Source organism: Prescottella agglutinans (assembly GCF_004011865.1).
GTDB classification, from domain to species: Bacteria; Actinomycetota; Actinomycetes; order Mycobacteriales; family Mycobacteriaceae; genus Prescottella; species Prescottella agglutinans.
The window spans coordinates 1-57,390 of the sequence record NZ_RKLP01000007.1; the positions used below are offsets into that span (position 1 = coordinate 1).

Annotated in this window: 56 protein-coding genes, 1 tRNA gene, 1 rRNA gene and 1 riboswitch (1 of these 59 only partly in view); of the genes, 38 read left to right on the plus strand and 20 right to left on the minus strand. The window is 69.6% G+C overall.

Annotation, left to right across the window (positions count from 1 at the left end):
* Positions 1-6: 6 nt before the first annotated feature.
* The 3 genes from rrf to EGT67_RS13975 all read left to right on the plus strand — a co-directional run bounded on the left by rrf (position 7) and on the right by EGT67_RS13975 (position 2,298).
* Positions 7-123 (plus strand): 5S ribosomal RNA (gene rrf, locus EGT67_RS13965).
* A 61-nt stretch (positions 124-184) separates the two neighbouring features.
* Positions 185-1,276, plus strand: a complete 1,092-nt coding sequence (locus EGT67_RS13970) for a hypothetical protein (RefSeq protein ID WP_206612388.1) — start codon at positions 185-187, stop codon at positions 1,274-1,276.
* Positions 1,277-1,287: 11 nt separating this feature from the next.
* Positions 1,288-2,298, plus strand: a complete 1,011-nt coding sequence (locus EGT67_RS13975; RefSeq protein WP_127916978.1) for an HAD-IIA family hydrolase — start codon at positions 1,288-1,290, stop codon at positions 2,296-2,298.
* 81 nt (positions 2,299-2,379) lie between these two features.
* Here the strand turns inward: EGT67_RS13975 and EGT67_RS25540 are convergent, their stop codons facing one another.
* Complete coding sequence (locus EGT67_RS25540) at positions 2,380-2,547, minus strand: hypothetical protein (RefSeq protein ID WP_206612389.1); 168 nt, start codon at positions 2,545-2,547, stop codon at positions 2,380-2,382.
* Between the two features lie 43 nt (positions 2,548-2,590).
* On the opposite strand from EGT67_RS25540, the gene EGT67_RS13985 reads away from it, so the two are divergent.
* The 15 genes from EGT67_RS13985 (at position 2,591) to EGT67_RS14055 (ending at position 17,782) form a co-directional block, all read left to right on the plus strand.
* On the plus strand, positions 2,591-3,445 hold the full coding sequence (locus tag EGT67_RS13985) for a TlyA family RNA methyltransferase (RefSeq protein WP_127916699.1): 855 nt from the start codon (positions 2,591-2,593) through the stop codon (positions 3,443-3,445).
* Complete coding sequence (locus EGT67_RS13990) at positions 3,442-4,383, plus strand: NAD kinase (RefSeq protein ID WP_127916700.1); 942 nt, start codon at positions 3,442-3,444, stop codon at positions 4,381-4,383. Before EGT67_RS13985 ends, EGT67_RS13990 begins: the two co-directional genes overlap by 4 nt.
* Positions 4,384-4,385: 2 nt before the next feature.
* A complete protein-coding gene (gene recN, locus EGT67_RS13995) occupies positions 4,386-6,164 on the plus strand; it encodes a DNA repair protein RecN (protein WP_127916701.1) in 1,779 nt (592 codons plus the stop codon).
* Positions 6,165-6,268: 104 nt separating this feature from the next.
* Positions 6,269-7,453 (plus strand): putative cytokinetic ring protein SteA, encoded by a 1,185-nt coding sequence (steA, locus tag EGT67_RS14000; RefSeq protein WP_127916702.1) that lies wholly within the window; start codon positions 6,269-6,271, stop codon positions 7,451-7,453.
* Positions 7,450-8,394 (plus strand): copper transporter, encoded by a 945-nt coding sequence (locus EGT67_RS14005; protein WP_164877567.1) that lies wholly within the window; start codon positions 7,450-7,452, stop codon positions 8,392-8,394. The genes steA and EGT67_RS14005 overlap by 4 nt, the downstream gene beginning before the upstream one ends.
* A 146-nt stretch (positions 8,395-8,540) precedes the next feature.
* Complete coding sequence (locus EGT67_RS14010) at positions 8,541-10,271, plus strand: CTP synthase (RefSeq protein WP_127916704.1); 1,731 nt, start codon at positions 8,541-8,543, stop codon at positions 10,269-10,271.
* Between the two features lie 9 nt (positions 10,272-10,280).
* Complete coding sequence (locus EGT67_RS14015; protein ID WP_127916705.1) at positions 10,281-10,931, plus strand: NUDIX domain-containing protein; 651 nt, start codon at positions 10,281-10,283, stop codon at positions 10,929-10,931.
* Positions 10,928-11,857, plus strand: coding sequence for a site-specific tyrosine recombinase XerD (gene xerD, locus EGT67_RS14020; RefSeq protein ID WP_127916706.1), 930 nt, complete (start codon positions 10,928-10,930; stop codon positions 11,855-11,857). Before EGT67_RS14015 ends, xerD begins: the two co-directional genes overlap by 4 nt.
* A gap of 156 nt (positions 11,858-12,013) precedes the next feature.
* On the plus strand, positions 12,014-12,886 hold the full coding sequence (locus EGT67_RS14025; RefSeq protein ID WP_241566051.1) for a ParA family protein: 873 nt from the start codon (positions 12,014-12,016) through the stop codon (positions 12,884-12,886).
* Complete coding sequence (locus tag EGT67_RS14030) at positions 12,883-13,722, plus strand: segregation and condensation protein A (RefSeq protein ID WP_127916708.1); 840 nt, start codon at positions 12,883-12,885, stop codon at positions 13,720-13,722. The genes EGT67_RS14025 and EGT67_RS14030 overlap by 4 nt, the downstream gene beginning before the upstream one ends.
* Positions 13,719-14,417 carry an SMC-Scp complex subunit ScpB gene (gene scpB / locus EGT67_RS14035; protein ID WP_127916709.1) on the plus strand — a complete coding sequence of 233 codons (699 nt, stop codon included), beginning with the start codon at positions 13,719-13,721 and terminating at the stop codon, positions 14,415-14,417. The genes EGT67_RS14030 and scpB overlap by 4 nt, the downstream gene beginning before the upstream one ends.
* Positions 14,418-14,430: 13 nt before the next feature.
* Positions 14,431-15,393, plus strand: a complete 963-nt coding sequence (locus EGT67_RS14040) for a pseudouridine synthase (RefSeq protein WP_127916710.1) — start codon at positions 14,431-14,433, stop codon at positions 15,391-15,393.
* Positions 15,390-16,082 (plus strand): (d)CMP kinase, encoded by a 693-nt coding sequence (gene cmk / locus EGT67_RS14045; RefSeq protein ID WP_127916711.1) that lies wholly within the window; start codon positions 15,390-15,392, stop codon positions 16,080-16,082. Before EGT67_RS14040 ends, cmk begins: the two co-directional genes overlap by 4 nt.
* On the plus strand, positions 16,079-17,521 hold the full coding sequence (der, locus tag EGT67_RS14050; RefSeq protein ID WP_127916712.1) for a ribosome biogenesis GTPase Der: 1,443 nt from the start codon (positions 16,079-16,081) through the stop codon (positions 17,519-17,521). Before cmk ends, der begins: the two co-directional genes overlap by 4 nt.
* Before the next feature lie 187 nt (positions 17,522-17,708).
* Positions 17,709-17,782, plus strand: a tRNA-Pro gene (locus EGT67_RS14055).
* Between the two features lie 58 nt (positions 17,783-17,840).
* Here the strand turns inward: EGT67_RS14055 and EGT67_RS14060 are convergent.
* Positions 17,841-18,230, minus strand: coding sequence for a DUF5994 family protein (locus EGT67_RS14060; protein ID WP_127916713.1), 390 nt, complete (start codon positions 18,228-18,230; stop codon positions 17,841-17,843).
* A 286-nt stretch (positions 18,231-18,516) separates the two neighbouring features.
* Here EGT67_RS14060 and EGT67_RS14065 point away from each other — a divergent pair, with 286 nt between their 5' ends.
* On the plus strand, positions 18,517-18,852 hold the full coding sequence (locus tag EGT67_RS14065) for a hypothetical protein (protein WP_127916714.1): 336 nt from the start codon (positions 18,517-18,519) through the stop codon (positions 18,850-18,852).
* Positions 18,853-18,898: 46 nt separating this feature from the next.
* Here EGT67_RS14065 and EGT67_RS14070 read toward each other — a convergent pair whose 3' ends face one another.
* Positions 18,899-19,351, minus strand: coding sequence for a DUF5994 family protein (locus EGT67_RS14070; RefSeq protein ID WP_127916715.1), 453 nt, complete (start codon positions 19,349-19,351; stop codon positions 18,899-18,901).
* Between the two features lie 341 nt (positions 19,352-19,692).
* On the opposite strand from EGT67_RS14070, the gene EGT67_RS14075 reads away from it, so the two are divergent.
* Positions 19,693-19,902 carry a hypothetical protein gene (locus EGT67_RS14075; RefSeq protein WP_127916716.1) on the plus strand — a complete coding sequence of 70 codons (210 nt, stop codon included), beginning with the start codon at positions 19,693-19,695 and terminating at the stop codon, positions 19,900-19,902.
* 463 nt (positions 19,903-20,365) lie between these two features.
* Here the strand turns inward: EGT67_RS14075 and mqo are convergent, their stop codons facing one another.
* Positions 20,366-21,994 carry a malate dehydrogenase (quinone) gene (mqo, locus tag EGT67_RS14080; RefSeq protein WP_206612390.1) on the minus strand — a complete coding sequence of 543 codons (1,629 nt, stop codon included), beginning with the start codon at positions 21,992-21,994 and terminating at the stop codon, positions 20,366-20,368.
* Between the two features lie 89 nt (positions 21,995-22,083).
* On the opposite strand from mqo, the gene EGT67_RS14085 reads away from it, so the two are divergent.
* On the plus strand, positions 22,084-23,004 hold the full coding sequence (locus EGT67_RS14085) for a LysR family transcriptional regulator (RefSeq protein WP_127916717.1): 921 nt from the start codon (positions 22,084-22,086) through the stop codon (positions 23,002-23,004).
* Between the two features lie 247 nt (positions 23,005-23,251).
* On the opposite strand, the gene EGT67_RS14090 is transcribed toward EGT67_RS14085, so the two are convergent.
* The 3 genes from EGT67_RS14090 to EGT67_RS14100 are packed head-to-tail and all read right to left on the minus strand — an operon-like array spanning position 23,252 to position 25,532.
* Positions 23,252-23,749 carry a DUF732 domain-containing protein gene (locus tag EGT67_RS14090; protein ID WP_241566033.1) on the minus strand — a complete coding sequence of 166 codons (498 nt, stop codon included), beginning with the start codon at positions 23,747-23,749 and terminating at the stop codon, positions 23,252-23,254.
* A gap of 56 nt (positions 23,750-23,805) precedes the next feature.
* Entirely contained in the window at positions 23,806-24,270 is a 465-nt protein-coding gene (locus tag EGT67_RS14095) for a GyrI-like domain-containing protein (RefSeq protein WP_127916718.1), read from the minus strand.
* Positions 24,267-25,532, minus strand: a complete 1,266-nt coding sequence (locus EGT67_RS14100) for a hypothetical protein (protein WP_421958132.1) — start codon at positions 25,530-25,532, stop codon at positions 24,267-24,269. Before EGT67_RS14100 ends, EGT67_RS14095 begins: the two co-directional genes overlap by 4 nt.
* A gap of 91 nt (positions 25,533-25,623) precedes the next feature.
* Here EGT67_RS14100 and EGT67_RS14105 point away from each other — a divergent pair, with 91 nt between their 5' ends.
* The 14 genes from EGT67_RS14105 to EGT67_RS14170 all read left to right on the plus strand — a co-directional run bounded on the left by EGT67_RS14105 (position 25,624) and on the right by EGT67_RS14170 (position 38,303).
* Positions 25,624-26,241, plus strand: coding sequence for an NUDIX hydrolase (locus EGT67_RS14105; RefSeq protein WP_127916719.1), 618 nt, complete (start codon positions 25,624-25,626; stop codon positions 26,239-26,241).
* 42 nt (positions 26,242-26,283) lie between these two features.
* Positions 26,284-27,327 carry an SMP-30/gluconolactonase/LRE family protein gene (locus EGT67_RS14110; RefSeq protein ID WP_127916720.1) on the plus strand — a complete coding sequence of 348 codons (1,044 nt, stop codon included), beginning with the start codon at positions 26,284-26,286 and terminating at the stop codon, positions 27,325-27,327.
* 99 nt (positions 27,328-27,426) lie between these two features.
* On the plus strand, positions 27,427-28,056 hold the full coding sequence (clsA, locus tag EGT67_RS14115; protein ID WP_127916721.1) for a cardiolipin synthase ClsA: 630 nt from the start codon (positions 27,427-27,429) through the stop codon (positions 28,054-28,056).
* A complete protein-coding gene (locus EGT67_RS14120; RefSeq protein ID WP_421958133.1) occupies positions 28,053-28,919 on the plus strand; it encodes a DUF881 domain-containing protein in 867 nt (288 codons plus the stop codon). Before clsA ends, EGT67_RS14120 begins: the two co-directional genes overlap by 4 nt.
* Positions 28,916-29,275 carry a small basic family protein gene (locus tag EGT67_RS14125; protein ID WP_127916722.1) on the plus strand — a complete coding sequence of 120 codons (360 nt, stop codon included), beginning with the start codon at positions 28,916-28,918 and terminating at the stop codon, positions 29,273-29,275. The genes EGT67_RS14120 and EGT67_RS14125 overlap by 4 nt, the downstream gene beginning before the upstream one ends.
* 203 nt (positions 29,276-29,478) lie before the next feature.
* Positions 29,479-30,198 carry a DUF881 domain-containing protein gene (locus EGT67_RS14130; RefSeq protein WP_127916982.1) on the plus strand — a complete coding sequence of 240 codons (720 nt, stop codon included), beginning with the start codon at positions 29,479-29,481 and terminating at the stop codon, positions 30,196-30,198.
* 44 nt (positions 30,199-30,242) lie between these two features.
* Positions 30,243-30,647 (plus strand): glycine cleavage system protein GcvH, encoded by a 405-nt coding sequence (gene gcvH, locus EGT67_RS14135; protein ID WP_127916723.1) that lies wholly within the window; start codon positions 30,243-30,245, stop codon positions 30,645-30,647.
* Positions 30,648-30,860: 213 nt separating this feature from the next.
* A complete protein-coding gene (gene odhI / locus EGT67_RS14140) occupies positions 30,861-31,358 on the plus strand; it encodes an oxoglutarate dehydrogenase inhibitor Odhl (protein WP_127916724.1) in 498 nt (165 codons plus the stop codon).
* Positions 31,355-32,092, plus strand: a complete 738-nt coding sequence (ftsR, locus tag EGT67_RS14145; RefSeq protein ID WP_127916725.1) for a transcriptional regulator FtsR — start codon at positions 31,355-31,357, stop codon at positions 32,090-32,092. The genes odhI and ftsR overlap by 4 nt, the downstream gene beginning before the upstream one ends.
* 98 nt (positions 32,093-32,190) lie before the next feature.
* Positions 32,191-32,664, plus strand: a complete 474-nt coding sequence (locus EGT67_RS14150; RefSeq protein WP_127916726.1) for a bifunctional nuclease family protein — start codon at positions 32,191-32,193, stop codon at positions 32,662-32,664.
* A gap of 245 nt (positions 32,665-32,909) precedes the next feature.
* Complete coding sequence (locus EGT67_RS14155) at positions 32,910-33,527, plus strand: MerR family transcriptional regulator (RefSeq protein WP_127916727.1); 618 nt, start codon at positions 32,910-32,912, stop codon at positions 33,525-33,527.
* A gap of 53 nt (positions 33,528-33,580) precedes the next feature.
* A riboswitch (glycine riboswitch) is annotated at positions 33,581-33,686 on the plus strand.
* A gap of 204 nt (positions 33,687-33,890) precedes the next feature.
* Entirely contained in the window at positions 33,891-36,734 is a 2,844-nt protein-coding gene (gene gcvP / locus EGT67_RS14160; RefSeq protein WP_127916728.1) for an aminomethyl-transferring glycine dehydrogenase, read from the plus strand.
* Positions 36,735-36,989: 255 nt separating this feature from the next.
* Positions 36,990-37,829, plus strand: a complete 840-nt coding sequence (locus tag EGT67_RS14165; RefSeq protein WP_127916729.1) for a class I SAM-dependent methyltransferase — start codon at positions 36,990-36,992, stop codon at positions 37,827-37,829.
* A 33-nt stretch (positions 37,830-37,862) separates the two neighbouring features.
* Positions 37,863-38,303: a hypothetical protein gene (locus tag EGT67_RS14170; RefSeq protein WP_241566034.1), complete on the plus strand. Its 441-nt coding sequence runs from the start codon at positions 37,863-37,865 to the stop codon at positions 38,301-38,303.
* An 85-nt stretch (positions 38,304-38,388) separates the two neighbouring features.
* Here EGT67_RS14170 and EGT67_RS14175 read toward each other — a convergent pair whose 3' ends face one another.
* The 3 genes from EGT67_RS14175 to EGT67_RS14185 all read right to left on the minus strand — a co-directional run bounded on the left by EGT67_RS14175 (position 38,389) and on the right by EGT67_RS14185 (position 45,266).
* Entirely contained in the window at positions 38,389-41,010 is a 2,622-nt protein-coding gene (locus EGT67_RS14175) for a helix-turn-helix transcriptional regulator (RefSeq protein WP_127916730.1), read from the minus strand.
* Between the two features lie 166 nt (positions 41,011-41,176).
* A complete protein-coding gene (locus EGT67_RS14180; protein ID WP_127916731.1) occupies positions 41,177-42,925 on the minus strand; it encodes a VWA domain-containing protein in 1,749 nt (582 codons plus the stop codon).
* 145 nt (positions 42,926-43,070) lie between these two features.
* Complete coding sequence (locus EGT67_RS14185; protein WP_127916732.1) at positions 43,071-45,266, minus strand: malate synthase G; 2,196 nt, start codon at positions 45,264-45,266, stop codon at positions 43,071-43,073.
* Between the two features lie 405 nt (positions 45,267-45,671).
* On the opposite strand from EGT67_RS14185, the gene EGT67_RS14190 reads away from it, so the two are divergent.
* Complete coding sequence (locus tag EGT67_RS14190) at positions 45,672-46,037, plus strand: iron chaperone (RefSeq protein WP_127916733.1); 366 nt, start codon at positions 45,672-45,674, stop codon at positions 46,035-46,037.
* A 37-nt stretch (positions 46,038-46,074) separates the two neighbouring features.
* Here EGT67_RS14190 and EGT67_RS14195 read toward each other — a convergent pair whose 3' ends face one another.
* The 3 genes from EGT67_RS14195 to EGT67_RS14210 all read right to left on the minus strand — a co-directional run bounded on the left by EGT67_RS14195 (position 46,075) and on the right by EGT67_RS14210 (position 48,693).
* Positions 46,075-47,895 carry a multicopper oxidase family protein gene (locus tag EGT67_RS14195; RefSeq protein ID WP_164877568.1) on the minus strand — a complete coding sequence of 607 codons (1,821 nt, stop codon included), beginning with the start codon at positions 47,893-47,895 and terminating at the stop codon, positions 46,075-46,077.
* 213 nt (positions 47,896-48,108) lie between these two features.
* Positions 48,109-48,447, minus strand: a complete 339-nt coding sequence (locus EGT67_RS14205; RefSeq protein ID WP_127916735.1) for a hypothetical protein — start codon at positions 48,445-48,447, stop codon at positions 48,109-48,111.
* Positions 48,448-48,486: 39 nt separating this feature from the next.
* Positions 48,487-48,693: a hypothetical protein gene (locus tag EGT67_RS14210; protein WP_127916736.1), complete on the minus strand. Its 207-nt coding sequence runs from the start codon at positions 48,691-48,693 to the stop codon at positions 48,487-48,489.
* 305 nt (positions 48,694-48,998) lie between these two features.
* Between EGT67_RS14210 and EGT67_RS14215 the strand changes: the two genes are divergently transcribed.
* A complete protein-coding gene (locus tag EGT67_RS14215) occupies positions 48,999-49,355 on the plus strand; it encodes a VOC family protein (RefSeq protein WP_127916737.1) in 357 nt (118 codons plus the stop codon).
* Positions 49,356-49,406: 51 nt separating this feature from the next.
* Here EGT67_RS14215 and EGT67_RS14220 read toward each other — a convergent pair whose 3' ends face one another.
* Positions 49,407-49,883: a hypothetical protein gene (locus tag EGT67_RS14220; protein ID WP_127916738.1), complete on the minus strand. Its 477-nt coding sequence runs from the start codon at positions 49,881-49,883 to the stop codon at positions 49,407-49,409.
* A 108-nt stretch (positions 49,884-49,991) separates the two neighbouring features.
* Here EGT67_RS14220 and EGT67_RS14225 point away from each other — a divergent pair, with 108 nt between their 5' ends.
* Complete coding sequence (locus EGT67_RS14225; RefSeq protein WP_127916739.1) at positions 49,992-51,041, plus strand: lipoate-protein ligase LplAB; 1,050 nt, start codon at positions 49,992-49,994, stop codon at positions 51,039-51,041.
* Positions 51,042-51,128: 87 nt separating this feature from the next.
* On the opposite strand, the gene EGT67_RS14230 is transcribed toward EGT67_RS14225, so the two are convergent.
* The 6 genes from EGT67_RS14230 to EGT67_RS14255 all read right to left on the minus strand — a co-directional run.
* The gene (locus EGT67_RS14230) at positions 51,129-51,659 is read right to left on the minus strand and encodes a hypothetical protein (RefSeq protein ID WP_127916740.1); all 531 of its coding nucleotides are present in this window, start codon (positions 51,657-51,659) and stop codon (positions 51,129-51,131) included.
* A gap of 185 nt (positions 51,660-51,844) precedes the next feature.
* Positions 51,845-52,717 (minus strand): 3-methyladenine DNA glycosylase, encoded by an 873-nt coding sequence (locus tag EGT67_RS14235; RefSeq protein ID WP_127916741.1) that lies wholly within the window; start codon positions 52,715-52,717, stop codon positions 51,845-51,847.
* A gap of 6 nt (positions 52,718-52,723) precedes the next feature.
* Positions 52,724-53,812: a hemolysin family protein gene (locus EGT67_RS14240; RefSeq protein WP_127916742.1), complete on the minus strand. Its 1,089-nt coding sequence runs from the start codon at positions 53,810-53,812 to the stop codon at positions 52,724-52,726.
* Entirely contained in the window at positions 53,805-55,184 is a 1,380-nt protein-coding gene (locus EGT67_RS14245; protein WP_127916743.1) for a hemolysin family protein, read from the minus strand. Before EGT67_RS14245 ends, EGT67_RS14240 begins: the two co-directional genes overlap by 8 nt.
* Positions 55,185-55,489: 305 nt before the next feature.
* Positions 55,490-56,926, minus strand: a complete 1,437-nt coding sequence (locus EGT67_RS14250) for a GuaB1 family IMP dehydrogenase-related protein (protein WP_127916744.1) — start codon at positions 56,924-56,926, stop codon at positions 55,490-55,492.
* Between the two features lie 40 nt (positions 56,927-56,966).
* Positions 56,967-57,390, minus strand: the final stretch of a protein-coding gene (locus EGT67_RS14255; RefSeq protein ID WP_127916745.1) for a pirin family protein. It continues 635 nt past the right edge of the window; only the last 424 of its 1,059 coding nucleotides appear in the window; its start codon lies beyond the right edge, outside the window; it ends in the stop codon at positions 56,967-56,969.

A 57,390-nucleotide genomic window follows, 5' to 3' on the forward strand; every position in this document is an offset into this window, starting at 1 on the left:
TAGAGTTACGGCGGCCATAGCGGAGGGGAAACGCCCGGTCCCATTCCGAACCCGGAAGCTAAGCCCTCCAGCGCCGATGGTACTGCACTCGACAGGGTGTGGGAGAGTAGGACACCGCCGAACATCCGTTACCGAAAGGGGACCCGACATACTGGGTCCCCTTTCGTGTTTTGTATTGAAAGGAATGGCTGTGTCGGAAAGCAGTGGTGATCGTCGGAACTTCCGCGGAGACGGCAGCCACCGTTCCGAAGGACATCGTGGCGGTCGACCGACGGACCGTCGCGGTCCGCGTGACGACCGTCGGCAGGGGGCCAGCGGCCAGGAGCGTACCGGCGGGCAGGGTCGCAGCTCGGGACAGTGGCGCGATCGCGATGATCGGCGCGGTGACGAGCGGCGCGACGAGCGCGGTGGCTACGGTCGCGGCGGGGAACGTCGTGACGACAACCGCGGCGAGCGCCGTGGTGACGACCGCCGTCAGTCTGCTGGTCGTGGCGGCGACAACCGAGGCCGTAGCGGCGGGCCGCATCGTCGCGGTGGCGAGGGCAGCTTCGGGCCGGCCCGTGGCCGCGAGAATCTCGGCCCGCAGCGGCGCGACGCCCGCCCGGACGAGCCGGACATTCCCGAGGAGCTCGAGGCCGGCGAACTCGATCCGGCGGTTCGCCGCGACCTGTTGAGCCTGGACAAGAACAACGCGAACACCGTCGCCCGCCACCTGGTGATGGCGAGTCGGCTGATCGAGGACGATCCGCGTCTCGCTCTCGCGCATGCCAGGGCCGCGCGACAGCGCGCCGGCCGCATCGCGGTGGTGCGCGAGACCGCCGGCATCACGGCGTACCACGCAGGCGAATGGGCCGAGGCCCTCTCGGAGCTGCGTGCTGCGCGCCGCATGTCGGGTGGCCCCGGTTTCCTCGCGGTGATGGCGGACTGCGAACGCGGCCTCGGTCGTCCCGAGCGGGCCATCGAGCTCGGTCGCAGCGACGAAGCCCGTGCCCTGACCGGCGACGAGGCGAGCGAGCTGCGGATGGTCGTCGCCGGCGCGCGCATGGATCTCGGTCAGTTCGACCAGGCCGTCGTCACGCTGCAGACGCCTGATCTCGACGCCAAGCGCACGGGTTCCGCTGCCGCGCGCCTGTTCTACGCCTACGCCGACGCGCTGGTCGCGGCCGGTCGAGTCGAGGACGGACTCAAGTGGTTCCTCAATTCCGCTGCCGCCGACCTCGACGGCGAGACGGACGCGGAGGAGCGTGTGGCCGAGCTGACCGGAGAAGGTCAGTGACGGAGCCCGTCATCGCGACCTTGCGGGAAGGGTTCGACGTACTGCTCCTGGACCTGGACGGCACCGTCTACCAGGGGCCCGAGGCGATCCCGGGTGCCCGGGAGGCCCTCGCCGCCGGTGATCAGCGCCAGCTGTACGTGACCAACAACGCGAGCCGTAGCCCGGCTGCGGTCGCACAGCACCTGCGCGAACTCGGATTCGACGCCGCGGACGCGGACGTCGTCACCAGTTCGCAGTCGGCGGCGCGCCTGCTCGCGGAGAAGCTCGAGCCGGGCGCTGCCGTCCTCGTCGTCGGCACCGACGCCCTCGCGGCGGAGGTCGAGAACGTCGGTCTGCGGCCGGTCCGCCGGTTCGAGGACGCCCCCGTCGCGGTGGTGCAGGGCCATTCACCGGCGACGGACTGGGCCATCCTGGCGGAGGCGACGCTGGCGATCCGGGCCGGCGCGCTGTGGATCGCGGCGAACGTCGATTCGACACTCCCGACGGAGCGCGGTCTGGTTCTGGGCAACGGGTCGATGGTGGCTGCGCTGCGGTGCGCGACGGGGCGGGAGCCGATCGTCGCGGGCAAGCCGGCGGCGCCGCTGATGGAGGACGCGCTCGCACGGGCGGGGCAGGCGAGGCCGCTGGTCGTCGGTGATCGGCTCGACACCGACATCGCCGGTGCGAACGCGGTCGGCGTGGAGTCGCTGCTCGTGCTGACGGGCGTCAGCACGACGGCGGATCTTCTGCGCGCCGACGCGATGCACCGCCCGACGTACGTGGCCGAGTCGCTCGACGCACTCAATCGTCCGGCGGTCGCCTCGGCCGTCACGTGTCACCCCGGGTGGCGGGTCGAGTTCGTCTCCGGTGACCTCGTCGTCCACGCGGGCGACACGGGGTCGGTCGGCGGTTCTCGGGCCGATCGGGCGGGTGCGTTCCTGTCGGTTCTGGACGCGGCGTGGCGTCATCCCGAGTTCGTTCGCGTGCGGGCGGCCGACGACGACGCGCGGGCCGCGGTCTCGTTCCTGCTCGGCGAGATGTGACCGGGCGGACATCTGTCCTACTGGGTCGTCGTCGGTGGTCCGCCGACGGGCGAATGGGCTAGGTTTGCACCGATGAGCACGTCAGTACCACTTCCAGGCCAGCACCTCCCCGGATCCGGCGGTGGTGTCGATCCGGCGGATGTTCACAACCGCGTCGACGCCCTGCTCGAACGGTTGAACGATGCTGGAGGCGACATCGAGGACGCTCGAACGCTCGGACAGCAGGCACAGATTCTCGAACGGGCTCACGATGTTCTCGTTGAGTCCCTGGCAGCAGTGGACAAGGTCTGAGGTGGCACGTCGAGCAAGGGTCGATGCGGAACTCGTGCGGCGGGGTCTGGCCCGCTCGCGCGAACAGGCGGTGGAGCTGATCTCGGCGGGCCGCGTTCTCATCGCGGGAACCGTCGCGACCAAGCCGGCAACCGCCATCGAAGCGGGAACGCCGCTTCTGGTCACGGACGTCGACGAAGAGATCTCGTGGGCCTCGCGGGGTGCGCACAAGCTTCTCGGCGCCCTCGACGCGTTCATGCCCGAGGGCTTGACCGTCGAGGGGCGGCGGTGCCTGGACGCCGGCGCCTCCACGGGAGGATTCACGGACGTCCTGCTGCACAACGGCGCGCGGGAGGTCGTCGCGGTCGATGTCGGGTACGGGCAGCTGGTGTGGCGGCTGCAATCGGACGATCGCGTGCACGTCGTCGACCGCACCAATGTCCGGTCGATCGATGCCGACGCCATCGGCGGTCGGGTCGACCTCGTCGTGGCGGATCTGTCGTTCATCTCCCTCAAGCTGGTGCTTCCGGCGCTCGTCGTGTGCGTGAACGACGGGGCCGACCTGGTGCCGATGGTCAAGCCGCAGTTCGAGGTCGGCAAGGAACGCGTGGGATCCGGCGGCGTGGTGCGCGACCCCGAGTTGCGTGTCAGTGCCGTCGTCGAGGTCGCCGAGGCGGCCGCCCAACTGGGCCTGCGCACCCTCGGCGCCGTCGCGAGCCCGCTGCCGGGTCCGTCCGGCAACGTCGAGTACTTCCTGTGGCTGCGCAAGGACGGTGCGGACGGCAAGCACCACGAGGACCGCGAGGACACGGACGCGGGCGAGACCCCGTCGGTCGAGGAGTTGATCCGTAGGGCCGTCGCCGAGGGTCCCCAGTGACGGACGTGACGGCGTCGGCCGCTCCGGAACGCCAGATCCTCCTCGTGGCGCACACGGGCCGCGCCGAGATCACCGAGACCGCCCGCCGCGTCGCCGAGATCTGCGCCCGCGCGGGGATCGCGCTGCGGCTGCTCGAGAACGAGGTGGACGTCGACCGGGTCGAGTCCTTCGCGGACGGGCCGGACAGGCCGGTGGTCAGCGTCGTTCCGGAGGGACCCGGCGCGGCGTCGGACTGCGAGATGGTGATCGTGCTGGGGGGCGACGGGAGCTTTCTGCGCGCGGCGGAGCTGGCGCAGTCCGCCGATGTCCCGGTACTCGGCATCAACCTCGGCAGGATCGGGTTCCTCGCGGAGGCGGAGGCCGAGCATCTCGAGACGGCGATGGACCAGGTGGTCCGGCGCGAGTACCGGATCGAGCACCGGATGACACTCGACGTGCTGGTCCGGGTCGAGGACCGGATCGTGCAGCGCGGATGGGCGCTCAACGAGGCCAGCATCGAGAACCGTTCGCGTCTCGGTGTGCTCGAGGTGGTGCTCGAGGTCGACGGGCGGCCGGTGTCCGCTTTCGGCTGCGACGGCGTGCTCATCGCGACACCGACCGGGTCCACCGCGTACGCTTTCTCTGCCGGCGGACCCGTGGTGTGGCCGGAACTCGAAGCGCTGCTGGTGATTCCGAGCAACGCACACGCGCTGTTCGCACGACCACTGGTCACGAGCCCGGAGTCGATCATCGCGGTGGAGACGGTCGCCGACAGCCACGACGGCCTGGTCTTCTGCGACGGCCGCCGCACGCTGGAGCTTCCCGCGGGCGGGCGCGTCGAGGTGGTGCGGGGCAAGGACCCGATCCGCTGGGTGCGGCTCGATTCCGCGCCGTTCGCGGACCGGATGGTCCGCAAGTTCGAGCTTCCGGTGACGGGGTGGCGAGGGAGGAGACGGTAGCGGTGCTGGCGGAGATTCGGATCGACAACCTCGGGGCCATCTCGTCGGCCTGCGCGCAGTTCCATGCCGGTCTCACGGTCCTCACCGGCGAGACCGGTGCCGGTAAGACGATGGTCGTGACCAGCCTGCACCTGTTGAGCGGTGCCCGCGCCGACGCCGGCCGGGTCCGGGTTGGTGCCGCACGTGCCGTCGTCGAGGGCCGGTTCAACGTCGACGAGTCCGCACCGCAGATCGACCGCGAGGTGACGCGGCTGCTCGAGTCCTGTGGCGCGGAACGCGACGACGACGGCAGCATCATCGCGGTCCGGACCGTCGGCGGCGACGGCCGCTCGCGTGCCCATCTGGGGGGACGCAGCGTTCCGGCGGGCGTGCTGTCCGAGTTCACGGACCCGTTGCTCACCGTGCACGGCCAGAACGATCAATTGCGGCTGCTCCGACCGGACCAGCAGCGCGGTGCACTGGACCGCTTCGCGGACAAGACGATCGGACCGCTGCTCACGCGGTACCGCAAGCATCGCGGCGAGTGGGTCGAGGCCCGTGCGGAGCTGATCGAACGAACCAGTCGCGCACGCGAACTCGTCCAGGAAGCCGACCAGCTCACGTTCGCGCTCGAGGAGATCGACCGCATCGCACCGACTCCGGGCGAGGACGTCGAGATCGTCAACGAGGTGCGGCGTCTGGGCGATCTCGATTCGCTCCGGTCGGCCGCGGAGGGTGCGCACGCGGCGCTCGCCGGGCTCGACGACGGCGGGGTGGGCGGCGCCACCGGGGCCCTCGACCTTCTCGGTGAGGCCCGCGCGCGGATCGAGTCGTCGGACGATCCCGACCTCGCCGGACTGGGTCCGCGACTGGGGGAGGCGATCGCGGTCGTCGCGGACGTCTCCGGGGAGCTGTCCGGTTACCTGTCGGGCCTGCCCAGTGATCCGGGTGCGCTCGACACCCTGCTGACCCGGCAGGCCGAACTCAAGACGTTGACCCGCAAGTACGCGGCCGACATCGACGGGGTCCTGGAGTGGGCCGAGTCGGCCCGTGACCGGCTCGCGCGGATCGACACCTCCTCCGAGGCGTTGGCCGCACTCACCGTCCGGGTGGAGGAGTCGGCGAAGCTCACCGCCGAGGCCGCGGTGAAGCTGTCCGCCGCGCGATCGAAGGCCGCCGGGAAGCTCGCGAAGGCCGTCAGCGACGAACTGGCGGGGCTGGCGATGGGTCGGGCGGCGCTGGAGGTCTCGGTGCGGCTGCGCGAGGCCGGTCCCAACGATTCGGCACCGCTCGCGGTCGACGGCCGCGAACTGCACGCCGGAGCGTCCGGGGTGGACGAGGTGGAGTTCCGTCTCGCCGCGCACAGCGGAGCGCAGGCGCTGCCGATCAGCAAGAGCGCGTCGGGCGGCGAACTGTCCCGCGTCATGCTCGCGCTCGAGGTCGTGCTCGCCGGCTCGGATCGGGGCGCGACGATGGTCTTCGACGAGGTGGACGCCGGTGTCGGCGGCCGCGCCGCCGTGGAGATCGGGCGTCGGCTCGCGCGGTTGGCGCGCACGCACCAGGTCATCGTCGTGACCCATCTGCCGCAGGTAGCGGCGTTCGCCGACACGCACCTGGTGGTCGACAAGACCGACGACGTGCGCAGCGGCGTCGACAGCGGGGTGCGGACGCTGACGGAGGACGAGCGGGTGGTGGAGTTGGCGCGGATGCTCGCAGGCCTCGACGACACCGAGACCGGACGCGCACACGCCGAGGAACTGCTCTCGATCGCGGGGCAGGAGCGCAGCACCGCGTCCGCCTAGATGACGGCAAACCGACCTTTTGGATGGTGAAGCTGTGGCGGGTGTGGTAGTTGGTACGGCGCGCCTCCACGAACATCCGTTTCCGTCGCGCGATCATCGAGGCCATGAAGATGCCGGCGCTTCTCTCGCGTAAGACCGAATCCCTCCCCGGTATCAGTGGCATCGCTCGGGTCGACCGCGACACCGGCAAGCTGCTGCGCCGGGTCGGGCACGGTGACGTCGTCGTGCTCGACGAGATCGACCTCGATCGGGTGACCGCGGACGCCCTGGTCGCGGCCGGGGTGCTGGCCGTGGTCAATGCCTCGCCGTCGATCACCGGCCGCTATCCGAACCTCGGACCGGAGGTCCTGGTCGCGAACGGCATCGTGCTGATCGACTCGGCGGGCACCGAGATCTTCAAGTCGATCAAGGACGGGTCGAAGATCCGTCTGCACGAAGGCGTCGTGTACGCGGGAGAGCGCACGCTCGCCGAGGGGCAGGAACAGTCCGAGGCGGAGATCTCCGATCGGATGATCGAGGCCAAGACCGGTCTCGTCGACCACCTGGAGGCGTTCTCGGGCAACACGATCGAGTTCATCCGGTCGGAGAGTCCGCTGCTGATCGACGGTGTCGGAGTCCCGGACATAGACGTCGACCTGAAGGACCGGCACGTCGTGGTCGTTGCGGACGGCCCCGATCACCAGGCCGACCTGAAGGCGCTCAAGCCGTTCATCAAGGAGTATTCGCCGATCCTCGTCGGTGTCGGTGCGGGCGCCGACACCCTGACGAAGGCCGGCTACCGTCCCGACCTCATCGTCGGCGACCCGGACGAGATCACCAGCGAGACACTCAAGTGCGGTGCCGAGGTCGTGCTGCCGGCCGACCCGGACGGTCACGCGCAGGGCCTCGCCCGCATCCAGGATCTGGGTATCGGTGCCATGACCTTCCCCGCGTCGGCGTCGCCGGCGGACCTGGCTCTGCTGCTGGCCGACCACCACGGTGCGTCGCTGATCGTCACTGTCGGCAGCACGGTCTCGCTGGACGAGTTCTTCGACCGAGGTCGCCGTGACACCAACCCGGCGGCGTTCATGACCCGGCTCAAGGTGGGCCCGAAGCTGGTGGACGCCAAGGCCGTCGCGACGCTCTACCGCAGCCGGGTGTCCGGCGCGGCGATCGCGCTGCTGGTGCTCGCGGCATTGACCGCGGTGATCGTCGCACTCGTCGTCTCCAACGTCGGCGGCGAGGCAGTGGACTGGGCAATCGACACGTGGAACAGCTTCGCGCTGTGGGTTCAGGGGCTCTTCAAGTGATTTCGATGCGTCAACACGCCATCTCCATTGCGGCGATCTTCCTTGCCCTCGCGATCGGTGTGGTGCTCGGCGCCGGCCTGCTCTCGAACGGCATGCTGTCGGGACTGCGGGACGACAAGGCCGAACTGCAGAACCAGATCGAGGACCTGAACGAGAAGAACAATCAGCTCGGCGAGCAGGTCACCGCGGCCGACGGCTTCGACTCGGCCGTCGCCGACCGGATCCTCCGCGACACCCTCGCGCAGCGATCGGTCGTCGTGATCACCACCCCGGACGCGGATCCGGGCGACATCGAAGGCGTGCAGCGGTCGGTGGCGCAGGCCGGCGGTGCGGTCACCGGTCGGGTGGCGCTCACCGAGTCGTTCGTCGACTCCGTCAACGGTGACCAGCTGCGCACGACCGTGACGAACATCATCCCCGCCGGCATCCAGCTCCGGACCGGTGCCGTCGATCAGGGCAGCCTGGCCGGGGACCTGCTGGGTTCGGTGCTGCTGCTCAACCCGCAGACCGCGCAGCCGCAGACGACGCCCGAGGAGCGGGCGCTGGCGCTGGAGACGCTGCGCGGCGGCGGCTTCATCGACTTCGACGGCAACGTCCAGCCTGCTCAGCTGGCGGTCGTGTTGACGGGCAGCGGCGACCCTGGGAACACCAGCGGCAACCGCGGCGCGGTGATCGCCCGCTTCGCGGGCGCGCTCGACGGTCGCGGCGCGGGCGCCGTGCTGGCCGGTCCGCCGTCGGCCGCCGAGGGCAACGGCCCGATCGCGGTCGTGCGGGCCGACGCGGCGGTGGCGTCGGTGCTGACGACGGTCGACGATCTGAACCGTGAGGCGGGTCGGATCACGACCGTTCTCGCACTTCAGGAGCAGTTGGGCGGCGGATCCGGGCGCTACGGCACGGGCCCCGGTGCCACCGCGGTCACGGTGGGTGCGCCGCAGCCGTAGCGCGGATGTGACGCCTGTCGCTCGGAAACCGGGAGCGTCGTGCACTGTTCCCGGGCGACAGGTGTTACCGTGAAGTCCCGTGGGTCGGCAGGCCCCAGCATGCTTCATCTCAGACCAAGTCCTGCACAGTCGTCACGGGAGCCCCTTTGCCACAGTCACGCATTCATTCGCGTAGCGCCACCAAGCACATCTTCGTGAGCGGGGGTGTCGCCTCCTCCCTCGGTAAGGGATTGACCGCTTCCAGCCTCGGCGAGTTGCTCACCGCGCGCGGACTGCGCGTGACGATGCAGAAGCTCGACCCCTACCTCAATGTCGACCCCGGCACGATGAACCCGTTCCAGCACGGTGAGGTCTTCGTCACCGAGGACGGCGCCGAGACCGACCTCGACGTCGGACACTACGAGCGTTTCCTCGACCGTGACCTCAACGCATTCGCCAACGTGACCACCGGGCAGGTCTACTCGGCGGTCATCGCGAAGGAGCGCCGCGGCGAGTACCTGGGCGACACCGTCCAGGTGATCCCGCACATCACCGACGAGATCAAGAGCCGGATCATCGCGATGGCGGGCCCCGACGCGCAGGGCCAGGTCCCGGACGTCGTGATCACCGAGATCGGCGGCACGGTCGGCGACATCGAGTCCCAGCCGTTCCTCGAGGCAGCCCGTCAGGTGCGCCACGACGTCGGCCGGGAGAACGTCTTCTTCCTGCACGTCTCGCTCGTGCCGTACCTCGGACCGTCCGGCGAGCTCAAGACCAAGCCGACGCAGCACTCGGTGGCCGCGCTCCGCAACATCGGTATCCAGCCCGACGCGCTGATCCTGCGCTGCGACCGCGACGTGCCGCAGGCGCTCAAGGCGAAGATCGCGCTGATGTGCGACGTCGACGTCGACGCCTGCATCTCGACGCCCGACGCGCCGTCCATCTACGACATCCCGAAGGTGCTGCACAGCGAGGGCCTCGACGCCTACGTCGTGCGTCAGCTGGGCCTGCCGTTCCGCGACGTCGACTGGACGGTGTGGGGCGACCTCCTCGAGCGCGTCCACAACCCGCGCGAGACCGTCAAGGTCGCGCTGGTCGGCAAGTACGTCGACCTGCCCGACGCCTACCTGTCGGTGACCGAGGCGCTGCGGGCCGGCGGTTTCGCGCACCACACCAAGGTGGACATCTCGTGGGTGCCGTCCGACGAGTGCGAGACCGAGGCCGGTGCGCAGGCGGCGCTCGGTGACGTGGACGCGGTCCTGATCCCCGGCGGCTTCGGCATCCGCGGCATCGAGGGCAAGCTGGGCGCCATCCGCTACGCCCGCACCAACAAGCTCCCGCTGCTTGGCCTGTGCCTGGGTCTGCAGGCTGTGGTGATCGAGGCGGCGCGCTCGGTGGGTCTCAAGGACGCGAACTCGGAGGAGTTCGATCAGGACACCAAGCACCCCGTCATCTCGACGATGGCCGACCAGGAGCAGATCGTCGCAGGCGAGGCCGATCTGGGCGGCACGATGCGTCTGGGCGCCTACCCGGCGGTGCTGGCCAAGGGCTCGGTGGTCGCGAAGGCGTACGGCAGCGAGAACGTCTCCGAGCGCCACCGCCACCGCTACGAGGTCAACAACGCGTACCGCGACCGCGTCGCGAAGAGCGGACTGCAGTTCTCCGGCACCTCGCCGGACGGGCACCTCGTCGAGTTCGTCGAGTTGCCCGCCGACAAGCACCCGTTCTTCGTTGCGACGCAGGCACATCCGGAGCTCAAGAGCCGCCCGACCCGTCCGCACCCGCTGTTCTCGGCGTTCGTCGGTGCCGCGTTGGACTACAAGGCAGCCGAGCAGTTGCCGGTCGACGTCACGCCCGAGGCGAAGGTCGAGTCGACCACCGCGGACAGCGTCGGATAGCGGTCGCCGATGAGCCTGCCGGGGGAGCACGAGTTCCACACCGTCGCCTCGCGCGACGTGTACAGCGGCGCGATTGTCGCGCTGCGGGTGGATCGCGTCGCGATGCCCGGAGGTCGAGAAGCCGATCGGGAGGTCGTCGAGCATCACGGCGCGGTTGCGGTCGCGGTGCTCGACGACGCCGATCGGCTGGTCCTCATCCGGCAGTACCGGCATCCGCTGGGTCGGCGACTGTGGGAGTTGCCGGCCGGACTGCTGGACGAACCGGGCGAGGATCCGCTCGACGCCGCCCGCCGGGAACTCGTGGAGGAGACGGGACTGGCGGCGGACCACTGGTCCGTCCTCGTCGACGTCGCGCTGTCCCCGGGATTCACGGACGAATCGGTGCGCGTGTTCCTGGCGACCGGCTTGCGTGAGGTCGGTCGCCCCGACGCCCACGACGAGGAGGCCGACCTCGAGATCGCCCGTGTGCCGCTCGACGACGCGGTGACGATGGCGCTGCGCGGCGAGATCGTCAACGCCACGGCCGTGTCCGGCATCCTCGCGCTCGCCGCGGCCCGCGGGCGGGGCGACGGCCTACGGGCGCCGGATGCGCAGTGGGCCGATCGGCCCGAGACGTTCGCGCGTCGCAAGCACGGTCGGACCGACAGCGAACCCGCATGACCGTGCTGGGCGGCCAGATCGACACGTATCTGGACCACCTGGCAGTCGAGCGCGGCGCGGCGCGCAACACGCTCAGCTCGTACCGTCGTGACCTCGACCGGTACGCGCGCTTCCTCTCCGACCGCGCGATCGACGATCTGCGCGCGGTCGGGGAGTCCGACGTCAGCGAGTTCGTCGTCGCGCTGCGGCAGGGCGATCCGCAGTCCGGGACGGTCGCGCTCGCACCCAGTTCCGCGGCGCGCGCACTGATCGCGGTGCGCGGACTGCACCGGTTCGCCGCCGCGGAAGGCATCACGACGGCGGACGTGGCGCGGGCGGTGAAACCCCCGGCCCCGGGCCGGCGTCTGCCGAAGTCCCTGCCGCTCGACGACGTCCTCTCGATCCTCGACGCCGCCGGCGGTGACGGCGCTTCGGACAATCCGCGCACGCTCCGCGACCGGGCGCTGCTCGAACTGCTGTACTCGACGGGCGCACGCATCTCGGAGGCCGTGGGACTCGACGTCGACGACCTCGACACGGAGTCGCGGTCGGTGCTGCTGCGCGGCAAGGGCGGGAAGGAACGCGTCGTACCGGTCGGCCGCCCCGCGATCGCGGCGATCGACAACTATCTGGTCCGCGGTCGGCCCGGTCTGGTGGCCCGCGGCACGCCGGCACTGTTCCTCAACGCCCGCGGCGGGCGGCTGTCGCGGCAGAGCGCGTGGCAGGTCCTGCACGACGCCGCCGAGAAGGCGGGAATCGCGGTCGCGGTGTCGCCGCACACGCTCCGGCACTCGTTCGCGACGCATCTCCTCGACGGGGGTGCCGACGTGCGCGTCGTCCAGGAACTGCTCGGGCACTCGTCGGTGACGACGACGCAGATCTACACCATGGTGACCGTGAGTGCTCTGCGCGAGGTGTGGGCGCAGGCGCACCCCCGCGCCCGCTGACCCGGTGCGTGTTGGCCGTCGTTTGATGTCACGAAGCGGTAGCGTTACGAAATCAGCTGGAAGACAGGACGGGATCGACAGGACAGGGGACATCGGACCGTGGTGACACCGCAGCCGCAGCACGCGGAGCCCGCGCACCCGTTTTCCGGGGATGCGCTGTCGTACGCAAGAGACATCGAGTACAGGGACGTCGTACCGCTCGGGCCCACCGGCCGACCGTTGCGCGAAGTGCCGGAACCCGGTCCCGTCGTCGGTCACGGCCCGGCCCGGATCATCGCGATGTGCAACCAGAAGGGCGGTGTGGGAAAGACCACATCGACCATCAACCTGGGTGCCTCGCTCGCCGAGTGCGGGCGCCGGGTGCTGCTCGTCGACCTCGATCCGCAAGGTGCGTTGTCCGCGGGACTCGGTGTCGCACACCATGATCTGGATTTGACCGTCCACAATCTGCTCGTCGAGCGCACGTCGATCGACGACGTGCTGATGCGGACCCGCATCGACGGCCTCGACCTGCTGCCCAGCAACATCGACCTCTCGGCGGCCGAGATCCAACTCGTCACCGAGGTCGGACGCGAACAGACGCTGGGCCGCGTCCTACACCCGGTGCTCGACCGGTACGACTACGTGCTTATCGACTGCCAGCCGTCGCTGGGCCTGCTGACCGTCAACGCGCTCGCGTGCGCGGACAGCGTGATCATCCCGATGGAGTGCGAGTTCTTCTCGCTGCGCGGGCTCGCGCTGCTCAACGACACCGTCGACAAGGTGCGCGACCGCCTCAATCCGCGCCTGTCCCTCGAAGGTATCGTCGTCACGATGTTCGACGCCCGCACCCTCCACGCCCGTGAGGTGATGTCGCGGGTCGTCGAGGTGTTCGGAGACCTCGTCTACGACACCGTCATCAACCGCACCGTCCGCTTCCCGGAGACGAGCGTCGCGGGGGAGCCGATCACCACGTGGGCGCCCAAGTCCGGAGGCGCGGAGGCCTACCGGGCCCTCGCCCGCGAGGTCATCCACCGCTGCGCCCGGTGAGCACGGACGTCGCGTCGGGGGTCGAGGCAGCGCACACGGAGGCGGAGGGCGGGGACAGCGCCGGGTTCCGGGTGCGTCTACGCAACTTCGAGGGTCCGTTCGACCTGCTGCTGACGCTCATCAGTCAGCACCAGTTGGACGTCACCGAGGTCGCGCTCGCCGAGGTCACCGACGAGTTCATCTCCTACACCCGCCGCCTCGGCAGCGAGCTGGGACTGGATCAGACCACCGAATTCCTGGTGGTGGCGGCGACGCTGCTGGACCTGAAGGCCGCGCGGCTGCTGCCCGCCGGCGAGGTGGACGACGACGAAGACCTGGCGCTGCTCGAGGCACGCGACCTGCTGTTCGCGCGGCTGCTGCAGTACCGGGCCTACAAGCAGGTGGCGCAGCTGTTCGGTGAGCTCGAGGTGGCGGCGCTGCGGCGGTATCCGCGGTCGGTGTCGGTCGAGGACCGGTACGTCGACCTGCTCCCGGAGGTGCTGCTCGGGGTCGATCCGCGCCAGTTCGCCGAGATCGCCGCGACCGCCTTCCGGCCCCGACCGGTCCCCGAGGTGGGACTGGACCACCTCCATGTCCCCACCGTGTCGGTTCCGGAGCAGGCGGCGCGGATCCTCGAACTGCTCCGGGAGCGTGGCGCCGGCGTGTGGGCGCCCTTCGGTGAGCTGATCGCCGAGTGCGAGGTCCCCGTGCAGATCGTGGCCCGCTTCCTGGCGCTGCTCGAGCTGTATCGGGAGCGGTCGGTGCTGTTCGAGCAGCCCGAACCGCTGGGGGATCTGCTGGTGTGCTGGACCGGCGAGGCCGCGGCCGCGCCCGCGAGCAAGGAGGACTACGGATGACGTCCGTCGATACCGAGGACCTGAGCCCGTTCGAGGACGAGTTCGCGGAGATGACCGACGACCACCTGGCGGGCGCGCTGGAGTCGATGCTGCTGGTGGTCGACTCGCCGGCATCGTCGGCGATGCTCGCCGACGCGCTGGGCGAGTCCGAGGCGAGGGTCGAGACGATGCTGTGCACGATGTCCGACGGCCTCACCGCCCGAGGCAGCGGCATCGACCTGCGGTTCGCGGGGGACGGGTGGCGCTTCTACACCCGCACCGAGTACGCGCCGTACGTCGAACGCTTGCTGCTCGACGGCGCCCGATCGAAGCTGACCCGCGCGGCGCTCGAGACGCTCGCGGTGATCGCCTACCGGCAGCCGCTCACCCGTGCGCGGATCAGCGCCGTGCGCGGCGTCAACGTCGACGGCGTCATCCGCACCCTGCTGGCCCGCGGACTGATCACCGAGGCCGGTCCGGACCCGGAGACCAACGCGACCACGTATGCGACCACGGAGATGTTCCTCGAACGCCTCGGACTGGCGTCACTTGCGGATCTGCCGCCCCTCGCGCCCCTGCTTCCCGACGTAGATGTGATCGATGACATCACCGAGAGTCTGGAAGCCGATCCGCGATTTGCGAGAATGGACAGGTCTACGTCGTCATCGGGGTCGACGGCGAACCCGCCGGACCCCGGGATCGACATCGAAAACTGACAGGGATCGAAAAGTGAACAAGCCCGCTCGCCGTGATGGCACACCGGACCGCAAGAAGCGGCAGCCCGCCAAGGGTGCCGCCCGCTCGACCGCTGCGAACAAGCAGCTGAACAAGCGGGGCAAGCCGAAGTCGGCCAAGCCCCAGCGCGCCCAGACCCAGGCGCACACTCCCACGATCAGCAACGCGAAGCCCGCGAAGCACCAGTACGCCGACGTCGACCGCGATCTCGCGCCGATGAAGGGCGACGGCGTGCGCCTGCAGAAGGTGCTCGCACAGGCCGGCGTCGCCTCCCGCCGCGCCGCCGAGGAACTCATCGACCAGGGCCGTGTCGAGGTCGACGGCCGCATCGTCCGCGAGCAAGGCCTGCGCGTCGATCCCGAGAACGCGATCGTCCGTGTCGACGGCATCCGCGTCGTCGTGAAGAAGGACCTGGTCCACATCGCCCTGAACAAGCCGCGTGGCTGGCAGTCGACGATGTCCGACGACCTGGGCCGTCCGTGCATCGGCGACATCGTGTCCGAGCGCGTCTCCGCCGGTCAGCGCCTGTTCCACGTCGGTCGTCTCGACGCCGACACTGAGGGCCTGATCCTGCTGACCAACGACGGTGACCTCGCGCACCGCCTGATGCACCCGTCGTACGAGGTGCCGAAGACCTACCTGGCCACCGTGCAGGGTGTCGTCGACCGCAGCGTCGGCAAGACCCTCAAGGCCGGCGTCGAACTCGACGACGGGCCCGCGAAGGTCGACGCATTCACGCTCCTGGACATCAACGGTGGCAAGTCGCTGGTGAAGGTCGTGCTGCACGAGGGCCGCAAGCACATCGTGCGCCGCATCCTCGAGGCCGTCGGCCACCCGGTGGTGCGTCTGGTCCGCACCGACATCGGCAACGTCGCGCTCGGCGACGGCCGTCCCGGCACCCTGCGGGTCCTCGGCCGCGGCGAGGTCGGCGGCCTCTACGGGGCGGTGGGTCTGTGACCGCACCGACCCCACTGGTCGTCGCGATCGACGGCCCGTCGGGCACCGGTAAGTCCAGCGTGTCGCGCCGCGTCGCGACGGCGCTGGGCGCGCGCTACCTCGACACCGGGGCGATGTACCGGATTGCGACGCTGCACGTGCTGCGGCGCGGCGTCGACATCGGTGATCCGGTAGCGATCGCGGAGGCGACGTCGTCGCTGCCGCTGTCGATCGGCACCGATCCCGAGGCGGACGGCGTGCAACTGGCCGGCGAGGACGTCACCGACGAGATCCGGGGCGCGGCCGTCACGCAGGCGGTGTCCGCGGTGTCCGCGGTGCCCGACGTGCGGACGTTCCTGGTGGATCTGCAGCGGCGCATCGTGGAGCAGGCCGGGCGCATCGTCGTCGAGGGCCGCGACATCGGCACCGTCGTCCTGCCGGACGCGGACGTGAAGATCTTCCTGACGGCCTCCGCGGAGGCCCGGGCCATGCGGCGCAACGCCCAGAACATCGCGGAAGGACGCGGGGACGATTTCGCCGCCGTTCTCGCCGACGTGCAGCGCCGCGACCATCTCGATTCCACCCGCGCGGTATCTCCGTTGCGTCCCGCGGAGGATTCGGTGACGGTGGACACGAGCGAACTGGGTATCGAAGACGTGATCGGCAGGTTGCTGCTGGTGGTAGGCGACAGAACTGGAGCAGTGCAGTGACCGACGAATTTGTCAGCGACATCTCCGACGGCGGGTTCGCCGGCGACGGGATCTGGAGCGAGGAGTCCGACTGGGACCTCGCCGATTTCCTCGACGGTGAGGACGCCGAGGAGCACGTCGCGGTACCGACGCTGGCGGTCGTCGGACGCCCCAACGTCGGCAAGTCCACGCTCGTCAACCGGATCATCGGCCGTCGTGAGGCGGTCGTCGAGGACATTCCCGGTGTCACGCGCGACCGTGTCTCCTACGACGCCAACTGGGCCGGACGCCGGTTCATGGTGCAGGACACCGGTGGTTGGGAGCCCGACGCCAAGGGGCTCCAGCAGTCGGTGGCACGCCAGGCCGAGCAGGCCATGAACACCGCGGACGCGATCCTGCTCGTGGTCGACGCCGTCGTCGGTGCGACCGCGACGGACGAGGCGGCCGTCAAGGTGCTGCGCCGGTCGAAGACGCCGGTGATCCTCGTCGCCAACAAGGTCGACGACGCCCGCACCGAGGCGGAGGCCGCGGCGCTGTGGTCGCTCGGCCTGGGCGAGCCGTACATGGTCAGCGCCACGCACGGGCGCGGCACCGGCGACCTGCTCGACGAGGTCCTGCGGGTTCTGCCGGAGACCCCGCGCGAGGGCATCGGCGGCGGGGGGCCCCGGCGCGTGGCCCTGGTCGGCAAGCCGAACGTCGGCAAGTCGAGCCTGCTCAACAAGCTGTCCGGTGACGAGCGTTCGGTGGTCCACGACGTCGCCGGCACCACCGTCGACCCCGTCGACTCGCTCGTCGAACTCGGCGGCAAGGTGTGGAAGTTCGTCGACACAGCCGGCCTGCGCAAGAAGGTCAGCCACGCCAGCGGGCACGAGTTCTACGCGTCGCTGCGCACCAAGTCGGCGATCGAGGCCGCCGAGGTCGCGATCCTGCTGATCGACGCGTCGAAGCCGATCACCGAGCAGGACCTGCGGGTGCTGTCGATGGTGGCCGACGCCGGCCGTGCGCTGGTGCTCGCGTTCAACAAGTGGGACCTCGTCGACGAGGACCGCCGGTACATGCTCGAGAAGGAGATCGACCGCGAACTGGTCCGCGTCCCGTGGGCCCAGCGCGTCAACATCTCGGCGCACACCGGCCGGGCCGTGCAGAAGCTCGTGCCGGCGATCGAGACGGCGCTCGAGTCGTGGGACAAGCGCATCCCGACCGGACGCCTCAACACGTGGCTCAAGGAGGTCGTGGCGGCCACGCCGCCGCCGATGCGTGGCGGACGCCTGCCCCGCATCATGTTCGCGACCCAGGCCGGTACCCGCCCGCCGACGTTCGTGCTGTTCACCACGGGCTTCCTCGAGGCCGGCTACCGCCGCTTCCTCGAGCGTCGCCTGCGTGAGGAGTTCGGCTTCGACGGCAGCCCCGTGCGCATCTCGGTGCGGGTGCGGGAGAAGCGGGATCGCCGCAGCCGCTGACCGACCGCGCCGTCGCACGGGCTCTGCCCCGATCGCACAGGAATCGATGCGGATTCGCTGTGCGACGGGTGCAGAACCCGTGCGACGGACGCGCCGGTTCGACGCGAGTTCAGGCCGATGACCAGGCGATTCGCTTTCCGGAGCGACACTGTTGTAATCTTCTGAGGCGCCCGAACGAGGGCGTGGACGGGCTGTGGCGCAGCTTGGTAGCGCACTTGACTGGGGGTCAAGTGGTCGCAGGTTCAAATCCTGTCAGCCCGACCGAAGAAGACCCGGGTGAGAGATGTTCTCACCCGGGTCTTCTGCTTCTCGTGACGTTCTAGGGCTGCGCGTTCGACGGGATCACGGTCAGGAATGTGCCGCGGTGATCCGTGCCGATCAGGCACATCACCCCGGCTGCTTGGCCGGGTAGCGGCGATACGAACCGGACGCCGTCCGGGGCGTCGGTTCGCCGCTGTCTGGTACTGATCGTGTTCCAATCGAAGGCCACCGATTCGATCGGACCGGTCTGTGGTGTCAGCGCCGAGATCAGACCATGAATCTGTACGGTCAGGTTCTCTGTCCACGGCCACCACCATCCGCAGACTTGCCCGGAACCCGCAATGTGCCCGCGCAGCACTAGTCGTGGTGTTCGGGTCGGGATGGGAAACGGTTGAAACCCGTCGGAGAGTGGAACTCGAGGATCCATCCGGGTCATTGGTCGCGTCATGACTGACGCTCCTTCGTCGGAGGACGAAACCGATACTTGTCCGACCGATGCACTACCCAACGGGAACCGCCAGAGACGAAGCGCCTCGATACGTTCAGCGTACTCGCCACGCTGCCTGCACAGAGCGCGCCGCGCGCGCAGAACGCAATGGTCTCGCTGAATGCGACTGGGACGGCACGAATTGGGTCCGCATTCTGGGCGTGCGACACGTCACTGGGTGTGACGTGATCGAGAACTGGGTATCAGGGCCGGGAAACCTTGTGCCCTGCTTTGGTTCGGAGTCGTCATGCTTGTGATCATCGGATTGATTCTTCTCATCGCGGCCGTCGTGATCGCCGTCGCGGGCGTTCTGGCGAATGGCGGCAGTGAACACGCGATCACTGACAACTTCTCCATCCTCGGATACCACGTCACCGGATCGACCGGGACGCTGTTTCTGTTCGGCGTCGTCGTCGGGGCGGTCGGAATGGCAGGCCTCAGCCTGCTTCTCGCCGGCGCCCGCAGAACCTCCCGACGAGGGCGCGCGGCACGCAACGAGCTCGACCGGATTCACCGCGCCGACACCTCGCCGGGCAAGCACCAGCGCGCCACCCAGCCCCCCCGGACAGAGCAAGGTGGCTGAAAGATACAACCGGACAATGCATCCCACGGAGAGAGGCGATGGCTCGTCAGGCGATCCTGTAGTCGTCGTCCACCACGGATCGCATGTCGTCGTACGCTCGTTGCGGCTGGGTGGTCGGCGGAATGACCACCAGTAGCGTGCCGCGACGATCGGTGCCGATCAGGCACATCACCCCGGCAGGCTGGCCAGGAAGCGGCCTGATGAAACGGATTCCATCGGTGTTGTCGATACGGCGTTGGTTGACACTGATCGCGTCCCAGTCGAACGCGATCCGCTCGATCGGCCCCGTGTGTGGTGTCAGCACGGAGATCAGGTCGTGAAGTTGGGCAGTCAGGTTCGATGTCCACGGCCACCAAGCGCCGCTGATTTTCCCGGAGCCGGCCACCTGACTGCGCAAGACCAGTCGCGGGGTTCGGGTCGGGATGGGAAACGGCTGTAGACCGTCGGCGGTCTCGACCTCGTAGAAGAGGCCGTTAACCGAAGCAGGTTGTCGTGTCATGGCCAACGCTCCTTCATCGGAGAACGAAACCGATACTGGTCCAACCGATGTACTGCCGAACGGGAACCGCCGACGACGTCGCACCTCGATCTCGATATTCCCAGCCTACGCGCCGCGCACTCGATGGAAGCTCGCCCGATCAGGGGCGTTGTGTCCTTACCCGCCTCGCCGTTGAGCGCGGCAAGCTCGAGAACTCGATCACTGCCGGCAGAGGCACGATCACAGCCACTGCAGCGAGCGTCACGACGCCGCGCGTCCTCGTCGACCGAAACCAGCTAGACCGGTACCTCCTTGTTCGCACCTACTCTGGAGCTGTCAGGGGCTGATGAAGGAGGCGCCTCATGGCAATCAACCAGCAGTTCGGATTCGACCGAATCTCACTTCCCGACGGGGCGGTCTGCACCAGGGAACTCCAAACCGCCATCCTCGACACGCTGGAGCTCGGGGGCGACGGTCATCTCAGCCTCGCAACGCAGACAGCGATCCTCGGGAGCTTGAAGATCATCGGCGACCTTGAAGCCCGCGTTGCCGCACTCGAAGCCGGGAAGTGAACGACGGCGCAGGAACTGTCGATCGATGTAGGCCTGGGCGGCCGGCTCTGGCTGGTCGTGCCCGTCATGCGTCCTGAACCTGCTCGACGAGACCTTCTCCTCGGAAGGCCGGTATCACCCCTGCGACGTTGCTTCGCCAGCTTAGTGGGGTTCGTCTGCCTACCGGGGGGCGAATGTGAAGGCGGTGCAGAACCCTGGGGCACCCGGGTGAGAGACTTTCTCGCACGGTCTTTCGTTTCGGCGAGGTGGCAGGGGAGGCGCCGTGGTCAGCAGCGCGAGTTTCGTCTTCTTCGAATCGAGGTCGCCGGCGGTGTCGTTGGCGCACGCGGGCGATCACCTTCGGGATGCCGGCCTGCAGGTGGTCGATCACGGCGACTCTCTCGAGGTCTCCGACGGGCAGGGGGGCCCTGCGTTCGCCGTCGAACTCCTCGCCCCGAAGCACGCCGGCGCTCTCGCCTACCGTCTACGTGTCCCACACCGCCGGGCCGTGTCCCTCCGGATCGGAATCGCCGACATCGACGACGCGCTGGACGAGATCAACACCTTGATCGAGGTGCAGTCCGCACTCCAGTTGCTCGCTTCGGATGCGTGGCTCTTCAACGAATGGAATCGGACCCTGGTGGATTCCTCCGGAACCGCCGTTCGGATCGGGAACTAGTCCTCGGGCCGTATCGAGGCCCGGCATCAACCGATGCAGGGTCGGCTCCCACCGCGCGTGCTCGTCGGGGAAGCAGCGCGCCAGGAGATCCGCCATGAGGGGTGCGGCGACGGAGGCGCCCGGGGAGGCGCCGAGCAGGCCCGCGATCGTGCCGTCGGCGCCGGTGACGATTTCGGTGCCGAACGTCAGGACACCCACCTTCCTCCTGTCGGGCTTGATCAGTTGGGCCCGCTGTCCCGCCTGGATGAGCTCCCAGTCGGCCGGATCGGCGTTCGGGTAGAACCGTTCCAGTTCGGCGAACTTCCGTCTCCGGGAGGCGGCCAACTGGCCGATCAGGTAGCGCACCAGTCCCAGGTTCTGGAGTCCCACGGCCACGAGCGGCGCGACGTTGTGGAAACGGATGGTGGTGAACAGGTCTCGTAGGCGACCGTGCTTCAGGAGCTTGGTGCTGAAGGTGGCGTACGGGCCGAACATCAGCGCGGGGCGGCCCGCGACGACCCGTCGGTCGAGATGCGGCACCGACATCGGCGGTGCGCCGATCGCGGCCTGGCCGTACACCTTGGCGTCGTGCCGGCCGACCACCGCGGGATCGTCGGTGCGGAGGAACTGGGCGCCCAGCGGGAAGACCGCGTACCCGCGCACCTCGGGGATTCGTGCCTTCTGCAGCAGCTTCAGGGCGTAGCCGCCGGCGCCGACGAACACGAACCTCGACCGGACGCGGAAACGACGCTTCGTGCTGCGGTCGCGGCCGGCGACGGTCCAGATCCCGTCCGCGGACCGCGACAGCGAGGTCACCTCGTGGTGCGTCCGCACACGCGCGCCACGAGTGGTCATCGCGTCCACCAGGGCGCGGGTCAGCGCGCCGAAGTCGACGTCGGTGCCGCCCGTGTGGCGCGTCGCCGCCATCGGCTCGGCGGGATCGCGACCTTCCGTGAGCAGCGGCGCCCACGCGCGGATCGTCTCGGGATCCTCGCTGTACTCCATGTCCGAGAACAGCGGGAGCCGCCGCAGCGTTGCGAAACGCTCACGCAGATAGGCGATGTCGCGCTCACCGAACACGACGTCCATGTGCGGAGTCGGCGTGGTGACCAACCGCAGATCGTCGATGTCGCCGCTCTCCACGAGCGCGTCCCAGAACTGCTGCGACAGCCGGTACTGGCGGCCGATCTCGGCGGTGCGCGCGGGGTCGGTCGGGTCGGGCATGTAGTTGAGCTCGCACAGCCCGGCGTGCCCGGTCCCGGCGTTGCTCCACGCGTGCGAGCTCTCCCCGGCGGGCTCTCCGAGCCGTTCGAGCATCACGAGCGACCAGTCCGGCTGCAGCGTGGACAGCAGTGCGCCGAGCGTGGCGGACATGATGCCGCCGCCGATGAGGACGACATCCAGGATGTCCTCGGCGGATGTGGTTTCGGGGTCGGTGCGGGTCTTCGACGTCATCTCGTGCCCTCCCTGTTCGTGTACGGCCCATCGTGGCCCGCCGGTGAATGATCCGTCCAATGACGAATCAACGGATTTATGATCCGGATATGGATGAATTTCGGACGTCCGCGGCGGAGGGCGTCGCGCCGCTGCTGACCGCGTTCGACGCCGTCGCCGCGGAAGGGCACGTGACGCGCGCGGCCGACCTGCTCGGCATCCCGCAGTCGTCGATCAGCCGGCGGATCAGGACACTCGAGCGGACGCTCGGGGTGCAGTTGTTCCAGCCGGCCGGCCGCGGAATCGCGCTCACCGCGCAGGGCCGCGATCTGTTCGAGCGGACACACCGATTGGTGGGTGCGCTCGACGACGCCGTCGGAATCGTCCGGGACAACGCCGATCCGGAGGGCGGCCTGGTGCGCTTCGGCTTTCCGCTCACGCTCGGGCCGGTGAGCATCCCCTCGGTGCTCGCGGAGTTCCACGCGGTGGCTCCGCGGATCCGGCTCCATCTGGTCCAGGCACACGGTGACGCGCTCGCCGGGATGGTCCGGGACGGTCGGCTGGACCTGGCCGTGATGATCCCGTCGCCGGAGGACCTGCCCGTCACCGTCCTCGGGCGTCAGACGATCCACCTGCACGTCGCCCACACCCACCGGTTCGCGAACCGGGCGCGGGTCGACCTGGCCGAACTCGCCGACGAGGCGTTCATCGCGAACCCGCCGTCGTACCACCTGCGCCAGCTCGTCGACTCGTGGTGCGCCGCGGTCGGGTTCACGCCGCGGGTGTCGTTCGAGATCACCGAGTTCGAGACGATCAGAGCACTCGTCGGCCACGGCCTCGGTGTCGCGCTGCTGCCGGCGGCGGAAACGCCGCACGCGGGCGTCGTCGCCGTGCCGCTCGAGGGCGCGCGCGATCGCAGTATCGGCCTCGCCTCGGGACACCACCGGCCGACGCCGGCGGTGTCACGGCTGCGCGATCACCTCGTGGCCCGGGCGGCCGTGTTCGCCGGCGGATCTCCCGTCGGTGGCTGAGGTGCCCTCGATCCCACGCCGCACCCTGTCGATGGCGTCCGGCCAGGTGGGAAACGATCCGACCAGCGCCCAATTCGTGGTGTCCGGGTCCGGGCATCGCCACACGCCCCAGCGGCCGGACCGTTCGCCGGTTCGGATCTTGCGAACGGCCCACCGGGTGGGGGAACCGACATCGAGATCCGGCAGGCCGAGAAGCCGGCGCATGCGTTCGTAGGGGATCGGCTCGCTCACCGCGGACATCGCTGGGTCAGGCGAACTCGGGGCAGTACGCGACGGTCGCGGCGCTCAGGACGTTGGCGACCTCCGCCCTGGTGTAGCGGCCGTCGCCCAGATACTCGGCGGCGAGGTCGGGCTTGCTCTGGCCGCGGTAGAGCGAGTTGCACATCGACAGGCCGAGCCTGATCTGGTCGCTCTCGGGCTTCTCCATGAGCGTGAACTCGGTGATGTACGACAGGAACAGCAGGTCCTCGGGGCCGAGGCCGTCGCTGGGCGCGGCGCCGGGGGTGGCGGCGGGTGCCGGGGGCGTCGAAGGTGTCGACGTTTCGGCGACCGGTTCTGCCGCCGGCGCGGGCGTGGTCGGGACGTGACGTGGCGTCTCCGAAGTCCGGTGCGGTGTCGTCGGATCCGGCGTCGTCCGGGAGATGACGACGGGTTCGCTGTCGGTGGGCGTGCTGCTGCACCCGGTGAGGGCCATGAGGGCGGCGGGGAGCGCGAGGAGGAGGCCGAGCCGGGTGGAGCGAGTCACGATGCGAAATCTTGCCCTACCAGGGCGACAAGATCGCTTCCGGGTCCGCGGTCGGATCAGTTCGAGTCCGGCCGCACGACGGGCATGAACACCTCGGTCCGGGGTCGCGGGGCATCCGGCGCGTCCAAATAGCACTCCCAGGGCTCGCCCGTCGTCGCATAGCCGTGCTCGCTGATCCACTGTGTCAGTGCGATATACGCCGATTCGACGGTGTCGTAGCCGCCATCGTGGACGGTGCAGGCACACGGCCCGGCGGGCAGCGACGACGGTTCGACGGGCCCCGTCTCGACGAGGTCACCTGCGAGCGGAAATCCCGCCTCGATGTTCCAGCGGCCGTCCGGCAGCGGCAGGAACCGCCCGAACGGCGGACCGACGACCTCGAGGCCCTGGTCCGCCGCGGCGCGGACCACGGCGTCGAATGCCGGCCCCAGGAAGGCCGGGATCGCCTCGACCGTGACGGCGCCGCGCACGATCGCGGCGGGCTGCCGCGGCAGATCGCGGATCCGGATGTCGTAGCTCACGGCGGGTCTCCCTCGAAACAACCTGCGTAGCCCTGTTTCTCGAAGGTCGCCGCCGAGCAGTACGTCACCTCGGGGTAGTAGTCGCCCATCGTCACGGCCGGAGCGGTGCCCCGATCCTGGGACGCCTGGATCGACAGCGGATAGAACGCGGCCGTGGGCAGCATGTTCCGCAGGATGAGGAGCTTCTTCGGCACGTCTGTCGAACCCCACGGCAGCACGGTCACCGTCGGTTCCACGTCCGAGGGGACATCACCCGGGGCCGCCACGACGTACGTGTACCGGCCGTCGCCGTCGAGCGCGGTCTGGAAGTCGCCGGCGCACGCCACCACCGGGTACGGCGAGACGAGATCGTTCTGGCACATCGACCAGTAGCGCACCTGCTGCCCGGACTCGGTGGGGGAGACGCCCGCGCGCGTGTCCGGGAACGCTGGTGCCCGGCCCCGCACGACCGCGACTCGTCCCGCCTCATACGTCAGCACCGCCCCGATGTACTTGTTGTCGCCGTTGGGAAACAGCCCGGACGTGCTCGCGGGATTCACGAACGTGGCCTCGGGGGTGTCCGCGCGGAACGCGCCCGACGCGGCCCGTTCGATCGCACGGTCGACCACCCACTGTCCGGTGTCGGCGACGGGGCCCGGCAGCGTGCGCGGATCGAACGGCTGCGAACACGGCTGGACGGGGATCGTCGACCCGCCCAGCCGGTAGGTGATGTCCGGGAGCGCGACGCCACCGCTCGGCGAGGCGGGATCGTCCGGCACGTACACGCGGACGATCAGGAACCCGACGGGCGCACCATCGTCCAGGAGCGCTCGAATCTCGTTGCGTGCGTGGTCGGCGGGACCGGGGACCAACGTCGCGTGCCACCGGCGCCGATCCGGCGGAAGCGTTTGCGCGTCGGGGTCGGAGAACGGGTTGCCGCTGCCGGGGTCGGGCAGGATCTGGTCGTCGCGCAGGGTGTCCGTCGTGTCGAGGTCGGTGCTGTAGGTGTTGAGCGAGAAATACCGCGCCGACGGGTAGGTGCCGGACACCTCGATGGAGTCGCGGGCGCCCAGCGCATACGGCAGCACCCAGTAGGCGGCGTTCTCGTCGGGGAAGGCGACGTCGAGCACCTCTCCGTCGGACATGAATCGCCACGCGCACGGTGTCGGACCCGGAGGCTCGGCGCCGGCGGTGTCGACGACGGCGGCCGCGGATACGGTCGCAACGACACACAGGGCGACGCGGCACAGGCGGCGGACGATCGATCGCGGTGACGTGCGCATCTGGGCCCCAATCGCAGGCTCCCACGATAACGAGGTCGCTGTCCCGGTGGGGCATGATCGATCGAACGACGGTCGCGCGCAGGAGGCGGACATGACGAACACGGCGAAACTCACCCGCGCGGACATCGAATCGCGATTGCGGGCGTTCGACGCCCGGACGGTGCCGCTGGGCGATTGGCGGGCGGCCGCCGTCGTGATCGCGGTGATGCGCGGCGAGGACGGCACCCCGGTGTTCCCGCTGACGATGCGACCGGCGAAGATGCGCGCCCACGCCGGACAGTTCGCGCTGCCGGGCGGTCGCCTCGACGACGGCGAGACGGCCCGCGACGCGGCGCTGCGGGAACTGCGTGAGGAACTCGGCATCGAGGTCGGCCCCGGCGACGTCCTGGGGCGCCTCGACGACTACGTGACCCGTTCGGGCTACGTCATGACGCCGTTCGTCGTGTGGTCCGAGGAGTCGGTGGACGCCCTCGTCCCGAGCCCGGACGAGGTGGCGCACGTGTTCGTGGTGCCGCTGGGCGAACTCGACGTGCCGACCCGGTTCGTCGAGATCCCCGGATCGCCCGACCCGGTCGCGTGCTGGCCGTTCCGCGGCGACCACATCCACGCGCCGACCGGGGCGGTGATCCACCAGTTCTGCGAGGTCGTCCTGCACGGTCGGCCCACCCGAGTCGACGGGTTGGCGCAGCCCAGCTTCGCGTGGCGGTGAATTCCGGGGCGGCGGGCGACCTGCGGGACTAGCGTCAGGGCCGTGGGCATCCTCCGATCGGTCCTGCACGCCGTCGACCGCACCGGCATCGAACCGGTCGCGTGGCATCCTCCCGCCGCCCCGGCCGAGACGGGACTGTTCGCGCCGAACCGGGAACTCGACGCCGCGCAGCGGTGGAAGCTGCCGACCGGGCACGGCCCGGAGGACGTGGCGGTGGACCACACGGGCCGGGTGATCACCGGTGGCGAGGACGGGCGGCTGTGGCGGTTCGACGGCGACGGTCGCGCCACCGAACTCGCCCACACCGGCGGGCGCCCGCTCGGTGTCGAGGTGCTCGACGACGGCCGCTTCCTCGTCTGCGACAGCCGACGGGGCGTACTGCGGGTCGACGAGACCGGGCGTGTGGAAGTGCTCGCCGACACCGCGCTCGGCCGACCGCTGTTGCTGTGCAACAACTCCGCCGTCGCGCGGGACGGCGTCGTGTACTTCACCGACTCGTCGTCGCGGTTCACGCTCCCGGATCACCGACTCGACATGCTCGAGCACAGCGGCACCGGCCGGTTGCTGCGCTTCGACCCGCGCACCGGCGAGATGGATCTGCTCGCGGACGGCCTCCAGTTCGCCAACGGGGTCGGTCTCGCGAGCGACGAGTCCTACGTGATCGTCGTGGAGACCGGTTCGTACCGGATCCAGCGCGTCGAGCTGACCGGCCCCAACGCGGGGACGGCGTCGGTGTGGGCGGACAGCCTGCCGGGCATCCCCGACAACGTCACCTCCCAGACCGTCGACGGGCTCTTCTGGGTGGCGCTCTACAGCCCGCGCATGCGACTACTGGAGTGGATGGCGCCGAATCCGGGCCTGCGGGTGCTCGCCGCGAACCTGCCGAGTGCGGTGCAACCGGATCCGGAACACCGGGCATGGGTGCTCGGTCTCGACGGCGACGGCCGCGTCGTCCACAGTCTGCGAGGCGGAAAGGGCAGCTACTCTCCGGTCACGGGCGTCCGCGTCACGCCCGACTGCATCTACCTCGGCAGCCTCACCGCCGGATCGATCGCGCGGGTGCCGCGGAGTGGGCCGGTCGGCTGACCAGTAGACCGGAGTCCGTCGCCGCCGAACGGTCGGTCCCTGAAAGGGGACACCGGGTGTGGAAAGCTGGCCACCGACAGCGGACGGAACCCGAGAGGAATGTTGGTGGACGCGGTAGGACAGCAGAAGTCCGGCTCGAAGCAGGGCGAAGATCGCATCCTGACCGTCCCGAACCTCCTCAGCATGATCCGGCTCGCCGGTGTGCCGCTGTTTCTCTACCTGCTGCTGGGCCCGCACGCCGACGGCTGGGCGCTCGCGATCCTCATGCTCAGTGGGTTCACCGACTGGGCCGACGGCAAGCTGGCCCGCCTGCTGAACCAGACGTCGCGACTCGGCGCGCTCCTCGACCCGTTCGTCGACCGGCTGTACGTGATCACGACGCTGATCGGGTTCGTGCTGCGCGACATCATTCCGTGGTGGGTGGCGGCGATCCTGATCGGCCGGGACCTGATACTGGCGCTGACGTTGCCGGTCTACCGCCGTCGCGGACTCCCGCCGCCCGAGGTCATCTACCTCGGCAAGGCCGCGACGTTCGCGCTGATGTTCGCGATGCCGCTGCTGCTCGCGGCGCAGGGTGACTGGGGCATCGCGGGCGTCGCACACGCGTGGGGCTACGCGCTCCTGATCTGGGGGACCGTCCTCTACGTGTGGACCGGCGGCCTCTACATCGCCAAGGCCGTCACCGTCGCACGCGCGGTGCCGCCGGCCGTCGCACGGAGCGGACCGTGACGAGAACCCCGCGGCAGGTGAGACGGAATCCGGTTCCGTCGCTCCTGAAGTCGCTCATGAACGACCACCTCGATCCGGGATATGCGGGGGCCGCCCAGGACCGGGCGCAGGGTCACGCGAAGCCGACCCGGATCGGTGCGGGCGCCTGGATCGCGTTGGGCGCGGCGCTGGTCGGGGTTGTCTTCGGCATCGCCTACGCGCAGGCGTCGTCGTCGGCGGGCGACGCCGACCAGACCAGGACCGAGATGCTGACCGAGGTCCGCGCGGCCGAGGAACGCAGTCGTGGCCTCGCCGGGAACCGGGACGATCTCACCGTCCGGGTCGACGACCTGCGCGCGAGCGTCCTCGCCGGCGACGCCGAGGGCGCGAAGGTGCTCGACGAATTGCACGACCTCGAAGCCGCCGCCGCGAGCGAACCGGTGCACGGCCCCGGACTCGTGGTGACCCTGACCGATCCAGCCGCGCGCCCGGACCTGTCCGACTCGTCGCAGCGGGTACCAGGGTCGCCGCAGGCCGGCGTCCTGGACCGCGACCTGCAGTCCGTCGTCAACGCGCTGTGGGCGAGCGGCGCCGAGGCGGTCGCGGTCGGTGACGTGCGCGTCGGACCGGCCGTGACCATCCGTCAGGCCGGCGGTGCGATGCTCGTCGACAACCAACCGGTGCCGTCGCCGTACCGGGTGTCCGCGATCGGGCCACCGGCGAAACTGCAGACCGGATTCGTCGTCAGCGACGCCTACCTGCGGATGTCGACAGTTCAACAGTTGTACGGCGTGGGCTTCACCATCGCCGAGTCCGACGACCTGCAGCTACCGGGCGCCGCAGGTCGCGAAACGAGGTTCGCACAGGAAACGGGGGCACCGTGAAGACCGTCAAAGGCGGATACGCGCTCTATGGAGTGCTCGCGCTCGTCGCCGGCATCGTGCTCGGGATCGTGTTCAGCCCGCAGGTGCCCGACGCCGTCCAGCCCTATCTGCCGATCGCGGTGGTCGCGGCGCTCGACGCCGTGTTCGGGGGGCTGCGCGCCTATCTCGACGAGATCTTCGACGCGAAGGTCTTCGTCGTGTCGTTCGTGTTCAACGTCCTGGTCGCGGCCCTGATCGTGTGGCTCGGCGATCAACTCGGTGTCGGCACCCAGTTGTCGACCGCGATCATCGTCGTGCTGGGCATCCGGATCTTCGGCAACGCCGCCGCACTGCGTCGGCGCCTGTTCGGGGCGTGACGCGGATGCCGGACAACGAAGAACGCCCCGAAGGCCTCGCCGAGGACACCGAGGGCGCCGAGGACACCACCGAGGAAATCCGGGACGCCGAGGACACCGAGGGCGCCGAGGACACCCGGGACACCGCGGTGGACGGTGCGGAACCGCCCGCCGAAGGCCCCTCCGACGACACCGCCGCGCCGCGCGCCGAGGGCCGACACGAGATGCCGGTACCGGCGCCGACCCGCACCCGCCGCCGGTTCGGGTTCGGGCTGCTCGCCGTACTGCTCATGGTGGCCCTCGGCATCGGGATCGTGACGCAGGTCAGCAGCACCGGATCGGGCGACAACCTCGATTCGGCGCGACCCGCGGACCTGCTCGCCGTCCTCGGCAACCTCAACCAGCGTGAGGCCGCGCTGCGGCAGGAGATCGCCGGGCTGGAACAGACCCTGTCGAAACTCGAGGCCGGCGGCGGCAGTTCCACCGCGGCCCTCGACGAGGCCAAGTCGCGGCTCGCGGCGCTGTCGATCCAGGTGGGGACGGTCGCCGCGACCGGCCCCGGCGTCGTGCTCACCGTCGCGGACCCGGGCAAGTCCGTCGGATCGGAGGTGCTGCTCGACCTGATCCAGGAACTGCGCGCCGCGGGGGCCGAGGCGATCGAGATCAGCGGTTCGGGAACCGAACCGATCCGGATCGGCGTCGACTCGTGGGTGAGCGGTGGCGGCGGGAACGTCACCGTCGACGGACGGAAGGTGTCGGCGCCGTTCCGCGTGGTCGCGATCGGCGACCCGCCCACTCTGGCAGCGGCACTGAACATCCCCGGCGGCGTCGTCGACACCGTCGCGCGCAGTGGGGGACAGCTCCGCATCGAGCAATCCCCGCAGGTCACGGTCGCCGCCTTGCGGGAGATCAAACCGCGCCAATACGCTCAACCCGGAAACTGATCTTCGGTCCGCTCGCCGGACCGTCCCCCCGAAAGGAAGCCACCGTGAGTGAGCTCGCTACCCCTGCCGATCTGCGCTACACAGCGGAGCACGAATGGGTGCGGCGCACCGGTCCGACGACGGTGCGGGTGGGCATCACCGATTTCGCGCAGTCGCAGCTCGGCGACGTGGTCTTCGTGCAGCTTCCCGCGGACGGCGAGGACGTGGCGGCCGGAGATTCCTTCGGTGAGGTCGAGTCGACCAAGAGCGTGTCGGACATCTACGCGCCGCTCACCGCGAAAGTCGTTGCGGTCAACGGCGAGCTGGACGCCAACCCGGAGCTGGTGAACAGCGACCCCTACGGGGGAGGCTGGCTGGTGGACCTCGAGGTCGCGTCCGAGGCGGCGCTGGACGAGGCGCTGGCCGGGACGCTGGATGCCGACGCATACCTCGCGGTTTCCGGGAGCTGATTTTCCGTCGGTTTCGCGGGTATTCGCCCGGCCTGTCCACCTACACGCACCGGCACTCTCAGGGTACGGTCGAGGTGAGCGCAGTGCCGTGTCGGTTTTTCATATCCGTGTCGGAGTGTGATCGTGGTCGAGATTCGTCTGGACCGAGTTGTACCGCATGACCCCGGGGGCTCCGAAAGGGCTCCCGGGCAGTCGGACTGAGGAGGAGAAACGGTGAGCGAGAACGGCAACGATGCGGTTTACGGAGAGACGCCGGCCGAGACCACATCGGTTTTCCGTGCGGATTTTCTCAACGAGATGGACAGCTCGTCGTCGCAGACGGCCGAGGCGCCTGTCTCCGGGGTCGAGGGTCTGCCCGCCGGGTCCGCGCTGCTCGTCGTAAAGAGGGGTCCCAATGCGGGCTCGCGCTTCCTGCTCGACCAGCCGACCACGTCCGCAGGTCGCCATCCCGACAGCGACATTTTCTTGGACGACGTCACGGTCAGCCGGCGGCATGCCGAGTTCCGTCAGGACGACGACGAGTTCCAGGTGGTGGACGTGGGCAGCCTCAACGGCACCTACGTCAACCGTGAACCGGTGGACTCCGCGGTGCTCGCGAACGGCGACGAGGTGCAGATCGGCAAGTTCCGCCTCGTCTTCCTGACCGGCCCCCGCGGAAACGCCGGGGGTTCGCAGATCGGTGAGTCCGCGGCTGGTGCGGGCAACCAATGACGGCCGTTCGGCAGGAGGCCGCCACGGGCATGTCCATCGGGACGGTGCTCGACCGACTGCGTCCCGAGTTCCCGGATGTGACGATCTCCAAGATCCGGTTCCTGGAATCGGAGGGGCTGATCAGTCCCGAACGGACGCCGTCCGGGTATCGGCGGTTCTCGATCGCGGACGTCGAGCGCCTGCGTTACGTCCTCACGGCGCAGCGCGATCAATACCTGCCGCTCAAGGTCATCAAGGAACAGCTCGAGGCGATCGACAAGGGTGTTGCGACCGTGGGCGCTGTGGATTCCATGCCACGGCGCCCGCGGATGCTTGCAGTCGCGCCCGGCGAGGTGTCGCCGGAGGAGTTCCGCACCGATCGTGAGGTGCGGATCAGCCGGGACGACCTGATCGCCCGGTCCGGCATCGACGAACGCTTCCTGAGCGAGCTGCTCCGCAGCGGACTGGTGGTCGCCGGTCCGGCGGGCTTCTTCGACGAGGACGCGGTGACCCTCGCGCGGACCGCGAAGTCGATGTCGGAGTTCGGGCTCGAGGTCCGGCACCTGCGCGCGTTCAAGCTGGCCGCCGACCGCGAGGCCGGGTTGGTGGCGCAGATCGCCGGTCCGGTCGCGAAGGGTCGTGACGCCGGCGCGCGGGATCGTGCCGAGGAGATGGTCCGCGAACTGGCCGCTCTCTCCCTGACGCTCCACACCTGCCTCGTGAAGGCGGCGGTGCGCGGGGCGCTCGATCGCTGACGCGCGCTGCGGGAACGAATAGAATCGGGGAGTACGTCAAACGGGGCTCGTTCGCCGTCCGAGGTGGACCCGGTCACCGGTACGAGGTGGAGGACGCGATGAGTGAGATGCGTGTGATCGGAATCCGTGTCGAACAGCCGCAGAACCAGCCGGTGTTGCTTCTGCGTGAGAGCAGTGGGGATCGCTATCTGCCGATCTGGATCGGGCAGACCGAGGCCACCGCGATCGCGTTGGAGCAGCAGGGGGTAGAACCCGCACGCCCACTCACGCACGACCTCATCAAGGACCTGCTCGAGGCTTTCGGGCACACCCTGCTCGAGGTTCGGATCGTGGACCTGCAGGCCGGCACCTTCTATGCGGATCTGGTGTTCGAGGGCGATGTGAGGGTCTCGGCGCGACCGTCGGACTCGGTGGCCATCGCCCTGCGTGTCGGAGTTCCGATCTTCGTCGACGAGGCCGTGCTCGCGGAGGCAGGCCTCGTGATGCCCGACGAACGTGAGGACGAGGTCGAGAAGTTCAAGGAGTTCCTGGAGTCGGTCTCGCCGGACGATTTCAAGGCGACCGACGGCTGACACCCGTCAAGACTAAAGGTGAAGTTTAGGTTTAGGCCTTGGGTGTGTCGCATTGACCCGGATGCGTCTGGGTCATACCGTCTGGGTCTGTGAACGCCCGCCACGCTGTCTGTCCAGGGCGTACGCTGAGTGGATCCACCATTCGGGTTTACTCGATGTGCACGAGTGGGTGACTAGTGGTAGTGGGAACGCCGAGGCGCATCCTCGCCAGCAGTCGCCCCTGAACACGCGAGAGGGAGTAGTCCGTGGGAGATCGGCCGCAGGAACACGAGTTGAACCTCGCCGGTGAGACGACCGTCGAGGCACCCAGCGTCGACGAGGACTTGCAGCCCGGGTTGTTCCCCGACGACTCCGTTCCCGACGAACTCGTCGGCTACCGGGTGCCGAGTGCGTGTCAGATCGCCGGCATCACCTACCGCCAGCTCGACTACTGGGCCCGCACCAATCTCGTCGTCCCCTCGATCCGAGGTGCCGCCGGATCGGGCAGCCAGCGGCTGTACTCGTTCAAGGACATCCTGGTCCTCAAGATCGTCAAGCGTCTGCTCGACACCGGCATCTCGCTCCAGAACATTCGCGTCGCCGTCGACCACCTCCGTCAGCGTGGTGTGCGGGACCTGGCCCGGATCACGCTCTTCTCCGACGGCACCACGGTCTACGAGTGCACCTCCGCCGAAGAGGTCGTCGACCTGCTGCAGGGCGGTCAGGGCGTGTTCGGGATCGCCGTCAGCGGCGCGATGCGCGAACTCACCGGCACCATCGCCGATTTCCCCGCCGAGCGGGCCGACGGCGGCGACACCACCGAGCGGCCCGAGGACGAACTGGCGTCCCGTCGCAAGAACCGCGGCGACCGCAAGACCGGATAGCTGTTCTGGGCGTTCGTCCGGGTGCCTCCCGGTGGCATAGACTGACGGGGCGTCGCCGTCGTACGGGAGAGTTCCGGGCAGGGCAGTAGACCTGCGCGGACGCCGAAGGAGCAACACCTCCCCGTCAATCTCTCAGGCACCGAGGACCGTGCGGGCTCCGACGCCTCTGGAAAGCGGTGGGAGCACCCACCCGCCCACGGGGAAAGGCGCGCGTCGTCGCCGGAGTCCGGACATCGGACCTTCGAGCACGGCGCAGCGACCGAATCTCTCAGGCGCTCGGGACTCCCGAGCAGGCGACAGAGGGGGAGGACCGTTCCATTCGTGGAGCGCATCCTGCACCTGACGAACCGCCTGGGAGTTCACTTGATCGACGCTCGTAGCCATTCGTTCGCCGACCGCCACGTCGGCCCCGACGCGGCCGAACTGACGCGCATCCTCGACATCGTCGGCGTCGGCTCGCTCGACGAACTTGCCGCCCGCGCCGTGCCCGCGAGCATTCTCGACCCCGCTCCGGCGGGTATTGCCGCGGGTCTGGATGCGCTCGACGCACCCCTGTCCGAGGACGAGGCGCTCGCGGCGCTGTCCGAACTGGCGGCGACGAACACGACGGCCACCTCGATGATCGGCCTCGGCTACTACGACACACTCTCCCCGCCGGTGCTCGTGCGCAACATCCTCGAGAACCCCGCCTGGTACACCGCCTACACCCCGTACCAGCCGGAGATCAGCCAGGGTCGGCTCGAGGCGCTGCTGAACTTCCAGACCATGGTCGGCGACCTGACCGGCATGGAGATCGCGAACTCGTCGATGCTCGACGAGGGCACCGCCGCCGCCGAGGCGATGACGCTGCTGCGGCGGGCGTCGCGCAGCAAGTCGCCGCGGTTCGTCGTGGACACCGACCTCTTCCCGCAGACCCGCGCCATCGTGGTTACCCGCGCCGAGCCGCTCGGCATCGAGATCGTCGAGGCGGACCTGACGCAGGGCCTGCCGGAGGGCGAGTTCTTCGGTGTGCTGGCGCAGCTGCCCGGCGCCTCCGGGCGGGTCGTCGATCACGCGGCGATGATCGCGGCGGCCCACGAGCGCGGCGCACTGGTCGCGGTCGGCGCCGATCTCCTCGCGCTGACGCTGCTGACGCCCCCCGGCGAGATGGGCGCCGACGCGTGCTTCGGCACCACGCAGCGGTTCGGTGTCCCGATGGGCTTCGGTGGCCCGCACGCCGGGTACCTCGCCGTCCACGGCAAGCACGCCCGTCAGCTCCCGGGCCGACTCGTCGGCATCTCGGTGGACGCCGACGGCAACAAGGCCTACCGGCTGGCGCTGCAGACCCGTGAACAGCACATCCGCCGCGAGAAGGCGACCAGCAACATCTGCACCGCGCAGGTGCTGCTGGCGGTTGTCGCCGCGATGTACGCCAGCTACCACGGCGCCGAGGGCCTGAAGGCCATCGCGCAGCGTGTCCATCAGCGCGCCGAGTACCTCGCCGCCGGCCTGAAGACCGCCGGCGTCGAGGTGGTGCACGAGCAGTTCTTCGACACCGTGCTGGCCCGGGTGCCGGGTCGCGCGGCCGACGTCGTCGCAGAGGCGAAGGCGTGGGGCGTCAACCTGCGCCTGGTCGACGGCGATCACGTCGGTGTCGCGTGCGACGAGGCGACGACCGAGGCGCACCTCGCGTCCGTGCTCGCCGCGTTCGGGCTGCCGGCCGACGCCGAGATCGCGTACACCCCGGCCCCGTTCGGTGACCGCACCAGCGTGTACCTGCAGCACGAGTCGTTCACGAAGTACCGCACCGAGACCGCGATGCTCCGCTACCTGCGTGCGTTGTCGGACAAGGACATCGCGCTCGACCGCAGCATGATCCCGCTGGGCTCGTGCACCATGAAGCTCAACGCGACGGCCGAGATGGAACCCATCACGTGGCCGGCGTTCTCGAAGCTGCATCCGTTCGCACCCACCGCGGACGCCCCGGGCATGCTGAAGGTGATCTCGGATCTGCAGGACTGGCTGGTCGCGATCACCGGCTACGACGCGGTGAGCCTGCAGCCCAACGCCGGCAGCCAGGGCGAGTACGCGGGCCTGCTGGCCATCCGCAACTACCACCTCAGCCGCGGCGACGACCATCGCGACACGTGCCTGATCCCGTCGAGCGCGCACGGCACCAACGCGGCGTCCGCCGTCATGGCCGGCATGCGCGTCGAGGTGGTCGCGTGCCGCGAGAACGGTGACGTCGACCTGGACGACCTGCGCGCCAAGATCGCCGATCATGCCGAGCGCCTCGCGGCGATCATGATCACCTACCCGTCGACCCACGGCGTGTACGAGGAAGAGGTCGGCGAGATCTGCGCGGCGGTGCACGACGCCGGCGGCCAGGTGTACGTCGACGGCGCGAACCTCAACGCGCTGGTCGGCCTGGCCCGCCCGGGCCGGTTCGGCGGCGACGTCAGCCACCTGAACCTGCACAAGACGTTCTGCATCCCGCACGGTGGCGGCGGCCCCGGCGTCGGCCCGATCGGTGTGCGCTCGCACCTCGCGCCGTTCCTTCCCGGGCATCCGATGGCACCGGAACTCGGTGGGTCGGGACCGGTGTCGGCGGCGCCGTACGGCAGCGCGTCGATCCTGCCGATCACCTGGACGTACATCAAGATGATGGGCGCCGAGGGCCTGCGCCGGGCGTCGCTGACGGCGATCGCGTCGGCCAACTACATCGCGCGCCGACTCGACGAGTACTTCCCGGTGCTCTACACGGGTGAGAACGGCATGGTCGCCCACGAGTGCATCCTCGACCTGCGTCCGCTCACCAAGGAGACCGGTGTGACCGTGGACGACGTCGCGAAGCGCCTGGCCGACTACGGCTTCCACGCCCCGACGATGAGCTTCCCGGTGGCCGGCACCCTCATGGTCGAGCCGACCGAGAGCGAGAACCTCGACGAGATCGACGAGTTCTGTGACGCGATGATCGCGATCCGCCGGGAGATCGACCGGGTCGGGGCAGGGGAGTGGCCCGTCGACGACAACCCGCTGCGCGGCGCACCGCACACGGCGGAGTGCCTCGTCTCCGAGTGGAACCACCCGTACTCGCGAGAGATCGCGGTCTACCCGCGAGGGAAGGCCCGGCCGAAGGTGTGGCCGGCCGTCCGTCGGATCGACGGTGCGCACGGCGACCGCAACCTCGTGTGCTCGTGCCCGCCGATCGAGGCGTTCACCAGCTGATTCGCAACCGATGGCCCGGGCGCTCGATACGAGCGCCCGGGCCATCGGCGTTCCACGGAAGTGCCACCTACGGAAATCGGTGGCAGACGGAACCGAAAGAATTACAGAACCTGGTCGTGTGAGCGCGACACACGCAGACATTCCCGACGCACGCGCACGTTCCACCCGCCACGATCCCGAACGTCATCGACTCGGAGGGCGGCCGATACCCAATCGTCGTTGACCGCTGCTCACCGCCGGGCAGATGATCGGAGGATGGTCGAAGCGCCGGACGCGGGGCGATCCGAACGGATCGCGGAGTTGTTCGATCTCGTCGTCGACAGCTACGACAACGTCGGCGTCTCGTTCTTCGGCCCGATCGCGGATCGCTTGGTGCGGGAGATGGATCCGCAGCCGGGGGAGCGGGTGCTCGACGTGGGGTGCGGTCGCGGTGCGGTGCTGTTCCGGCTCGCCCAGGCGGTGGGGCCGGCGGGGGCGGTCACCGGTATCGACCTGTCGAAGAGGATGGTCGCGACCACGGCGCACGAGGCGCGGGCGCGCGGCCTCGCGAACGTGCATCTGCAGGTCATGGATGCGACTCGTCCCACGTTTCCGCACGGGACGTTCGACGCTATCACCGCGTCGTTCGTGATCTTCTTCCTCCCGAATCCGGCTGTGGCGCTGACCCGGTGGAGGTCGCTGCTGAAGCCGCGGGGACTCGTCGGCGTCTCGACGTTCAGCGCGTGGGATGCGCGGTGGGAGCAGATGGAGGACCTTTTCGAGCCGTACCGGGACCGCCGCTTCTTCGATGGCGATCCGCGCGACCCGAACGGGCCGTTCGGCACCGACGCCGCCGTCGAGCGGCTGATGCGCACCGCCGGCCTGGTGGATCCGAACACTGTCAGTTTCGATCTGGACCTCCATTTCGACGACGCCGACCAGTGGTATCTGTGGACGAGATCGCACGGGCAGCGGATGCTGTGGGATGCGATCCCGGAACGGGAGCTCGGGGGAGTGGTGGACGCCGCTCTCGGGCGGGTGGACGGATGGCGTGACGCCGAGGGGCGGATCACCTCGCGTCAGCGCATCAGGTTGACGTTCGCGCGGCGGCCGTAGGCGCGGCGGCGTGATCGTCGGGAAGGGGAGCCCGTGTCGCGCATTCTCGTTGCGCTGCTGACCGTCGCGGCCGTCTTCGGTATCGGCTTCGTGATTGCTCGGGAGATGTCGGACCTTCCGAGTCGGGTCACCCCGCGGGCCGTCGAGGATCGATCCGTCACCTTCGCCGGCGGGACGGTCACGTGCGCCACCCTGTTCGGCGATGGCTGCGACATCGACGCGCAGCTTGCCTTCGATCGGTGGGGCGGGCAGCTCGACGTCTTCGCGTCGCGGGACCTCGGCCCGTGGGGTAGGGGGTTGAGTGCTCCGGAGGTGGCGAAGCTGGGGCTGCAGGCCTGCGACACGGCGAGCATGCCGGGGCGGACGTTCCTGGAGTTCGTGGAGACGGCTCGGATCGACCACCCGGACGCGTCGAGCCCTCAGCTGTCCCCGTTCTGGGACGAAGCCGGGCGGGTTCTCTGCCCGTCGGCGTAGTCGGTCGCGAACCGTCGCAGCGCAGACGCTGCAGAGATCTGTCCGGGACGGAACCAGTGGAAAACCCGAACCACACCCACGGGCACTACCAACACGCCTCCCGTTCCAGCCGCCCCCCGTTCCGATCATCCTTAGAGGGGAGGAGCCCGAATTCGCGGGCGACGGCGAGCGCCTCGCGTCGCGAGTGCGCGCCCAGCTTGCGGTAGAGCGACGTGCGCTGCGACTTGACGGTGGAGAGCGAGACGAAGAGCGCGTGTGCGATCGCCGGGGCGCTGAGTCCGTCGGCGAGGCCACCGAGGACGGCCCGTTCGCGGTCCGTCAGCTCGGGGCGGTGGAGGGTCGCCGGGTACTGCTCGGCGACCTCGGCAGCGAGATAGCCGGCAACGGTCTCCGACCTCCCGGCCGCAGCGACATCGCCGAGTGCGACGACGAGTTCGCGTGACACTCCGGCGAACGCGGCCCGAATGCCGGTGCGGTCCGCCAGTTCGCAGGCCCGCCGCCACAACTGGTTCGCCCGATCGACCCGGCCGAGACCATGCTGGGCTGCCGTCTCGATGACCAGCGCCTCGAGATGCGAGCGGGTGTAGGGCGTGCCGAGCCAGTCGTACCGTCGGCAGGTGTTGATCGCGGACTGGTGGTTGCCGGTGATCAGATGGGTGCGCGCGACCGCGACGACCGACCACGGGGTGTCGCAGTTCGTACGTTCCGCAAGAAGGTAGGCGCGGCTACCGTTCCCGGCCGCCAGATGCGACTCGATCTCCGCGGCGGTGAGCAGGGATCGGACGAACTCACCCTCGACACGTTTCCGCTTGTCGGCGAACACGTCGAGCGTCGCGAGCGCACGGAACGGGTCGCCGGTGGTGACGGCGTGACGACAGCGGGCGTACACGACGAAAGGCCACAGCTCGGCGATCACCGGGAGTTCGTCGAGCTGGGCGAGTGCGGCTTCCGCGGACGCGATGTCGAGTCGATCGAGTGCGGTCAGCGCGCTGGCCGTCAGTCCGCCGATCCGGATCAGCGGCTCGATCGCCTCGTCCGCCGGCGGATGGGCCCGCTCCAGGTCGAGCCATTCGCTCACACGTTCCGACTCGCCGGTCAATGCCCAGTTCAGGGCCGAGTTTCCGGCTGCATTGCGCGCGATGTAGTCGAGGTGTCGAGCACTTCCCGAGAGATAGGCCAGCCGCAGCGTCGCAGTCGATTCGGAGAGATCACCCGCAAGCTGGTACGTGAGGCCCCACTGCATGCGCAGGAAGGGGAGAAGATCGGAGAGGTCGTCGGGTCGGGCCTCCATGATCTCGCGAACCACCAGGCAGATCTGCCGGGTCAGATCGGCGGCGGACTCGTACCGGCCGGCGAGACGCAGCATCAAAGCCTGGTGCGAGACGATGCCGACCGCCTTACCGACATCGTCGGCCGAGACCAGGAGTCTCAGGTCCTCGGGATCGGGGACCACGGCGCCGTCGGGCCCGCGATACCCGTCCAGGCTCGCGACGAGATCGCGTGCCTCACGGAAGCCCGGGTTGGCATCGAAGACGGATTCGGGAAGCGTGAGCAGCACGTGGCGAAGCAGGTCGAGTTCCGCGCCGACGAGCCCGACCCAGTGCTCTTCGACGAGTTCGACGGTCAGGGGCCAGTTCTCCGCCTCGACTGCACACCGCACCGCGGCCGCGTGGTCCGTCCGCTCGCGGAGGTGCAGCGCCAGTCGGGTCGATCGGGCCGCGGGATCCATCCCGTCCTCGGACTGCATCGCGCGTAGCTCACGCCGGACCGCGGCCGGGACCTGCCACTGTGGGCCGCTCGCGTTGTCTCGCCGGTCCGCGACACCGGCGGCCTCGAGGGCCGCCAGATGCCGGTCCGCATCCGCCCCGACGTCGAGGAAGCATGCAGTCTCGATGCTCACGGTGTGCGCTGTCGCGGTGGCGACGAGGAATTCGCGGTGTGCGACGACATCCGGCGCGGCGAGGATCGTCGTCCGCACGTGGTCGGAGACCGCCTCGGCGAGACGGGCTTCCAGCAGGGACCGGCGGTCCGCCGACGCCGGCAGGCGCGAGGAGACGGCGCGGGCGACCTCGACGAGCGACCACATCCCGCCGGTGAGACGGTGGACGAGGTCGAGTTCGTCGGGGTCCACGAGGGCGCCGTCGATCGCGAAGAATTCCCCGAGTTCGTCTCGCTGCAGCAGCAGGTCGTCCCCGCACAGCAGGTCATGGGTCGGATCCAAGGCGAACGGGTCACCGAAGGCCGAACGGCCCACGACCGTCACGACGACGCGGAGTCGATCGCAGAGATCGACCAGTTCGACTACCTGTTCCTCGAGCACGGGGTCGCACACCCGATCGAGTCGTGAGAGTGCCAGTCCGACCGGGCGCCCGCTCCGGGTCAGTTCGTCACGGATCGCTGGGTACGCGGCGGCATCGTCGCCGGGTGCTTCGGCGAGTGCGCCGGCCGCGGCGAGACGTTCGGCGGTCAGTCGCCAGAACCCCTCGGGCCCCACTCCGACCGGCGGCGGCGGAACCAGGACACTGGTGGACCCGGTCGCGTCGGCCGAGCGCACCCATTCGGCCACCAGTGCCGACTTACCGAACCCGTGGGGTGCCCGGATGATGCTGAGCGGGGTGTCTCGACGGAGTCGTTCCGACAGTCGCAGGGGTGGTCGTGCCGACAGCGGGGGATGGCAGGACGCGAGGCCGCTTCGGGACTCGATCATCGCTCCTCGGGTACGCGGTGAGCGCGCGGCGACGATCGGTCACGGTCGCAGGCTCGGATAGTCGAAAAATCAATTGCATCTTCGATCCAAGCCGGGGTGAACCCTACGGGGCAACCGGTCGGTAACAACTTCACCCCCTATGTCACCCGCCCGGTCGCCCCCGGTTCTACTGCAGCGCCCTCCCGAACGCGTCACCGAGCGCGGGGCCCTGCGTGGACGGCACCGCGACGAATGTTCCGCCGGTCTGGTCGGCCATCGACTGCAGGGTCTCCTGGTCGCTGTTCTCGCCGATCGAGATCACGTCCACCCGGACGGGGTGGGACGAGTTGCTCAATGCGGTTTTCAGTTGCCGTGTCGTGGTGGAGGTGTCGTCGTTCGGTCCGTCGGTGACGAGGAGAACCGAGTTGGGGCGGCCGTCGACGAAACCGTCGGCCGCGCTCTTGTGCGCCGCGATCACCGACGCGTACGTCGACGTCGCGGTGGCGGGGCGCAGCGACTCCAGTGCGGTGACGATCCGCTGGCGGCGATCGCCGTCGGACAGCGGCCCGGTGGGGACCTTCACCACGTACGGCTTGGTGCCGTCGAGTCCGCGGCTGTACACCCACAATCCGACGTCCGAGGACTCGGGCAGGGCTGCGAGTCGCGCGGACAGGGCGTCGACGGTGTTACTCAACCGGGTGCCGTCGCCGTCGGTGTTGCCCATGGACCCGGAGATGTCGAGCAGGATCGTCGTGGCCTGCGGGACGGCCGGATTCGCGAACGTCTGTGCCAGGCGGGCGGCCGCTGGCCCGGTCGCGGGGGCGAGGGTCCGGCCCAGCGGCGGCATCGGGGTGCGGTCGGTCGCCGGTGGGGTGCGGTCGTCGACCCGGAATCCCGCGCCGACGAGGTCCTGCACCTGGTCCGGTTGGCGCACGAAGTCCACGAACTGGGCCGCCGCGCGGCTGAGGGTCTCGTCGACCCACGGAGTAGCGAGGACGACCGCAGGGTGGTCGGCGACGGGTGTGACGCCGCCGGGCGCGAAGGCGGCGAGACCGGACGCCGCGTCCCCTGCCGCGTAGATCTGCTGCTCGGTGGCCGGTACCGCATGGAAGGAACCCGCCGCGGGGCTCGACTGACGCGCGAGCGCGCTGAGGGCGTCGGCCGTGGATACGGGTGCGCCGTCGATGGCCTTGCTGCCGTTCGCCAGTGCGGAGATCGCCGCGGTGACCGGCGGGGACGCCGCCTGCGCCTCGTCGAGCGGTCCGGTTCCGGCGTCCGCGACGGCTGCGGCGACGGCGTCGAGTGCCTGGTCGGTGGGGGAGTCCGCGGGCAGCGCGAGTTTCAGGCTGCCCCAGCCGGGGAGCCCGAGCCCGGTCAGGGAATCCGGCGCGGACTGCAGCGCCGGCAGGCGCTGCCATCCGATCCCGGACGCGTCGAGGGCGAGATCGAGTGCACCCGGGACCGCGAGCACCACCGGGCTGGTCGCGATCGACTTGGGTCGGCCGTCGATCACACCGGGGACTCCGGACAGGCGTTCGGTGGCGGCGCTGCTCGACGGGATCCACAGCGCGGGCGCCGGACCCAGGGCCTCGTTCCACGGTCCGTCGGGGGCGTCGGCGAGCGCGTCGGCGATCGCCCGGGAGGCTCCTTCGGTGACGGTCGCGGTCACGCAGTGATCCCGCACCACCGGGTTCGTCTCGCTGAATCGGGTCGCGAACTCCTGGATCTGCGGCGCGATGTCGGGATCCGCGGTCACGTGCAGGACGGCCTCGCCCTCGACGCACGCCCCGGCAGCCGCCGTGCCCTCACTGCTCGCGCGGTCCCTCAGCTGGAACCAGCCGACGACGCCGAGCACGAGAACGATCACGGACACCAACGCGATGATCGGTCCCTTGCTGACGCCACGGGTGCGCCGATCACTGCGATGCTGACCCACGTCGAAACCGCCTTGCCTTCTTCACCAGTCGGACCGGCGCCGGACCGGCCCTGACGAACGCAGTCTAGTGACGAATACGGACATCCCGAACGCACGCGGCCCCGGCACCTGTGACGGTGCCGGGGCCGGGAGCGAAGCGCGGGGATCAGGCGTTGGCGGCCTTGTACTCGCGACGGCGGCGGTGCAGGATCGGCTCGGTGTAGCCGCTCGGCTGCTTGGTGCCCTCGAGGATCAGCTCCTTGGCCGCCTGGAAGGCGATGTTGGAGTCGAAGTTCGGGGCCATCGGCCGGTACGTGGCGTCACCCTCGTTCTGGCGGTCGACGACCGGCGCCATCCGCTCGAGGCTCGCGACGATGTCGGCCTCGGACACGATGCCGTGACGCATCCAGTTCGCCAGCAGCTGGCTCGAGATGCGCAGCGTCGCCCGGTCCTCCATGAGCGCGACGTCGTGGATGTCGGGCACCTTGGAGCAGCCGACGCCCGCGTCGATCCAGCGGACCACGTAGCCGAGGATCGACTGGCAGTTGTTGTCGAGTTCCTGCTGCTTCTCCGCGTCGGACCAGTCGGTGCTGGGGGCGAGCGGGATCGTCAGGATCTCGTCGACCGTCGCGCGCGGCTTGCCCTTGAGCTGGTCCTGGACCGCGAACACGTCCACCTGGTGGTAGTGGGTGGCGTGCAGGGTCGCGCCCGTCGGCGACGGCACCCACGCGGTGTTGGCGCCCGACTTGGGGTGACCGATCTTCTGCTCGAGCATGTCGGCCATCAGGTCGGTCATAGCCCACATGCCCTTGCCGATCTGCGCCTTGCCCTGCAGTCCCGTCGCGAGGCCGGTGTCGACGTTCCAGTCCTCGTACGCGGAGATCCACGTCTGCTTCTTCATGTCGGCCTTGCGCACCATCGCGCCAGCCTCCATCGAGGTGTGGATCTCGTCGCCGGTGCGGTCGAGGAAGCCGGTGTTGATGAACACCACCCGCTGGTCCGCTTCCTTGATGCAGGCCGCGAGGTTGACGGTGGTGCGCCGCTCCTCGTCCATGATGCCGACCTTCAGCGTGTTCGCCGGCAGGCCGAGAACCTCCTCGACGCGGCCGAACAGCTCGGTGGTGAACGCGATCTCCTCGGGGCCGTGCTGCTTGGGCTTGACGATGTAGATCGAGCCGGTCCGAGAGTTGTTCAGCGGGCCGTGCTCGGCGTCGATGCTCAGGCCGTGCACCGCGCACGCGCTGGTGATCAGCGCGTCGAGGATGCCCTCGGGCAGCTCGTTGCCGTCGGCGTCGAGGATCGCCGGGTTGGTCATCAGGTGGCCGACGTTGCGGACGAACAGCAGCGAGCGGCCGTGCAGGGTGAGCTCGTCGCCGGCGGGGGTGGTGTAGGTGCGGTCGCCGTTGAGGGTGCGGGTCACCGTCTTGCCGCCCTTGTCGAACGACTCCGCCAGGTCACCGCGGTTCAGGCCGAGCCAGTTGCGGTAGCCGACCACCTTGTCGTCGGCGTCGACCGCGGCCACCGAGTCCTCGAAGTCCATGATCGTGGTGATCGCGGACTCGAGCACCACGTCCTTGACGCCGGCGCCGTCGGTGCGGCCGATCGGGGAGCTGGGGTCGATCTCGATCTCGACGTGCAGGCCGTGGTTGCGCAGCAGCACCGAGGTGGGGTGATCGCCGTCGCCGAGGTAGCCGACGAACTTCTCCGGCTGCGCCAGGCCGGTGACGACCTCGCCGCCCAGTTCGATGGCCAGCTTGTCGTCGACCACGAAGTAGCGGGTGGCCTCGGTGTGCGAGCCCTTCGCCAGCGGCGCGGCGGTGTCGAGGAAGTTGCGGGCCCACGCGATGACCTTGTCGCCGCGAACCTTGTTGTAGCCGGGCTTGCCCCCGGGCGCCTTCTCGGCGCCGCCTTCCTCGGAGATCGCGTCGGTGCCGTACAGCGCGTCGTACAGCGAACCCCAGCGGGCGTTGGACGCGTTGAGCGCGAACCGGGCGTTGAGGACCGGGACCACCAGCTGCGGGCCGGCGGTGGTGGCGATCTCGGCGTCGACGTTCTCGGTCGCGACCTGGAACGGCGCCGGCTCGGGCAGCAGGTAGCCGATGTCCTGCAGGAACGCCTTGTACTCGGCGGCGTCGAGAGGCTTGCCCGCACGCTCACGGTGCCACGCGTCGATCTGCGCCTGCAGGTCGTCACGCTTGGCGAGCAGCGCCTTGTTCTTCGGGGCCAGATCGGCGAAGACCTTGCCCGCACCCTCCCAGAACGCCTCGGCGGAAACGCCGGTGCCCGGAAGAGCCTCATCGTTCACGAAGTCGTAGAGAACCTTGGCGACCTGAAGACCACCGACCTGCACGCGTTCAGTCATTGAACTGCCTCACTTTTCCGGTACCAGCGGCGCCTCGGGCCACGGCCACTGTCAGGGCACATGCTTCGGACGCCGAACGGGACGACAACAATGTTACCCGGCGGTAGCTTCCGGAGGAGATCAGTCCGGTGCGGCTGCTGGGGCATCGACGAATACAGCTGAAGAGCTGAGGCGCGTGAGGTGGGCGCCGACTGCGGTGGGACGAACGGTGCGCGTCCGAATGCAGACTCGATCATGAAAGGCGGGTTGGCCGATCGTGCACAGATGATACTGGCCGGTCACTGTCGCCGCGCGGCGGCCTGTGCGCTTTCCGGCGACGCCGCGACGAGCGGCGCCGGGTACGCGGTGAGCGGTGAGGTTATCGGAATCTTGCTCGAGGTCGCGAATGCGGCATAGCTTCTCGGAATGGTGCACAGTGCTGCGAACGATGTAGACGACTACCTGGCCGAGGTGCCCGATGAACGTAGAGCCGCACTGGCTGAGCTGCGGCACCTGTGCGTCCGAGAGCTGACGGGCTTCACCGAGGTCATGGCCTACGGTATGCCGACGTATGAGCGGGACGGTGTCGCGGAGATCGCCTTCGCCAGTCAGAAGCAGTACATCTCCTTCTACCTGATGCGCCGTGATGTGCGTGAGGCGTTCACCGAACGGCTGGCGGGACACAACATGGGCAAGGGGTGCCTGCGGTTCCGCAGGCCTCAGGCCATCGACTTCGGTCTGCTACGCGATCTGCTGCAAGCGACAGCGAAAAGGCCCGGGACAGTCTGCTGACGCCCGGCCTGGCGGAGGTTCCCGGGGTGCCGGCTACCTACCCGCGCACCCGGATCTGCTGCATCATGTCGTGGTCCTGGTGTTCGAGGTTGTGGCAGTGCCACGTGTACCCGCGGACCTCCTGGCCGGGGCCGTGGTGCCCCTCCGCGTCGTGCGGGACCGGGATCGGCGCGTCCGGGTCGAAGCCGAGGTCATCGACCGAGGGCCAGTGCACGAGGAGGGTGAGCACCGCGTCGGACTCGACGATTGTGGTGTCCTTCCAGCCCGACTCCCATGCGGCCGGCGCCGCGCGCTCGCCGATGAGGAACGGGGACGGGTCCGGGGTCCAGCGGACGCCGTCCCCCTCGAGCGGCGGGGGCGAGGTGGCCATGTAGCCGGCCGTCCACAGCTTCTGCCGGCCGAGGATCCGGAACCGGGCCAGGTGCAGGTGGACCGGATGCTCGAACGGAAACGTGTTGACGATGTGCCAGATCTCCGTCGTTCCGGCCTCGGCGACGTCGATGTCGTCGGTGAGGAACGGCAGGTTGTTGATCGTCCCCATCAACGGGAGCACCGCGGCCGTCCGGTCCAGGTCGAAGCGCGCCAGGAACGTCATGATCCGGGTCCGGGCCACACCGTCGGTGGTGGCGGGCGCGAGCGCCGGGGGGAGTCCCGGCCCGCCCCGCAGCCGCGTCGGCACCCGGGCCGGTTCGGCGGCAGCCTGATCCGCGTCGAACCGCATGATCTCGGGCAGTGCCGGGACCCCGATCACGGCGCTGCCGGCACTGTTGAGGGCGGTGTTGACGAGCGTCACGGACTCGCCCGGGGCGAGCGCCGAGAAGTCAACCAGCACGTCTGCGCGCTCCCCGGAGGTCATGGCGATGTGGTCGGTGGCTACGGACTCGTGGAGCAGGCCCTGGTCACCGCCGATCACCGTGAACCGCATCCCGTTCGAGAACGCGAACCGGTAGGTGCGCGAGTTCGAGCCCTGCAGCAGCCGCAGTCGATACAGCGTGCGCCGCACCGTCATCCGTGGCCACGCGACTCCGTTGATCACGGCGACGTCCCCGTACTGGCCGCCCTGGTTGTAGCCGCTCGGCTGGTAGCGGGCCAGCCGCGGCTGCAGCGTCCCGTCGGCGTTGAAGGTGCGGTCCTGCACCACGATCGGCACCTCGAACTCCCCGGCGGGCAGCCCGAGCGGATTGTCGGCGCGGCCGGTGTCGAACTCGTCGCGCAGCAGATAGAACCCGGCGAGCCCGGCCTGCACGTTCAGGCGGGTGTTCGCCATCACGTGGTCGTGGTACCAGAGGGTCGCGGCCTCCTGGTGGTTGCCGTAGCGGTTGGTCTGCACGCCGCCGCGCCGCCACGAGATCAACGGATGCCCGTCCGAGTCGGGACGGCTTTGGGCGCCGTGCAGGTGCACCGTCGTCCGCGGATTGGTCCGATCCTCCTCGGTGGCGCCGTGCATCGTCAGATCGACGGCGTAGCCGAGCGGATTGACGTCGATCGAATTGGCGAACGACACCGTGGTCGGCTCGCCGTGGCGGGCCTCGAGGGTGGGGCCGAGGATGCCGGCGCGGTAGCCCAGGACCGTCGACGCCGGCAGATCCGGGTGGTACGTGTGGGTGCTGGACTGTGCGGTGAGCGTTCCCGACGCCGCGGCGGTCGGGAGGCGCGGCAGGTCGGTGACGAACCGGCGTAGCGGCGGCGACGAGAAGTTCAGCGGACTCGGGTCGCTCGGTGGCGGCAGATCCGGGATCGGGACCGGCGGCGGCGGCACCGGCACACCCGGTGCGGCCGCGGCCGACGGCGCACCCAGCCAGCCGAGCGCGGCGACCGAGCCAGCCATGCCGAAGAATCCACGTCGTGAGAGTTCCATGGTCGAACTCCTTTGGCTTGATGAATCAGGCCTGGGGATCGAACTCATGCGGATGCTACCCATGCGGCAGACCCGACACGCCGCTATCGACGGGTGGCGTCACCGAATGTGCCGGAGGCCGCGACGGTTCGGGTCTTCGGTGATGATCACGGCCTCGACGGTGGAGCCCTGCGGATGAATCAGGACGGACATCTGCTCGGTTCGGTCGCCGCTCTACCCCCGGTGCGCATGGTCGTGCACGAACTTCTCCGCACGCTTCTCCGTTCGCCGCGCGTTGTCGGCGATCACCTGGCCGGCATGGCGAGTCGCCTCACCCATCGGTGACTCGGCGAGTCGGGAGGTCGTCTCGCGAACGCGCTCCGGCAGTTCGGCCTTCCGGACGCTGTCGGCAATGTCGGCCGGATGCACCCTGCGCGTGTGTTCCTTGATCGAGGGTTCCAGCGCCTGCCGGCCTCCTGCCGTGGCGTCTCGACGGCGTGCGACCACCACCGCGGCCCCAACGGCTGCCCCGGCGAGGACCCCGATCATCAACTTCTGCCACAGATTCGCCATGCAATGCGCATACCCGGCCGGCGAGCGGTGAAACCTCGGTCAGGGGAGATGCATCAGCTGCCGGGCGAGGGCGAACAGGCGGCCGGCGAGCTTCATGACGGGGATACCCAGCGGAATCAGGATGAGCGTCACGCACAACACCGCGCCCACGAGCCACAGCACGGCCGCGAGGAGTCCGAGTACCGTACCGAGCAGGGCTGTGACGATCCCGAGGACCGCGTTGAGCAGGCCCTCCAACACTTTCATGTCGACCTCCTGGTTCAGCCGGGCGCGACCCGCGCCCACTCGCACCCTCCTGACGGTGTTCCCGCAGGGTCTCGGCTCAAACTCGCCGACGCGACGCGGCGTTGTGCGGCTCGTGTGCACCAGCCGGTCGGCGTCGGCCGCCGAGAGGGTTCTGTTGTGGGCGTGTAGGTTTCGGGAGGGAAGTGACTGTGCGACAAAATCATCGACTACGCGACGCGGCGATGATCACGGGCGGAGCCCTGGTGGTTCCGGTCGGTGCATTCGCCGCAACGCGTGTCGAGGTTGATCAATTACAGGAGGTACGCGTGAGCGACTACGACGCCAAGATGATCATGCTGTCGGTCGAGAACCTGGACGAGTCGATCCAGTTCTACACCGAGACCCTCGGCATGACCCTCAAGTTCCGCGACGGCGCGCACTTCGCCGCCCTGGACGGGGGATCGGTGACGATCGCGCTCGCGACCGCCGTCGACCACCCGATCCCCGGGAAGGTCGTCGTCGGCATCAAGACCGCCGATGTCGACGCCGCGGCGAAGGCGATCGAGGAGGGCGGCGGGGCCATCGTGAAGGGCCCGTACGACGACGCGCACGAGCGGCGCGCGGTGGTCTACGACAACAACGGAAACGGCCTGGTCTTCTACAGTCCGCTCGCCCGTAAGTAGTCGCGCGAACGTGAGGGCCCGCAGCGTGGGACGCTGCGGGCCCTCGTCGCACTATGCCTGCTTGGCGGTCGCGGCCGTCGCGAGTCGCTCGGCCGCGTCGGCGAGCGGAATGCCGTCCTCGGCGAGCGCCGGCACCAGCAGGTCCATGCACTTGCCCAGCATCACCACGAGCAGCACGCGCAGGGCGCTTATGTCGGCGGCGACACGGACCCGGTCGGTGCTCACGCACGACAGCCGCGAGTACGCCTGCTCCACCGTCTGCCACTCACCGAGCAGGCCTTCGACCAGCAGTTGCGTCCGGACCACGGGCGCCGCCGCCGGGTACAGCGTCTCCTCGGCGGCCCGATGCCAGGGGCGCAGCGTGAATTCGGCGAAGTCGACGACGGCCCTGTGTGCGGCCTCGAACTCGGGGCCACCCTGGCCGACGGTGCGGAACACTTCGCGCTCGAGCCCCGCGATCCGACCGAGCAGGTCGAACATCGTCGCCTGCAGCTCGACGGCCGCCTCCTGATTCGTCGTGTCGGTCATCGAAATCCTCTCGTCCCGTGGGCTCGGCGCCTGCGCCGTCGATCACACAGTAGGGGTCCCCGGCTGCCGCGCCACAGCGCTGTCGCACTCACCGATACGCTCTCTGTCGTGCGTGGTGAGTACAAGGTTCCCGGTGGCAAGCTCGTGGTGGTCGACGTCGAAGTGGAGGACGGGCACCTGTCCCGGGTGGCGCTGTCCGGCGACTTCTTCCTCGAGCCGGACGAGGCGCTCGGCGACATCGTCGCCGCGGTGACGGGAATGGCGACGACCGCCGACGCCGCCCGGCTCGGCCAGGCGATCTCCGAGAAGATCGACGACGGTGTGGCCATGATCGGCTTCACGCCGGAATCGGTCGGCATCGCGATCCGGCGCGCCCTCGGGCACGCGACCAGCTGGCACGACCACACCTTCGACGTGATCGAACCGGTGGTGCTCGATCCCGCGATGCACGTCGCGCTGGACGAGGTGATCACCCGCGAAGTGGCCACCGGTGAGCGCCGCCCGACGCTGCGGTTCTGGGACTGGGACTCGCCGCTGGTGGTGCTCGGCTCGTTCCAGTCCGTGCGCAACGAGATGGACGAGGAGGCCGCGGCCCGGCACGGCATCGGCGTCGTCCGGCGCATCTCCGGCGGCGGCGCGATGTTCATGGAGCCCGGCAACTGCATCACCTACTCGCTGTCCGTGCCGACCTCGCTGGTCGACGGGCTCAGCTTCGAGCAGTCGTACGCGTTCCTCGACCAGTGGGTGATGGGGGCGCTCGCCGACGTCGGCATCAAGGCACGTTACGTGCCGCTCAACGACATCGCCTCCGAGCAGGGCAAGATCGGTGGCGCCGCGCAGAAGCGGTTCGCCGCCGGTGCCGTGCTGCACCACGTGACGATGTCGTACGACATCGACGCCGACAAGATGACCGAGGTGCTGCGGATCGGGCGGGAGAAGATCTCCGACAAGGGCATCACCAGCTCCGGCAAGCGGGTCGACCCGATGCGCTCGCAGACCGGCATGGCCCGCGACGCCGTCATCGCCGCCTTCCTCGCGCACTTCCGCGCCCGCTACGACACCCACACCAGCACCTACGCCGACGACGAACTGGCCGCCGCGCGGGAACTGGTCGAGTCTAAGTTCGCGAGCCGGGAGTGGACCTACCGCGTGCCGTGACCGCCGTGCCGCGGACGAGATGACCTCCCGCACGCGCAATCGCGGGTGCGGGAGGTCAATTCGGGAGCGCGGACGAGCGTGACTCGACTACGAGAACGAGCCGACGCGGCCCTCCGCGTTGTGCTGATGGGCGAGGTCGGCGCCCGCTTGGCGGCCGAGTTCGGCGCCCACGGAGCCCCCGCCGATGGTGCCGGCGGCCGTGGCCGCCATCGCCGCTCCGATCGCGGGGCCGAAAACCGCCCCAACTGCGGGTCCAGCGAGCGTGATCGCTCCGATAGCGGCGGCGCCGGCCGGGACGCCGACCAAGGATCCGCCGACCAGCATGCCGAGCTCGCCGCCGAAGGTTCGGCCACTGTCGCTGTAGTCGGCGATCCGCTGCTCGGGAGTGGGCGCGTAGCCCGGAATGAAAACGGCATACGGATGCGCGGTCAGATCGTACGGATTCCACAGCGGCACAGCCGGGATCTGCGGGACGTTCGGCAGGGCCGCGATGTTCGCGGGCCCGGTGTCCTGCGCGTTCGCGGTGCCGGCCGAGGCGGCGACGATCGCGACCGGCAGTGCCGCGGCGACGACTGCGCGTCGCGCCCAGCGATTCTGCTTCGCATCATGGCGAGCCATGAGAATTCCCCCTGAATTCGGTGCCGCGTGGGACGCGGCGATGGTGTGCATCGGCGTCCCGGGCGGGCGCCGCAGGGCTGCGGTGACGCGCGCGATTTGCGTGAAATGTCCCCCCAGACCGGGGAGTACGGTAGCGCGCCTCCAAGAGAATCGTGAAATCGCCTGGTGCCGTGGGTATCAGGCGGTCAGCAGGCCGACAACAGGCGCTGGCACCGGTCGAGCAGTCGCGCCCGCAGCACCGCCGCCCGCTCCGACAGCGCCACCTGTTCGCGCACGTAGTCGGCGCGGCCCTGCGGGGTTTCGATGCGCACGGGCGCGTATCCGTAGTCGGACAGGTCGTAGGGGCTCGCCTTCATGTCCAGCTCCCGGGCATCCGTCGCCAGGCCGAAACAGTCGAGCACGAGTTCGGATTCGATCAGCGGGCCGAGCTTGGTCGCCCACTTGTACAGGTCCATGCCCGCGTGCAGGCAGCCCGGCTGCTCGCGGGCGACCTGCTCGTCCCGCGAGAGCGGGGTCTCATTGCGGGGGACGGCGTCCGGGGTGAAGAAGCGGAACGCGTCGAAGTGGGTGCAGCGCAGTTGCATCGACTCGACCACCGCGTCGGTGGCGGCGTGCCCGAGCCGCAGCGGCACCTGCGCGTGCCGCACCGCCTCCTCGCCGCCGCGGTACACCATCGCCCACTCGTGCAGCCCGAAGCAGCTCAGGTGCGGGCGACGGGACGCGGTCGCCGACAGCAGCGCCGCGACGAACTCGACCGTCGACCGTCGGCGCTCGAGCAGGTCGGGGGAGACGGTCACGCCGTCGGCGGTGGCCTCGTAGCCGGCGTACTTCAGGTAGTCGCTTGCGGCGGGTCCGTCGAGCGCGGTCCCGAAGCCGGGGTGCCAGCGGCGCAACTGGTTGGGGCGCACGCTGTAGTAGGTGAACAGGAAGTCGTGTACGGGATGCTTGACACCCGCGGCCTGGCGCTCGAGGTGGGGCCCGACGAGAGCCGCCACCGCATCGCGGTGGCGGTCTCGTCGGGCAGTCCACACCTCTTCCGGCAGAACTGCCGAACTCATTGGCTCTCAGACCGCCTTCTGCCCCGGGACCACGTCGTCGATCCGGTGGGTGCCGTCACGCACGGTGCCGACAAACTCCTCGACCAGATCCTCGAGCGCGACGATACCGATCACCGCGCCGGACGCGTCGACCACCGCCCCCAGATGGGAGCTGGCCCGGCGCAGGCCCGCCAGCGCGTCGTCGAGCGGCAACGCCACCGAGATTCGCGGCAGGCGACGGATGTCCGAGCGCGGGATCACCGTCTCCGGCCCCGCGGACTCGTCGGCGACCCGGTCCAGCACGTCCTTCAGGTGCAGGTAGCCGACCAGCGAACCGTCGGCGTCGCGCACCGGGTAGCGCGAGTAGCCGGTCTCGATGACCGCCGCCTCGACCGCGCCGAGCGTGGTGCCGCCCGCGGCCAGCGGGACGGTGCGCACCTTGTCCGACGGGATCATGACATCGGCGACGGTGCGGCCCTCGGTCTCGAGCGCCTGCGTGAGACGCCGGTGCTCCTCCTCGTCGATCAGGCCCTCCGTGTGGGATTCGCCGATCATCTCGGACAGCTCCAGCGCCGACACGGTCGCGTCCAGCTCGTCCTTCGGCTCGACGCGCAGCAGCTTGAGGATGCCGTTGGCGCTGAAGTTGTAGAACGAGATGAGCGGGCGGGCCAGCTTGATGAACGCCAGATGGGCGGGGACCAGCAGCATCGCGGACTTCTCCGGACCGGCGATTGCGATGTTCTTCGGGACCATCTCGCCGAGCAGGATGTGCAGCACCACGACCAGCGCCAGGGCGATCGTGAATCCGATCGGGTGCAGGAAGCTGTCCGGGACGCCGAGGGCGTCCATCGGCTTCTCGATCAGGTGCGCGATCGCCGGCTCGCCGACCTTACCGAGCAGGATCGAGCAGATCGTGATGCCCAGCTGGGCACCGGCCAGCATCAGCGACAGGTTCTCGCCGGCCTTGATGACCGTCGCCGCCTGCTTCTTGCCCTGCGCGTGCAGCGCCTCGAGCCGGTCACGGCGCGCGGTGATGAGCGCGAACTCGGCGCCGACGAAGAACGCGTTACCCGCCAGCAGTACGACGGTGAGCAGCACACCGAACAGGTCACTCACGGCCGTCCTCCTCTCGCGTCGCGCCGATCGCCGGGACCGGGGTCAGCAGCACCCGGTCGATCCGCCGGCCGTCCATCGTCAGCACCCGTGCGATCCAGCCGCGGCCGTCCGGGCCCATGGGCTTGCCGCTCGCGTCGGGCAGGGCCACCTCGTCGCCCTCGACCGGGATCCGGCCCAGGCAGGTGAGGACCAGGCCGCCGAGCGTGTCGTACTCGCCCTCGGGGGCGGAGTAGCCCGTGGCCCGGGTGATCTCGTCGGTGCGCAGCAGGCCCGAGCAGGACCAGCTGTGGCCGACCCGCTGGACGTCGATCTCGGGTTCGTCGTGCTCGTCGCGGACGTCGCCGAGGATCTCCTCGATCAGGTCCTCCATCGTCACGATGCCCGCGGTGCCGCCGTACTCGTCGACGACGAGCGCGACCTGCATGCCGTCGGCGCGCACCTGTTCCATCACCGCGTCACCGTCGAGGGTCGACGGCACCACGGGGACGGCCTGCGCGAGCGAGTCGAGCCGGGTCGTCGCGCGCCGCGCGGCCGGCACGGTGAACGCGTGCTTGATGTGCACCACGCCGACCGTGTTGTCGAGATCGCCGTCCACGATCGGGAACCGGGAGAACCCGGTGCGCGACGCCGCCTCGATCAGATCGGTGACGGTCGCGTCGGTGTCGAGCGATTCGATCTTCACGCGCGGGGTCATCAGCTCCTCGGCGCTCAGGTCGCCGAACCGCAGCGACCGGTTGACCAGCAGCGCGGTGCCCGCGTCGAGCGAGCCGCGCGCGGCGGACGTGGAGACCAGGGACCCGAGTTCCTGCGGCGAGCGGGCCGACCGCAGTTCCTCGGCGGGTTCGATGCCGAGGCGCCGGACCACCCAGTTCGCGGTGCCGTTGAGGCCGTTGATGGCCCACTTGAAGATCAGCGAGAAGCCGGCCTGCAGCCCGGCGGTGGCGCGGGCGGTCGGCAGCGGCTTGGAGATCGCCAGGTTCTTGGGGACCAGCTCACCGAAGATCATCGAGAACGACGTCGCGATGATCAGCGCCAGCGCGAGCGAGATGCCGCTCGCCGTCGAATCGGACACCCCGACGCCGGACAGCAGCGGGGTGATGAAGCGGGCGAGGACGGGTTCCGCGAGGTAACCGGTGATCAGGGTGGTGATCGTGATGCCCAGCTGGGCGCCGGAGAGCTGGAACGACAGCGTGCGGTGCGCGTGCTGGACCTGCCGGGCACGGCGGTCGCCGTCGCGCGCGTGGGCGTCGACGGTGCTGCGCTCGAGTGCGGTGAGAGAGAATTCTGCCGCCACGAAGAGGGCGGTGCCTGCGGTCAGGGCTACGAAGCCGACCAGGCTGAGAGTTGTGAGGGAGATGGCTGCGACATCCATGTCAGCACCACCCACCCTGGAGATCGGGGCCGCCGGGTTTGTCTCCCGGCTCGGTAGAGGAGCCCTCCGAGGTGTCGGTACCGGCCGATTCGGATCCCGAACCGGGGGAGGTTGCTACAGGGGGTGTGTCAGGGGGCGTGTGAATGGGTGCCTCGGGCACCGGAGTCCTCTCTGTCTGGCGGCGCATCACTACTCGTCCAACCGGATTTGCGCCGGGCGTATTTCCGGAAGGTGAGCCTCCACTGTACCGGCCGCCACCGAAAAGGGATGAAACGGACATGTTTGGGATGGTGTCGGTGCGACCGTCACCATCCCGACGGCAGCGGCCGACCCTCCGCGAACCCCGCGGCCGACTGCACGCCGATCACGGCCCGCTCGTGCAGCTCGTCGAGCGTGCGGGCGCCCGCGTACGTGCACGTGCTGCGCACGCCGGAGCAGATGTGGTCGAGCAGGTCCTCGACGCCGGGCCGGGCCGGGTCGAGCCGCATCCGGGAACTCGAGATGCCCTCCTCGAACAGCGCCTTGCGGGCCCGGTCGAACGCGGTGTCGTCGGCGGTGCGGGCCGCGACGGCACGCTTGGACGCCATGCCGAAGCTCTCCTTGTACCGGTTGCCGTCCGGGTCGATCCGCAGTTCGCCGGGCGACTCGTAGGTGCCGGCGAACCACGACCCGACCATGACGTTCGACGCGCCGGCCGCGAGCGCGAGCGCGACGTCCCGCGGGTGCCGGACGCCGCCGTCGGCCCACACGTGCCCGCCGAGTTCCCGCGCGGCGGCCGCGCACTCGGCGACCGCGGAGAACTGGGGGCGGCCCACGCCGGTCATCATCCGGGTCGTGCACATCGCGCCCGGCCCGACACCGACCTTGACGATGTTGGCGCCCGCGTCGATCAGGTCGCGGGTGCCCCGCGCGGACACGACGTTGCCCGCGACCAGCGGGACGCCGAGGCCGAGCGCGGCGACCGACCGGACCGCGTCGATCATTCGCTGCTGGTGGCCGTGCGCGGTGTCGAGGACCAGCACGTCGGCGCCGGCGTCGGCGAGCGCCTTGGCCTTCGCGGCGATGTCGCCGTTGACGCCGACGGCGGCCGCGACCCGCAGCCTGCCGTGCGCGTCCACGGCGGGCGTGTAGATGCCCGCCCGGATCGCGCCGGTGCGGGTGAGCACGCCCGCGAGGCGGCCGGCGTCGTCGACGATCACCGCGAGCGGATCGTGCCGGGATTCGAGCAGCGCGAACACCTCGCGCGGGGTGGCCGTCACGGGCGCCGTCGCGAAGTCCCGCACCGCGACCGCGCCGACGCGGGTGAAGCGGTCGACGTCCGAGCACGACGCCTCGGTGAGCACGCCGACGGGCCGGCCGTCGTCCACGACGACCGCGGCGCGGTGGGCGCGCTTGTGCAGCAACGTCATCGCATCGGAGACGGCGTCGTCCCGGCCGAGGGTGATCGGGGTGTCCGCGACCAGGTGCCGACTCTTGACGAAGGCGACGGTCTCCGCGACCGCGTCGGCCGGTACGTCCTGCGGCAGGACGACCAGCCCGCCACGGCGGGCGACGGTCTCGGCCATCCGGCGGCCGGCGACCGCGGTCATGTTCGCGACCACGATCGGGATCGTGGTGCCCGTCCCGTCCGACGTCGCGAGGTTCACGTCGAAGCGGGACGCCACCTCGGTCCGGTTCGGGACGAGGAAGACGTCGTCGTAGGTGAGGTCGTACGGCGGGCGGTGCCCTTCGAGGAACTCCACGCCGCCGAGGGTACTGCCCGCACGGGCGCTACGCCCGGAATCAGGCGGGCGTCGGGTCGGGGGCGTCCGTCGGTGCCGCGTCCGGGCGGACGAGTCGCCCGTCGCCGTAGCGGGCGAAGCGGCCGGTCTCCCGGGCGTAGACGGGGGCCTCCGTCGGCCACGGCCAGCCGCCGAACCGGGTGCGCCGGTAGTCGTCGAAGGCCTGGGCGATCTCGCGGTCGGTGTTCATGACGAACGGGCCCTGCGCGGCGACCGGTTCCCCGATCGGCACCCCCTGCAGCAGCAGCACCGTCGACGCGGTCGCCGCCTGCAGGGACAGCGCGCCGCTGTCGTCGGGCGCGTAACCCCAGCCGGACTCGACGGCCGCGCCGTCGATGTCGACGCGGGCCCCGTCGCCGTGGACGTAGAGCACGCGCCGGGCGTCCGCGGAGGCCGCCGCGGGCAGGTCGATCGCCGCGCCGGGT

Excerpts from the sequence above, each read along its gene's own strand:
- EGT67_RS13970 (WP_206612388.1), top strand. The coding sequence starts at position 185 with ATGGCTGTGTCGGAAAGCAGTGGTGATCGTCGGAACTTCCGCGGAGAC.
- steA (WP_127916702.1), top strand. The coding sequence starts at position 6,269 with ATGAAGATGCCGGCGCTTCTCTCGCGTAAGACCGAATCCCTCCCCGGT.
- EGT67_RS14015 (WP_127916705.1), top strand. The coding sequence starts at position 10,281 with ATGAGCCTGCCGGGGGAGCACGAGTTCCACACCGTCGCCTCGCGCGAC.
- xerD (WP_127916706.1), top strand. The coding sequence starts at position 10,928 with ATGACCGTGCTGGGCGGCCAGATCGACACGTATCTGGACCACCTGGCA.
- scpB (WP_127916709.1), top strand. The coding sequence starts at position 13,719 with ATGACGTCCGTCGATACCGAGGACCTGAGCCCGTTCGAGGACGAGTTC.
- EGT67_RS14060 (WP_127916713.1), bottom strand. The coding sequence starts at position 18,230 with ATGACGCGACCAATGACCCGGATGGATCCTCGAGTTCCACTCTCCGAC.
- EGT67_RS14065 (WP_127916714.1), top strand. The coding sequence starts at position 18,517 with ATGCTTGTGATCATCGGATTGATTCTTCTCATCGCGGCCGTCGTGATC.
- EGT67_RS14070 (WP_127916715.1), bottom strand. The coding sequence starts at position 19,351 with ATGACACGACAACCTGCTTCGGTTAACGGCCTCTTCTACGAGGTCGAG.
- EGT67_RS14075 (WP_127916716.1), top strand. The coding sequence starts at position 19,693 with ATGGCAATCAACCAGCAGTTCGGATTCGACCGAATCTCACTTCCCGAC.
- mqo (WP_206612390.1), bottom strand. The coding sequence starts at position 21,994 with ATGACGTCGAAGACCCGCACCGACCCCGAAACCACATCCGCCGAGGAC.
- EGT67_RS14085 (WP_127916717.1), top strand. The coding sequence starts at position 22,084 with ATGGATGAATTTCGGACGTCCGCGGCGGAGGGCGTCGCGCCGCTGCTG.
- EGT67_RS14100 (WP_421958132.1), bottom strand. The coding sequence starts at position 25,532 with ATGCGCACGTCACCGCGATCGATCGTCCGCCGCCTGTGCCGCGTCGCC.
- EGT67_RS14105 (WP_127916719.1), top strand. The coding sequence starts at position 25,624 with ATGACGAACACGGCGAAACTCACCCGCGCGGACATCGAATCGCGATTG.
- clsA (WP_127916721.1), top strand. The coding sequence starts at position 27,427 with ATGTTGGTGGACGCGGTAGGACAGCAGAAGTCCGGCTCGAAGCAGGGC.
- EGT67_RS14130 (WP_127916982.1), top strand. The coding sequence starts at position 29,479 with ATGCCGGTACCGGCGCCGACCCGCACCCGCCGCCGGTTCGGGTTCGGG.
- ftsR (WP_127916725.1), top strand. The coding sequence starts at position 31,355 with ATGACGGCCGTTCGGCAGGAGGCCGCCACGGGCATGTCCATCGGGACG.
- EGT67_RS14150 (WP_127916726.1), top strand. The coding sequence starts at position 32,191 with ATGAGTGAGATGCGTGTGATCGGAATCCGTGTCGAACAGCCGCAGAAC.
- EGT67_RS14165 (WP_127916729.1), top strand. The coding sequence starts at position 36,990 with ATGGTCGAAGCGCCGGACGCGGGGCGATCCGAACGGATCGCGGAGTTG.
- EGT67_RS14175 (WP_127916730.1), bottom strand. The coding sequence starts at position 41,010 with ATGATCGAGTCCCGAAGCGGCCTCGCGTCCTGCCATCCCCCGCTGTCG.
- EGT67_RS14185 (WP_127916732.1), bottom strand. The coding sequence starts at position 45,266 with ATGACTGAACGCGTGCAGGTCGGTGGTCTTCAGGTCGCCAAGGTTCTC.
- EGT67_RS14190 (WP_127916733.1), top strand. The coding sequence starts at position 45,672 with ATGGTGCACAGTGCTGCGAACGATGTAGACGACTACCTGGCCGAGGTG.
- EGT67_RS14195 (WP_164877568.1), bottom strand. The coding sequence starts at position 47,895 with ATGGAACTCTCACGACGTGGATTCTTCGGCATGGCTGGCTCGGTCGCC.
- EGT67_RS14205 (WP_127916735.1), bottom strand. The coding sequence starts at position 48,447 with ATGGCGAATCTGTGGCAGAAGTTGATGATCGGGGTCCTCGCCGGGGCA.
- EGT67_RS14210 (WP_127916736.1), bottom strand. The coding sequence starts at position 48,693 with ATGAAAGTGTTGGAGGGCCTGCTCAACGCGGTCCTCGGGATCGTCACA.
- EGT67_RS14220 (WP_127916738.1), bottom strand. The coding sequence starts at position 49,883 with ATGACCGACACGACGAATCAGGAGGCGGCCGTCGAGCTGCAGGCGACG.
- EGT67_RS14230 (WP_127916740.1), bottom strand. The coding sequence starts at position 51,659 with ATGGCTCGCCATGATGCGAAGCAGAATCGCTGGGCGCGACGCGCAGTC.
- EGT67_RS14235 (WP_127916741.1), bottom strand. The coding sequence starts at position 52,717 with ATGAGTTCGGCAGTTCTGCCGGAAGAGGTGTGGACTGCCCGACGAGAC.
- EGT67_RS14245 (WP_127916743.1), bottom strand. The coding sequence starts at position 55,184 with ATGGATGTCGCAGCCATCTCCCTCACAACTCTCAGCCTGGTCGGCTTC.